Source organism: Roseateles asaccharophilus (genome assembly GCF_031458115.1).
GTDB lineage: Bacteria > Pseudomonadota > Gammaproteobacteria > Burkholderiales > Burkholderiaceae_C > Pelomonas > Pelomonas asaccharophilus_A.
Window position 1 is genome coordinate 339,411 of record NZ_JAVDXV010000006.1, and the last position, 56,076, is coordinate 395,486.

At 67.2% G+C, this 56,076-nt stretch carries 53 protein-coding genes, 3 tRNA genes and 1 pseudogene (1 of these 57 cut by a window edge); 24 read left to right on the forward strand and 33 right to left on the reverse strand.

Translation table 11 applies throughout. The features are described from left to right. Positions 1-264 precede the first annotated feature (264 nt). Positions 265-951: an N-acyl amino acid synthase FeeM domain-containing protein gene (locus tag J2X21_RS16830; RefSeq protein WP_310330520.1), complete on the forward strand. Its 687-nt coding sequence runs from the start codon at positions 265-267 to the stop codon at positions 949-951. A gap of 82 nt (positions 952-1,033) precedes the next feature. Here the strand turns inward: J2X21_RS16830 and J2X21_RS16835 are convergent. From J2X21_RS16835 to J2X21_RS16855, 5 genes are all read right to left on the reverse strand, one after another. After that, a tRNA-Arg gene (locus J2X21_RS16835) sits at positions 1,034-1,110 on the reverse strand. A gap of 16 nt (positions 1,111-1,126) precedes the next feature. Beyond that, a complete protein-coding gene (locus J2X21_RS16840; RefSeq protein ID WP_310330521.1) occupies positions 1,127-3,106 on the reverse strand; it encodes an OPT family oligopeptide transporter in 1,980 nt (659 codons plus the stop codon). 178 nt (positions 3,107-3,284) lie between these two features. Further along, positions 3,285-3,361, reverse strand: a tRNA-Pro gene (locus tag J2X21_RS16845). 28 nt (positions 3,362-3,389) lie between these two features. Next, a complete protein-coding gene (locus J2X21_RS16850; RefSeq protein ID WP_310330522.1) occupies positions 3,390-6,599 on the reverse strand; it encodes a UvrD-helicase domain-containing protein in 3,210 nt (1,069 codons plus the stop codon). Continuing rightward, positions 6,596-9,136 carry a PD-(D/E)XK nuclease family protein gene (locus J2X21_RS16855; protein WP_310330523.1) on the reverse strand — a complete coding sequence of 847 codons (2,541 nt, stop codon included), beginning with the start codon at positions 9,134-9,136 and terminating at the stop codon, positions 6,596-6,598. Before J2X21_RS16855 ends, J2X21_RS16850 begins: the two co-directional genes overlap by 4 nt. A 144-nt stretch (positions 9,137-9,280) precedes the next feature. Between J2X21_RS16855 and trxA the strand changes: the two genes are divergently transcribed. The 4 genes from trxA to J2X21_RS16875 all read left to right on the forward strand — a co-directional run bounded on the left by trxA (position 9,281) and on the right by J2X21_RS16875 (position 13,270). After that, positions 9,281-9,610, forward strand: coding sequence for a thioredoxin TrxA (gene trxA / locus J2X21_RS16860; RefSeq protein ID WP_056876926.1), 330 nt, complete (start codon positions 9,281-9,283; stop codon positions 9,608-9,610). Between the two features lie 240 nt (positions 9,611-9,850). After that, on the forward strand, positions 9,851-11,116 hold the full coding sequence (gene rho / locus J2X21_RS16865; RefSeq protein ID WP_268168107.1) for a transcription termination factor Rho: 1,266 nt from the start codon (positions 9,851-9,853) through the stop codon (positions 11,114-11,116). A gap of 126 nt (positions 11,117-11,242) precedes the next feature. Continuing rightward, positions 11,243-11,494 (forward strand): type B 50S ribosomal protein L31, encoded by a 252-nt coding sequence (locus tag J2X21_RS16870; protein WP_132574493.1) that lies wholly within the window; start codon positions 11,243-11,245, stop codon positions 11,492-11,494. 135 nt (positions 11,495-11,629) lie between these two features. Beyond that, the gene (locus tag J2X21_RS16875; RefSeq protein WP_310330525.1) at positions 11,630-13,270 is read left to right on the forward strand and encodes a hypothetical protein; all 1,641 of its coding nucleotides are present in this window, start codon (positions 11,630-11,632) and stop codon (positions 13,268-13,270) included. On the opposite strand, the gene phoR is transcribed toward J2X21_RS16875, so the two are convergent. The 11 genes from phoR to J2X21_RS16930 form a co-directional block, all read right to left on the reverse strand. Beyond that, complete coding sequence (phoR, locus tag J2X21_RS16880; RefSeq protein ID WP_310330527.1) at positions 13,264-14,634, reverse strand: phosphate regulon sensor histidine kinase PhoR; 1,371 nt, start codon at positions 14,632-14,634, stop codon at positions 13,264-13,266. The genes J2X21_RS16875 and phoR overlap by 7 nt on opposite strands. A gap of 16 nt (positions 14,635-14,650) precedes the next feature. Further along, positions 14,651-15,352, reverse strand: a complete 702-nt coding sequence (gene phoB, locus J2X21_RS16885) for a phosphate regulon transcriptional regulator PhoB (protein WP_310330528.1) — start codon at positions 15,350-15,352, stop codon at positions 14,651-14,653. A 5-nt stretch (positions 15,353-15,357) separates the two neighbouring features. Further along, positions 15,358-16,065, reverse strand: a complete 708-nt coding sequence (gene phoU / locus J2X21_RS16890) for a phosphate signaling complex protein PhoU (protein ID WP_310330530.1) — start codon at positions 16,063-16,065, stop codon at positions 15,358-15,360. 10 nt (positions 16,066-16,075) lie between these two features. After that, positions 16,076-16,861, reverse strand: a complete 786-nt coding sequence (gene pstB / locus J2X21_RS16895; RefSeq protein ID WP_310330531.1) for a phosphate ABC transporter ATP-binding protein PstB — start codon at positions 16,859-16,861, stop codon at positions 16,076-16,078. An 11-nt stretch (positions 16,862-16,872) separates the two neighbouring features. Continuing rightward, a complete protein-coding gene (gene pstA / locus J2X21_RS16900; RefSeq protein WP_310330533.1) occupies positions 16,873-17,736 on the reverse strand; it encodes a phosphate ABC transporter permease PstA in 864 nt (287 codons plus the stop codon). Positions 17,737-17,794: 58 nt separating this feature from the next. Next, the gene (gene pstC, locus J2X21_RS16905) at positions 17,795-18,754 is read right to left on the reverse strand and encodes a phosphate ABC transporter permease subunit PstC (protein ID WP_310330634.1); all 960 of its coding nucleotides are present in this window, start codon (positions 18,752-18,754) and stop codon (positions 17,795-17,797) included. A gap of 167 nt (positions 18,755-18,921) precedes the next feature. Continuing rightward, positions 18,922-19,962 carry a phosphate ABC transporter substrate-binding protein PstS gene (pstS, locus tag J2X21_RS16910; protein ID WP_310330535.1) on the reverse strand — a complete coding sequence of 347 codons (1,041 nt, stop codon included), beginning with the start codon at positions 19,960-19,962 and terminating at the stop codon, positions 18,922-18,924. A gap of 241 nt (positions 19,963-20,203) precedes the next feature. Beyond that, positions 20,204-21,535 carry a phosphoglucosamine mutase gene (gene glmM / locus J2X21_RS16915; protein WP_310330536.1) on the reverse strand — a complete coding sequence of 444 codons (1,332 nt, stop codon included), beginning with the start codon at positions 21,533-21,535 and terminating at the stop codon, positions 20,204-20,206. A gap of 13 nt (positions 21,536-21,548) precedes the next feature. Further along, the gene (folP, locus tag J2X21_RS16920) at positions 21,549-22,391 is read right to left on the reverse strand and encodes a dihydropteroate synthase (RefSeq protein WP_310330538.1); all 843 of its coding nucleotides are present in this window, start codon (positions 22,389-22,391) and stop codon (positions 21,549-21,551) included. Between the two features lie 56 nt (positions 22,392-22,447). Next, a complete protein-coding gene (ftsH, locus tag J2X21_RS16925; RefSeq protein ID WP_310330539.1) occupies positions 22,448-24,355 on the reverse strand; it encodes an ATP-dependent zinc metalloprotease FtsH in 1,908 nt (635 codons plus the stop codon). A gap of 85 nt (positions 24,356-24,440) precedes the next feature. Continuing rightward, positions 24,441-25,115 (reverse strand): RlmE family RNA methyltransferase, encoded by a 675-nt coding sequence (locus J2X21_RS16930; protein ID WP_310330540.1) that lies wholly within the window; start codon positions 25,113-25,115, stop codon positions 24,441-24,443. 20 nt (positions 25,116-25,135) lie between these two features. Between J2X21_RS16930 and J2X21_RS16935 the strand changes: the two genes are divergently transcribed. Next, entirely contained in the window at positions 25,136-25,615 is a 480-nt protein-coding gene (locus tag J2X21_RS16935; protein WP_310330542.1) for a YhbY family RNA-binding protein, read from the forward strand. On the opposite strand, the gene J2X21_RS16940 is transcribed toward J2X21_RS16935, so the two are convergent. From J2X21_RS16940 to J2X21_RS16965, 6 genes are all read right to left on the reverse strand, one after another. After that, positions 25,593-26,036 (reverse strand): DUF4149 domain-containing protein, encoded by a 444-nt coding sequence (locus tag J2X21_RS16940; RefSeq protein ID WP_310330544.1) that lies wholly within the window; start codon positions 26,034-26,036, stop codon positions 25,593-25,595. The genes J2X21_RS16935 and J2X21_RS16940 overlap by 23 nt on opposite strands. After that, positions 26,036-26,512, reverse strand: a complete 477-nt coding sequence (gene greA / locus J2X21_RS16945) for a transcription elongation factor GreA (RefSeq protein WP_310330546.1) — start codon at positions 26,510-26,512, stop codon at positions 26,036-26,038. The genes J2X21_RS16940 and greA overlap by 1 nt, the downstream gene beginning before the upstream one ends. Positions 26,513-26,596: 84 nt before the next feature. Further along, positions 26,597-29,872, reverse strand: a complete 3,276-nt coding sequence (gene carB / locus J2X21_RS16950; RefSeq protein ID WP_310330547.1) for a carbamoyl-phosphate synthase large subunit — start codon at positions 29,870-29,872, stop codon at positions 26,597-26,599. Positions 29,873-29,893: 21 nt separating this feature from the next. Then, positions 29,894-30,535 (reverse strand): leucine efflux protein LeuE, encoded by a 642-nt coding sequence (gene leuE, locus J2X21_RS16955; protein WP_310330548.1) that lies wholly within the window; start codon positions 30,533-30,535, stop codon positions 29,894-29,896. A 10-nt stretch (positions 30,536-30,545) separates the two neighbouring features. Continuing rightward, positions 30,546-31,706: a glutamine-hydrolyzing carbamoyl-phosphate synthase small subunit gene (gene carA, locus J2X21_RS16960; protein WP_310330550.1), complete on the reverse strand. Its 1,161-nt coding sequence runs from the start codon at positions 31,704-31,706 to the stop codon at positions 30,546-30,548. Between the two features lie 168 nt (positions 31,707-31,874). After that, positions 31,875-32,276 carry a GlcG/HbpS family heme-binding protein gene (locus J2X21_RS16965; protein WP_310330551.1) on the reverse strand — a complete coding sequence of 134 codons (402 nt, stop codon included), beginning with the start codon at positions 32,274-32,276 and terminating at the stop codon, positions 31,875-31,877. A 94-nt stretch (positions 32,277-32,370) separates the two neighbouring features. Here J2X21_RS16965 and J2X21_RS16970 point away from each other — a divergent pair, with 94 nt between their 5' ends. Beyond that, entirely contained in the window at positions 32,371-33,063 is a 693-nt protein-coding gene (locus J2X21_RS16970; protein WP_310330552.1) for a Bax inhibitor-1/YccA family protein, read from the forward strand. Positions 33,064-33,182: 119 nt separating this feature from the next. Here the strand turns inward: J2X21_RS16970 and J2X21_RS16975 are convergent, their stop codons facing one another. From J2X21_RS16975 to surE, 6 genes are all read right to left on the reverse strand, one after another. Beyond that, positions 33,183-34,700 carry a glycoside hydrolase family 5 protein gene (locus J2X21_RS16975; RefSeq protein WP_310330554.1) on the reverse strand — a complete coding sequence of 506 codons (1,518 nt, stop codon included), beginning with the start codon at positions 34,698-34,700 and terminating at the stop codon, positions 33,183-33,185. A 118-nt stretch (positions 34,701-34,818) separates the two neighbouring features. Next, a complete protein-coding gene (gene rlmD, locus J2X21_RS16980) occupies positions 34,819-36,171 on the reverse strand; it encodes a 23S rRNA (uracil(1939)-C(5))-methyltransferase RlmD (protein ID WP_310330555.1) in 1,353 nt (450 codons plus the stop codon). A gap of 32 nt (positions 36,172-36,203) precedes the next feature. After that, entirely contained in the window at positions 36,204-37,208 is a 1,005-nt protein-coding gene (rpoS, locus tag J2X21_RS16985) for an RNA polymerase sigma factor RpoS (protein ID WP_310330556.1), read from the reverse strand. A gap of 45 nt (positions 37,209-37,253) precedes the next feature. Beyond that, a complete protein-coding gene (locus J2X21_RS16990; RefSeq protein WP_310330558.1) occupies positions 37,254-38,153 on the reverse strand; it encodes a peptidoglycan DD-metalloendopeptidase family protein in 900 nt (299 codons plus the stop codon). A gap of 58 nt (positions 38,154-38,211) precedes the next feature. Further along, entirely contained in the window at positions 38,212-39,015 is an 804-nt protein-coding gene (locus J2X21_RS16995; RefSeq protein WP_310330559.1) for a protein-L-isoaspartate(D-aspartate) O-methyltransferase, read from the reverse strand. After that, positions 39,016-39,759 (reverse strand): 5'/3'-nucleotidase SurE, encoded by a 744-nt coding sequence (surE, locus tag J2X21_RS17000; RefSeq protein WP_310330561.1) that lies wholly within the window; start codon positions 39,757-39,759, stop codon positions 39,016-39,018. Between the two features lie 92 nt (positions 39,760-39,851). On the opposite strand from surE, the gene J2X21_RS17005 reads away from it, so the two are divergent. Together J2X21_RS17005 and J2X21_RS17010 are read left to right on the forward strand one after the other, a co-directional pair. After that, a complete protein-coding gene (locus J2X21_RS17005) occupies positions 39,852-40,829 on the forward strand; it encodes an NADPH:quinone oxidoreductase family protein (RefSeq protein ID WP_310330562.1) in 978 nt (325 codons plus the stop codon). A 99-nt stretch (positions 40,830-40,928) separates the two neighbouring features. Then, on the forward strand, positions 40,929-41,672 hold the full coding sequence (locus J2X21_RS17010) for a LuxR C-terminal-related transcriptional regulator (RefSeq protein WP_310330563.1): 744 nt from the start codon (positions 40,929-40,931) through the stop codon (positions 41,670-41,672). Between the two features lie 60 nt (positions 41,673-41,732). Here J2X21_RS17010 and J2X21_RS17015 read toward each other — a convergent pair whose 3' ends face one another. Next, on the reverse strand, positions 41,733-42,281 hold the full coding sequence (locus J2X21_RS17015) for a carboxymuconolactone decarboxylase family protein (RefSeq protein ID WP_310330564.1): 549 nt from the start codon (positions 42,279-42,281) through the stop codon (positions 41,733-41,735). Between the two features lie 98 nt (positions 42,282-42,379). Between J2X21_RS17015 and J2X21_RS17020 the strand changes: the two genes are divergently transcribed. The 8 genes from J2X21_RS17020 (at position 42,380) to J2X21_RS17055 (ending at position 47,812) form a co-directional block, all read left to right on the forward strand. After that, positions 42,380-43,237: an AraC family transcriptional regulator gene (locus tag J2X21_RS17020; protein ID WP_310330566.1), complete on the forward strand. Its 858-nt coding sequence runs from the start codon at positions 42,380-42,382 to the stop codon at positions 43,235-43,237. 10 nt (positions 43,238-43,247) lie between these two features. Continuing rightward, positions 43,248-43,592, forward strand: a complete 345-nt coding sequence (locus tag J2X21_RS17025; RefSeq protein WP_310330567.1) for a hypothetical protein — start codon at positions 43,248-43,250, stop codon at positions 43,590-43,592. 84 nt (positions 43,593-43,676) lie between these two features. Then, positions 43,677-43,931 carry a hypothetical protein gene (locus tag J2X21_RS17030; protein ID WP_310330569.1) on the forward strand — a complete coding sequence of 85 codons (255 nt, stop codon included), beginning with the start codon at positions 43,677-43,679 and terminating at the stop codon, positions 43,929-43,931. After that, positions 43,928-45,301 carry a TolC family protein gene (locus J2X21_RS17035; RefSeq protein ID WP_310330572.1) on the forward strand — a complete coding sequence of 458 codons (1,374 nt, stop codon included), beginning with the start codon at positions 43,928-43,930 and terminating at the stop codon, positions 45,299-45,301. The genes J2X21_RS17030 and J2X21_RS17035 overlap by 4 nt, the downstream gene beginning before the upstream one ends. A 16-nt stretch (positions 45,302-45,317) precedes the next feature. Further along, on the forward strand, positions 45,318-46,691 hold the full coding sequence (locus tag J2X21_RS17040; protein WP_310330574.1) for a multicopper oxidase family protein: 1,374 nt from the start codon (positions 45,318-45,320) through the stop codon (positions 46,689-46,691). 7 nt (positions 46,692-46,698) lie between these two features. After that, entirely contained in the window at positions 46,699-47,181 is a 483-nt protein-coding gene (locus tag J2X21_RS17045) for a cupredoxin domain-containing protein (RefSeq protein ID WP_310330576.1), read from the forward strand. 17 nt (positions 47,182-47,198) lie between these two features. Next, the gene (locus J2X21_RS17050) at positions 47,199-47,513 is read left to right on the forward strand and encodes a copper-binding protein (RefSeq protein ID WP_310330579.1); all 315 of its coding nucleotides are present in this window, start codon (positions 47,199-47,201) and stop codon (positions 47,511-47,513) included. A 71-nt stretch (positions 47,514-47,584) separates the two neighbouring features. Beyond that, on the forward strand, positions 47,585-47,812 hold the full coding sequence (locus tag J2X21_RS17055; protein ID WP_310330580.1) for a hypothetical protein: 228 nt from the start codon (positions 47,585-47,587) through the stop codon (positions 47,810-47,812). A 66-nt stretch (positions 47,813-47,878) separates the two neighbouring features. Here the strand turns inward: J2X21_RS17055 and J2X21_RS17060 are convergent. The 4 genes from J2X21_RS17060 to J2X21_RS17075 all read right to left on the reverse strand — a co-directional run bounded on the left by J2X21_RS17060 (position 47,879) and on the right by J2X21_RS17075 (position 50,821). Then, positions 47,879-47,969: transfer RNA gene (locus tag J2X21_RS17060), tRNA-Ser, on the reverse strand. A 64-nt stretch (positions 47,970-48,033) separates the two neighbouring features. Further along, entirely contained in the window at positions 48,034-49,329 is a 1,296-nt protein-coding gene (gene serS / locus J2X21_RS17065; protein WP_310330582.1) for a serine--tRNA ligase, read from the reverse strand. 71 nt (positions 49,330-49,400) lie between these two features. Beyond that, complete coding sequence (ispH, locus tag J2X21_RS17070) at positions 49,401-50,366, reverse strand: 4-hydroxy-3-methylbut-2-enyl diphosphate reductase (RefSeq protein ID WP_404667361.1); 966 nt, start codon at positions 50,364-50,366, stop codon at positions 49,401-49,403. Between the two features lie 11 nt (positions 50,367-50,377). After that, a complete protein-coding gene (locus J2X21_RS17075; protein WP_310330586.1) occupies positions 50,378-50,821 on the reverse strand; it encodes an FKBP-type peptidyl-prolyl cis-trans isomerase in 444 nt (147 codons plus the stop codon). A 40-nt stretch (positions 50,822-50,861) separates the two neighbouring features. Between J2X21_RS17075 and J2X21_RS17080 the strand changes: the two are divergent. From J2X21_RS17080 to J2X21_RS17110, 7 genes and pseudogenes are all read left to right on the forward strand, one after another. Continuing rightward, positions 50,862-51,316, forward strand: a pseudogene (locus J2X21_RS17080) (UPF0758 domain-containing protein); the annotation flags it as partial. 504 nt (positions 51,317-51,820) lie between these two features. Continuing rightward, positions 51,821-52,060 carry a hypothetical protein gene (locus tag J2X21_RS17085; protein WP_310330587.1) on the forward strand — a complete coding sequence of 80 codons (240 nt, stop codon included), beginning with the start codon at positions 51,821-51,823 and terminating at the stop codon, positions 52,058-52,060. A gap of 2 nt (positions 52,061-52,062) precedes the next feature. Beyond that, entirely contained in the window at positions 52,063-52,320 is a 258-nt protein-coding gene (locus tag J2X21_RS17090) for a hypothetical protein (RefSeq protein WP_310330589.1), read from the forward strand. Positions 52,321-52,389: 69 nt separating this feature from the next. Beyond that, positions 52,390-52,605, forward strand: coding sequence for a hypothetical protein (locus J2X21_RS17095; protein ID WP_310330591.1), 216 nt, complete (start codon positions 52,390-52,392; stop codon positions 52,603-52,605). 143 nt (positions 52,606-52,748) lie between these two features. Beyond that, positions 52,749-54,428, forward strand: a complete 1,680-nt coding sequence (locus J2X21_RS17100) for a hypothetical protein (protein WP_310330592.1) — start codon at positions 52,749-52,751, stop codon at positions 54,426-54,428. Between the two features lie 3 nt (positions 54,429-54,431). Further along, positions 54,432-54,728, forward strand: a complete 297-nt coding sequence (locus J2X21_RS17105) for a hypothetical protein (protein ID WP_310330593.1) — start codon at positions 54,432-54,434, stop codon at positions 54,726-54,728. A gap of 303 nt (positions 54,729-55,031) precedes the next feature. After that, positions 55,032-56,076 carry the 5' portion of a zonular occludens toxin domain-containing protein gene (locus J2X21_RS17110; protein WP_310330594.1) on the forward strand. The gene runs 50 nt beyond the window's last position, so the window shows 1,045 of its 1,095 coding nt (coding positions 1-1,045); the start codon lies at positions 55,032-55,034; its stop codon lies off the right edge, out of view.

Below are 56,076 nucleotides of genomic sequence, written 5' to 3' on the forward strand. Positions count from 1 at the left end.
CCGCTTCACTCATTCTTTGCGGACGGGGACACGCAAAAAGCAAGCCCGCCCAGAGGGCGCCGCCTACGGGCATGCGAGCCGCCCGCAGGCGTGCATCTGCAACATTTACCGAAATTCCTGCCGCGACCCGGAACGAAGCGCCAGCCGTGAGAAATCTCATGACGCAGTTGCGAGCGATGTATCGGTCTGTGAGACCGCCGGTTTGCACGGCAATGCATCCCTAGACTCCGCGGCTCGCGCATGGAGCGCGGAGGATGCTTGTACATGATCCCTGTTTACGAGACGCGGCGCCCGCCGTCGCGGGACGGCCTCGAGGCCACCCCGTTGGAATTGGACAGCGGCTTCGGCGGTCTCGACGGCGAGGCGTTCGACCTGGTCGAACGCCGCTATAGCGACCGTGGGCTGCGCGTTACGCGCGAGCGCTACAACAGCCGCAGCCAGGATGGCGACATCGTCTGCACGGCACGCGACGGCGAACGCATCGTGGGCACGCTGTCCGTGCGGTTCGACGGCCCCGGGGGCCTGCATGCCGACCAGCTGTTCGGCCAGGAACTGGACGACTGGCGCTCGCTGGGCTTCACGCTGTGCGAATTCGGCGGCCTGGCCGTCGACACGCATTCGCGCGAACCCAAGCGCGTGCTCGCGCAGATCTTCCACCTGGGCTATCTGCACGCCCATCGCCGCGCGGGTTTCGACCGGCTGGTCATTGAGGTGAACCCACGCCACGTGCCCTTCTACCGACGCTGCCTGGGCCTGATGCCGGCCACCGAGGCCCGCCACAACCCGCGCGTGGACGCGCCCGCCGTGCTGATGAGCCTGGACTTCGCCAGCGTGCGCGAGCAGATCGCGCGCTGGGGCGGCCAGCCCGAGATGCTGGCCGCGGCGCGCAACCTGTATCCGCTGGCCTGGGACGAAGCGACCGAGGCGACCATGCTGGCGCGCCTGCTCTAGCGAAAACCGTGAGTCATTTCACGAGTTGCGGGCAGCAAAAAGCGCCTGGGCCGTGATGGCACCAGGCGCTTTCCATTGGACTTGGCCTGCCCGGAGGGACTCGAACCCCCGACCTGCTGCTTAGAAGGCAGCTGCTCTATCCAGTTGAGCTACGGGCAGACAGAACGCGCGATTATCAGATCAACACGTTGATGATCGCGTTGCCGATGCCCATCAGCGCGGCACCGGAGATCAGGCCGGCGCAGATGGGCTCCATGCCTTCGACCCAGACGCGGTGGCCTTGGGTGCCGGGCGTCTTGTGCTTGCGGCCCATGAAGAAGAACAGCAGCGCGCCGAGGAACATGGCCAGCACGGCCTCCGGCGGCAGCACCACGCCCAGGCCCGTGGCCACGGCGGACAGCTGGAACTTGCCCTTGCTCTTGATGCGCGCGACTTCCATCGCGACGGCGGCCAGCGCGGCCACGCCCATGGAGATCAGCGCCGACGTCGGCAGGCCCTTCAGACCCTTGGCGATGATGTCGGCCACGCCCTTCCACTGCAGTGCAGCAGGCATCGCGAACTGGTCGGACACCAGCGTGGCGACGCTGCGCACGCCGCTGGCGTCGGGCGCCAGGAACAGCAGGTAGAACAGCGGCACGCAGAACAGCACGCCGGCCAGGTTGCCGATGATGTGGCCGATGGCCTGGTGGCGCGGCTTGCCGCCCAGCATGTAGCCGGGCTTGATGTCGGACAGCAGGTTGGCCGCGTTGGACGCGATCTCGCTCGTCATGCCGGCCGGCAGCAGGTTGGAGCCGGGGTTGGTGCGGTCGATGGCGCCCATCGTGAACTGCGTGATCTTGGACAGCGAGCCCGTCGGCGTCCACGAGGTCAGCGCCATCGAGTTCGTGCAGATGATGGTCAGCACGAAAATCAGCGGCAGCGAGATCAGCGCCAGCCAGAACGGCACGTCGAAGAAGGCGTGCGTGACATAGCTGCCCAGCACGCTGAACACCGGCACGCCGATGTAGCTGATCCACAGCGGCACCTCGATGTCCTTCAGCAGATCGACGCCCTCGCCCTTGGTGGCCGGCGCCTTGCGCTTGAAGGCGCTCTTGAAGATCTCGGGCTTGGCGAGCAGGCCCACCAGCGCGCCGACGACCATCATCGTCACGCCCCACCACAGCGACCACTGGTTGACGATCTCGGCGCGGTTCAGCGGCACCAGCACGCCGTTGGCGCCGATGCGCGGCGCGATGTCGCCCATCTGGATCATCATGGGCGCCAGCACGACGAAGTTGATGAAAGCGCCCAGGAAGCAGCTGGTCGCGACCGCAATGCCCATCAGGCCACCGACGCCCAGCATGGCGGCATCCAGCGTCAGGCGCAGGCCCAGCTGGCGGATGTCGGTGCCCATGATGGTGGGGATCAGCGCCGTGGTCTTGCCGGCCCAGGCGTAGTAGTAGTGGTCCAGGCGCTCGTGCAGGTGCCAGGGTTCGGTCATGCCGGCCCACTTGTCCATCATCAGGATCTTGAACTGGACCAGCTTCATCCAGCCGTCGCTGACGATGGCCTGGTACAGCGCCGTGAAGCCGCCGACGACGCCCAGCAGCTTGGCCTTGAAGACGCCCTCGCCGCCTTCGCCGTGGTACAGCGAGTCCAGCACCACGCCACAGGCGCGGCCTTCGGGGAAAGGCGCCTGGTCTTCATTGATGAAGCGGCGCTTCAGCGGGAAGGCCAGCAGCACGCCGATCATGGAAACCACGAAGATCCACACCATCAACTGCCACCAAGTCGGGATGACGCCGGTGACCAGCATGTAAGCCGCGAGGCTGGAGAACAGCGGCGTGATGACGTAGCCGGCCGCGGTCGCGATGGACTGGGTGCAGTTGTTCTCGAGGATGGTGTAGTCCTGCGCGAAGCCGCTGGCGTGCAGCGCGCGGAACAGCGCGAAGGCCAGGATCACCGAGGTCAGGCCCACGCCGATGGCGATGCCGGTCTTGGCGCCGATGTACAGGCCGGTGGCCGACAGGATGCCGCCCAGCAGGAAACCGGTGAAGCCGGAACGCAGCGTCAGCTGCGCCATGTCGCCACGGAAGACGTTCTTGAACCACCACTCGTCCTTTTGGGCGCGGCTCCAGGTGGCGATCTGCTCGTCGGTCAGGTGTTGAATAGCCATGGTCTCGGGCGCGGCTTGTGGCCTTGCCGGGGTGTTGCAGCAATGCGGGCGATTCTCCCGGCCGACCGCTCGGTCGGACTTTGGGGGATGCCCCAGGGGCGAAACCCCGGGATGCGGGGCTTCACAAAGACAAAACCCGCCTGCGGTCAGAGCCACAGGCGGGTTTTGAGGAAGGGTTTGGTCGGGGCGGCGGGATTCGAACTCGCGACCCTCTGCTCCCAAAGCAGATGCGCTACCAGGCTGCGCTACGCCCCGATCAAGCCCGCCATTCTATGCCAGCGAATCAGCCCACCGGAATGAAGCGTCCTGTGCCGCTGATCAACGCAGCCTTCACCGGCTCGCCGGGCTGCAAGGATTGCACCGCGGCAACGTAGCCGCGCATCTGCTCGAGGTAGGCCGGCTCGCGCTCCGGCGTGGCGCCCAGCTTGTAGTCCAGCACCCACCAGCTGCCGTCGCGCTTCTGCACGAGGCGGTCGATGCGTTGATCGTCACCGCCCTGCCCCACGGCCACCTCGTTGCCGGCCCACAGCAGCTCGGCCGGGTCGAAGAACGGCCGGCAGTCGGCGCTGGCCAGGATGGCACGCGCGGCCTGCGCCAGCTGCTCGCGCGACTTGGCATCCAGCCCGAAGGCCTGCGAGGCCGATGCCATCAGCAGCTCCAGCGGCTGCGCCTGGCCGGGCGCGGACACCCACTCCAGCACGCGGTGCAAGGCCTCGCCGGTGCGGGCCTGGCGTTCGTTGCGTGCCGTGCCATCGCGCGTCGCCGCGGCTGGCGGCGGCTGCCAGATGGGCAGCGGCGCCAGCCGCGGCGGCTGCGCGTCACCGTGCCCGCCCAGCACCAGGTCCAGCGCCCAGGGCTGGGACAGCGGCTGCAGCCGATCCCACCAGCTGGTGGCATTGCTGCGGCCTGGCGTGTGGCTCAGCACGAGCGCGCGGCGGGCCCGTGTCAGCGCGACATAGAGGCTGTTCAGCTCCTCGCGCTCGCGGGCGGCTTTCTCTTCATCCACCAAGGGCTGCAACGACGGCGGTGCCTTGGCTTCGGAGGCCAGGAAGGCGGCACGCCGGGGCGATGGCTGGCCCACGGGCCAGTCCAGCAGCAGCCCCAGCGTCTCGGCCTTGGGGGGCGAGGCGTCGCAGTCAAGCAGGAACACGACCTCGGCCTCCAGGCCCTTGGCGCCGTGGATGGTCAGCAGCTGCACGGCGTCGGGCGCGGCGGCGGGCACGAACTTGGGCGGCCGGGTCTTCAGCGCGCGCACGAAGCCGTAGAGCTGCGCGTAGCGGCCGCCGTCCAGATCCAGCGCCGCATGCAGCAAGGCCTGCACGCTCTGCAGTCGCACGGCCGCATCCGCCGCGGGCACTGCGGTGGCGATGCGAGCCAGCAACTCGCCCTCGTTGGCGATGAGGTCCAGCAGCTCGTGCGGCGTCAGCCGCCGGGCCTGTTCGCCCCAACGCGCCAGCAGCGCCTGCGCGCGGGCCAGCGCGGTGCTGGGCGCCGTCAGCGACTGCAGCGCCGCCCACCAGGAACGGCGCTCGACGACCGGCTCGCCCAGCCATTGCGCCGTGCCGGCCGCCTCGGCCAGCACCAGCAGGTCGGCCTCGGTCACGCAGAACAGCGGGCTGCGCAACGCACGCGCCAGCGACAGGTCGTGGCCGGGCGATGCCAGCACGTCCAGCAGCGCCAGCAGGTCGGCCACGTCGGGCAGATCGGTCAGCGGCTGCTCCTCCGGCGCTGCGTGCGGAATGCCGGCGGCCGTCAGCGCCTCGCTCAACTGGCGCAATGGGTCGCGCTTGCGGGCCAGCACGAACAGGTCGCCCGGCTTCAACTCGGGTCGCGCGCGCAGCAGCCCGACGATGGCGCCGCAGACGCGCTCGCACTCGGGCGCGCGGCGGCTGATCTCGGCTTCATGGCGCGGCTCGGTCAGGCTGGGCCGCCAGCGCAGCGGGTCGGCGTCCGGCGGCGCCGGTGCGTCCACCACCTCGGCGTCCAGTGCCCATAAGCCTGCCAGTTCATCCACCTCGCCGACCTCGGTCGTGTGCACGCGAAACCCCTCGTAATGCCCGGCACGCTGCGCGCTGTCGAACGCCGCGTTGACGGCGGCCAGCACCTCCGGCGCATTGCGCCGCGTGTGATCGCAGGCCAGCCGCACGCCGGCCAGGCCTTCGCAGACAAAGGCCTGCGCGGCGGCGAACACGCGCGGGTCGGCACGGCGGAAGCGATAGATGCTCTGCTTGGGGTCGCCCACGATGAACACCGACAGTGGCGACCCCGCACCCGCGCCGGCATAGGCGGACAGCCAGCCGCTCAGCGCCTGCCACTGCAGCGGGCTGGTGTCCTGGAATTCGTCGATGAGCAGGTGGCGCACCTGCGCGTCCAGCCGCTGCTGCACCCAGCCGGCCGTCTGCGCGTCGGCCAGCAGTGCCAACGCGCCGCGCTCCAGGTCGTTCATGTCGACCAGGCCGCGCTCGCGCTTGAGCGTCTCGAACGCTTCCACCAGCACCAGCGCCAGCCGGCGCATCGCCGCATGTTCGTCGGCGGCCCGCTGCTGCTGGATGGCGCCCTGCAACCGCTGCAGCTCGCCGAGCAGTTCGTCCATGTCGGCGTCGTCCACGCCCAGCTTGCGCGGCTCGCCCTTCAGCGTGAACAGCGCCGCCCAGGCCGCGTCGAAATCCTCGGCCTGTTGCAAGGCATTGGCCGCGTCCTGCGCCTTCTTGCCCTTGGCCTGGCCCAACTGGCGCGCGAGCCCCTGCAGCGGCTCGCGCAGATGGCCGAAGAAGGCCTCGGGCGTCGTGCCCAGCAGCTCGACCGCGCCGGGCAGGCTGGCTTCCAGCACGCCGGCCCGCTCGGACAACTGCAGCTCCACGCGCTTGGCAAACGCGCCCAGCAGCCACTCGCGCAGGTTGAAGCGGCCACGCGACTGCGTCAGCGCCTGGAAGTCGGCGCGCAAGCCGTCGTCCGCCAGCACGGCGGCATGGAAGCGCCGCCACAGCGTGGGCATCAGCTCGTCCTCGTCCTCCAGCAGCTGCAGTTCGGGCGCGATGCCCTGCTGCTGCAGGAAGGCCAGTGGCGCGGCGCGCAGCAGCTGCGAGAACCAGCCGTGGAAGGTGCGCACCTCCACGGCGCGGCCGCCGCGCAGCAATTCCCCCTGCAGCGCGGCCAAGCGCGGCCGCAGCGCAATGGCCTCGTCGGCCGACATGCCGCGCTGACGCAGCGCGGTGATCTGTTCCGCCTCCGGCGCGTGCGCGAACTCGGCCAGCCATTCGGCCAGGCGTTGGCGCATTTCGCCGGCGGCCTTGCGCGTGAAGGTGATCGCGACGATCTGCTGCGGCTCGGCACCGGCCAGCAGCGCACGCAGGATGCGTGACACCAGCATCCACGTCTTGCCCGCGCCGGCGCAGGCCTCCACGACGATGCTGCGCGCCGGGTCACAGGCCAGCGCGTAGAAGTCCTCGCGTGGGATGCGCCGGCCGTCGGCCCAGTAAGCCAGCTCGGTCATGCGGCGCTCCAGTCGTCTTTGCGGCACAGGCCGCGCGCTTCGCAGAAATCGCAGACGCGGCCCTCGCCCAGCGCGGGCAGCAAGGCGCCGCCCCGGATCGCTTCGAGGTCGGATTGCAGCCCGTCGCGCAGAGCCAGCGCGGTCTCGCTGACCTTTTCATGCGGCAACACCGTGACACCCTTGCCGTCGTCCAGCACCAGATAAGCCGCCTTCAGGTCGTCCGTCGCCCCGGACAGCAGCGCATAGGTCGCCAGCTGCGTGTCTTCCAGCGGCACGGCAAGCTTGTCTTTCAAGCCCTTCAGGTCGCCGGTCTTGTAGTCCAGCAACCACGTGCCAGCAGGAGAATCGTCGATGCGATCCAGCCGCCCCTTCAGCAGCAGGCCGTCCAGCGGCGCCGCAAAGGGCCGGGCCTCGCGATCCACCTCGCCGGCCGCAAAGCGCTGGCCGCTGGCCTCGATCTCGGCCAGCCAGTCCAGGTACAGCGGTTTCAGCCGCTCGAAGGCGGCGGTGAACGGCAGAAAGTCGGTCTCGTCGAGGAAGGCCAGTTCGGCGGCCGCAGCGGCGCCCAGTGCGGTGGCGTCATCGTCGCCACGGGCCTCGTGGAAGCGCTTCAGCACCGCGTGCAGCCAGGTGCCGTAGTCGCGCTTGTCGGGTTCCAGCTCCAGCTCGTCGGCTTCGCGCAGGCCCAGCAGCGAGCGGCTGAAGAACTGGTAGGGGCAGTTGCGCAACGCGTCGATGGCGCTCGCGCTGAACGCTGCCGGCAGCCGGCCGCCCGCGTCGGCCTCGGCGCGGCCACGGGATTGAGGCTCGGCGCTGCGCGGCTGACGCTCGTCCACCCAAGGCGTCAGGGCGCAAGTCAGCCGCTGCAACAAGGGGCTGGGCGGCAGCGGCTCGGCGCCGGCGAACTCGCAGCGCAGCAGCGTCAGCACCGGCGCGCGCAGCAGCTGCGCAAAACCCAGCGCCTCGGCCTCGCGGCGTTCGGCCAGGCTGGGCAGGCCCAGCGCAGCGGCATCGGCGTCGCTCAACAGGCCAGCCTGCGGGTTGACCGGCCCCAGCGTGGCGGCGTCCGCGCCCGGCAGCACGATGGCACCGAACGGCCGCAGCATCGCGCGGGCCAGCGGCGTGATGACGACCTCGGCCGCGCCCGCCTCTTCCGCCGGTTCGAACTGCGCGGCTTCCAGCGTTTCGTCCACCCAGGCCAGGAACTCGTCGGGCCGCAGCCGCGTCTGCGCCAGCGCGGCCTCGTGGGCGCTGCCGGCCCAGGGATTGCGCGAGATCCACAGAGCCTCCAGCAGCGCCTCACCGCCCGCCACGTCGACCAGCGAGCCCAACCCGCTCAACGCCTGGCCCAGCGCGATCAGCCAGCCGGCCAGCGACCGCGATCCACCGGACAACGGTTCCAGCTGACGCCGCGCACGCTGCCAGACGGCGCCCACAGCGGGCGGCAGCGTGGCGACGTCCAACTGCGCCGCCTGCCGCCAGCCGAAGCGCCGGCAGCGTGCCTCGAGCGCCTGCACGTCCCAGCCGGTGCCCAGGGCGGATTTCATCCAGGCCAGCCAGTCGTCCACCGCACCGCCCGCCAGCGCGGCGCGCAACAGCGCCATCACCGCCGCGGCGGCCGGCGTGGTGGCCAGCGTCCAGCCGGTTTCGTCGTGCACCGGCACACCTTGCCGCGCCAGCAGCGCACGCACGCGGCGGATGGCGACGCGGTCCTGCGCCAGCAGTGCCACCGGGCGCCGCCCGGCATTCAGGTGCTGGATGACGGCTGTCGCGGCCTGGGCGGCCAGCGTTTCAAAGTCGGGAGCGACAGCTTCCTCGACGCGCGCCGTGGGCGTGACCCGGTCGAGATCCAGGTCGGCATCCAGGCACAGAGTGGGGATGCCGGTGGCCTGGGCGAGGATGGCCTGCGCAAAAGGATCCGGCCCGCCCACGCGCAGCCAGATCCAGGCACCTGGGCTCAGTGTGAACACGGTGTCGGTGGCCGGCCGGCGGTCATCGGATGCCACCCAGGCCAGCGCGACCTGGGTCAGCGCGCGTTCCAGCACTCCCGGGCCGGCGTCCCCCGCCGCCAGTCGCTGGCGGGCCTCGTCCATGAAGGCGGCTCGCCGCTCGGGCGGAACCTGGGCGGCGGCACGGGCCAGCGCCTGGGCCGTCTCGACCAGCCGGGCCAGCGCCACGCGGTAGTCGCGCGGGCTGCTGCGCTTGAGCGGCTCTATCCAGCTCTGGCCGGCCAGCAGGCGGTCGGCGGTGAAGGCGTCGATGGCGGCGTCGCCGGTCAGTTGGTCGGGCGCGGCCAGCGCCGTCGGGCCCAGCGCCGAGGCCAGGCTGTGGCTGGTGGTGATGCGCGGCTGCCAGCCGCCGCGGGCCAGGAAGGCCCGGCGCGCCGGGGCGATCTGTTGCGCGAAGGGCAGCAGCAGCACGGCGTCGCGCAGCGGCACGCCCTGGGCTGCCAGCCAGTCCGCGCAGGTGCCGGCCACGCGGTGCCAGAAGGCAGCGATGTCTTCCCCGGCCACCAGGCCGAGATTCAAGTCTTGCAAGAAAGGCCTCCCGCCCCCATGTGAGCCTGCGTACCGGTCACCCCGCTGACCGTCCGGGCAAAAGTGGCTATGTCACAATCATTTTGCCCATCCGGACGGCGCCCGAGCGCGACCGCCAACCCTTTGAGGCCAAGGAACCCTCTCATGAGCAGCGAATTGATCAAGCATGTTTCCGACGCGTCCTTCGACGCCGACGTGATCCAGTCCGGCAAGCCGGTATTGGTGGACTACTGGGCCGAATGGTGCGGCCCCTGCAAGATGATCGCGCCCATCCTCGACGAGGTGGCCACCGGCTACGGTGACAAGCTGCAGGTCGCCAAGATGAACGTGGACGAGAACCGCGAGGTCCCCGCCAAGTTCGGCATCCGCGGCATTCCGACGCTGATGCTGTTCAAGGACGGCCAGCTGGCTGCCACCAAGGTCGGCGCCCTCTCCAAGGCCCAGTTGACCGCCTTCCTCGACGCGAACCTATAATCGCGTTCAACTGCTGCGGTGCTCCTGGCGCCCACGGCGCCCCGCCGCAGCAGCCAAAGCCAACACGCCCCGGGTTCCACGAAGGAGCCCAGCCAGCGTGGCCTCGGCTCCCCCTCCCCCACTTTCTGAATCCGCATCGCTCGCTGTTTGAGCGTTTGCCCTTTCGGTCCTTTCCCGGGGCGGCCGTGGAATCGCCGTTGCGCCTTGGCTGGCGCTGCGGCCCCTGACGGGTATCCACCCATGCATCTTTCCGAACTGAAAGCGCTCCACGTCTCGGCCCTCATCAAGATGGGCGAGGAGCTGGAGATCGACAACGTCACCCGCCTGCGCAAGCAGGAGCTGATGTTCGCCATCATGAAGAAGCGCGCCAAGGCTGGCGAGCAGGTTTTCGGTGATGGCGTCCTCGAAGTGCTGCCGGACGGCTTCGGCTTCCTGCGCTCCATCGAGGCCAGCTACATGGCGTCGACCGACGACATCTACCTGTCGCCCAGCCAGATCCGCCGCTTCAACCTGCACACCGGCGACCTGGTGGAAGGTGAAGTGCGCGTGCCCAAAGACGGCGAGCGCTACTTCGCTCTCGTGAAGGTCGACCGTGTGAACGGCCAGACGCCCGAGGAGAGCAAGAACAAGATCATGTTCGAGAACCTGACGCCCTTGTTCCCCAAGGAGCAGTTCAAGCTCGAGCGTGAAGGCTACAAGGGCGAGGAGAACATCACCGGCCGCATCATCGACCTGACCTCGCCCATCGGCAAAGGCCAGCGCGCGCTGATCGTCGCCCAGCCCAAGACCGGCAAGACCGAGATGATGAAGAGCATCGCCCATGCTCTGGTCGCCAACCACCCGGACTGCCACCTCATCGTGCTGCTCGTCGACGAGCGCCCCGAGGAAGTGACCGAAATGCTGCGCACCGTGCGCGGTGAGGTCATCAGTTCCACCTTCGACGAACCGGCCGCCCGCCACGTGCAGGTCGCCGAAATGGTCATCGAGCGCGCCAAGCGCCTGGTGGAACTGAAGAAGGACGTGATCATCCTGCTGGACTCGATCACCCGCCTGGCCCGTGCCTACAACAACGTGCTGCCCAGCTCCGGCAAGGTGCTGACCGGCGGCGTGGACGCCAACGCGCTGCAGCGCCCCAAGCGCTTCTTCGGCGCGGCGCGCAACATCGAGGAAGGCGGCTCGCTGACCATCATCGGTACGGCCCTGATCGACACCGGCTCCAAGATGGACGAGGTGATCTACGAAGAGTTCAAGGGCACCGGCAACTGCGAAATCCACCTGGATCGCCGCATGGCCGAGAAGCGCGTCTACCCGTCCATCCTGATCAACAAGTCGGGCACGCGCCGTGAAGAGCTGCTGCTGAAGCCGGAAATCCTGCAAAAGAGCTGGATCCTGCGGAAGCTCCTCTACAACATGGACGAGATCGAGGCGATGGAGTTCATCCTCGACAAGATGAAGGCGTCGAAGAACAACCTGGACTTCTTCGACATGATGCGGCGCGGCGGCTGACCCTTCCCAGCCCAACTAGCCAGACCGTAGCGAAGCCGGCTACAATCGCCGGTTTTCCGCCCAGACACCCCTGGAAAGTGCGCCGACCGTGGTCAGCGTGGCTCCCAACCTAGCCAAGAGGTTCCCATGAAAGAAGGCATTCACCCCAACTACCGCGACGTCGTGTTCGTCGACCTGTCCAATGGCTTCCAGTTCGTGACGCGCTCGACCGTCCAGACCAAGGAAACCATCGAACTCGACGGCAAGACCATGCCGCTGGTGAAGCTGGAAACCACCAGCGAATCGCACCCCTTCTACACGGGCACGCAAAAGAGCGTGGACAACCTGGGCGGCCGCGTCGAGAAGTTCCGCAACAAGTTTGCTCACCTCAAGAAGTAATCCGTCGAGGCGGTCTCGCACCGCTTCCGGACACAAGGGCAGCCTCCAGGCTGCCCTTTTTCGTTTCCGCAGCTTCGGCAGCCCGCTGTCGTTTCTACGGCATCATCCCGCCACTTCCAGAATCCCGACCCGCGAGTGAATCTCCCCACCCCAGCCATCGTCGCCGAGCGTGGCGCCGAACGCCTGCCCCGGCTCGCGCTGATCCTGCTGTGCGCGGCCTACGTCATCCCGGGCATCTTCGGCCGCGACCCCTGGCGCAATGCCGACCTGACGGCGTTCGGCTTCATGGCCAGCATCGCCCACGGCGACGCGCCGTGGTGGCAGCCGGCCATCGCCGGCATCCCGGCCGAGGGCGGTCCGCTGCCCTACTGGCTGGGCGCGCTGGCCATCAAGGCCCTGCCCTTCCTGGACCAGCCGGTCGCCGCCCGCCTGCCCTATGCCTTCGTGCTGGTGGGCGTGCTGGTGGCGGTCTGGTATGCCTGCTTCCACCTGGCCCGCACCGAGGCCGCGCAGCCGGTCGCGTTCGCGTTCGGCGGCGAGGCCCAGGCCGTGGACTACGCGCGCGCGTTGGCCGACGGTGCCCTGCTGGCATTGATGGCCACACTGGGCCTGCTGGGGCTGGGGCACGAGACCACGCCCGAGCTGCTGCAGTTGCTGGCGGTGTCGGTCTACCTGTACGGTCTGGCGGCGGCGCCGTTCAAGGCCTGGCGCTCCCGCGTGGCCGTGCTGCTGGCGCTGCCGGTGCTGGCGGCCAGCGGCGCACCCGCCGTGGCCTGTGCACTGGGCCTGCTGGGCGTGCTGCTAAACCACCGCTCGGCCTATGACGAAGCCAAGAGCCTGCGCCTGTGGCTGCTGGGCTCGCTGGCGCTGGCCGTGCTGGCGGCGTGGGTGTTCCGAGGCTGGGCCTGGCGACTGACACCAGCCATCGACATCGGCTCGCTGCTGCGGCTGCTGGCCTGGTTCTGCTGGCCGGCCGGCCCGCTGGCGCTGTGGACGCTGTGGCGCTGGCGCCGCCATGGGCTGCGCCGCCACATCGCCGTGCCGGCCATCGCGCTGCTGGTGCCGCTGGCGACCTGCATAGTCATGAACGGCTCGGAGCGCGCGCTGCTGCTGGCGCTGCCGTCCATGGCCATCCTGGCCGCGTTCGCGCTGCCCACGCTGAGTCGCAGCATCGCCGCCGCGGTGGACTGGTTCTGCCTGTTCATCTTCACGGCGCTGGCGCTGTTCGGCTGGCTGTACTACCTGTCCATGCACACCGGCTGGCCGGCGCGCCCGCTGGCCAACATGCGCAAGCTGGCCGAGGGCTTCGAGCCGGACTTCAGCCTGATCGCTCTGGTGATGGCCATCGCGGCCACGCTGGCCTGGCTGGCACTGGTGCGCTGGCGCACCGCGCGGCATCGCCATGCGCTGTGGAAGAGCCTGGCCCTGCCGGCCGGCGGCGTGGCACTGGCCTGGCTGCTGGTCATGTCGCTGCTGCTGCCGCCGCTGGACTACGCCCGCAGCTTGGCGCCGCTGGTGGCGCGGCTGAAGGCCCGCCTGCCCGCCGAGGTACGCTGTATCGCGGCGCCCGGCCAGAGCCTGCCGACGCTGGCGGCCCTGGAATGGCACGGCGGCTGGCGCGTGCAGGGCCGCGGCTCGCTGAGCGACACCGACTGCGCCCACGCCGTGGTATCCAGTGGCCAGCCCGTTCCGCGTGGCTGGCAAGTCATCGCCCAGGTACGACGCCCCACGGACCGCAGCGGTAGCGCCGGCCTGGTGCTGCTGAAGCGTCAGTAGTCCGACGCCACCGTGGCGGCGTTGAAGGCCGCCTCGTCGCCCAGCGCGGCGTCGCTGCTGGGGCGCACACGCGCGGCCGGCAGCACGAGGCGGAAGCGCGAGCCCTTGCCGACCTCGCTCTGGATCAGCAGTTCGCCGCCATGGCGCTGCATGACGTGCTTGACGATGGACAGGCCCAGGCCCGTACCGCCGGTCTCGCGCGAGCGGCTGCCGTCCACACGGTAGAACCGCTCAGTCAGCCGCGGAATGTGCTCGCGCGCGATGCCGGGGCCGTTGTCGATGACGGTCAGCTCGCCGCTGCCGTCTTCCAGCAGCCGCCAGGCCACATCAATGCCACCGCCCTCGGGCGTGTACCGCACGGCGTTGGACACGAGGTTGGCAACGGCGCTGAGCAGTTCGCTTTCCACGCCCGCGATCTCCATGCCCGTGTGCGGCTGCACGCGCAGCGTGTGGCGGCCGGCGGACAAGGCCTCGGCATCCACGCCGACGCGGATCAGCAACGCATCCAGGCTGACCCAGCGGTCCGAGCCCGGCCGCGGGCTGCCTTCGAGCTGCGACAGCGCCAGCAGGTCGGCCACCAGCGTCTGCATGCGCTGGGTCTGCTGGTTCATCAGCACCATGACGCGCTCGCGCTCCACCGCCGTCAGCGGCAGCGTCTGCAGCGTCTCGATGAAGCCGGCCAGCACCGTCAGCGGCGTGCGGATCTCGTGCGACACGTTGGCGACGAAGTCGCGCCGCATCGCGTCGTTGCGCACGCGCTCGGTGATATCCAGCGACAGCACCAGACGGCGGCCTTCGCCGTACTCGCGCACGACGATGGACAACGTGCCCGGCCCGCGTCCATTGCCCAGCACCAGCGGTTCGACATAGCGACCGGCCTGCAGATAGGCGACGAAGGCCGGCGCGCGCACGAGGTTGGTGATGCGCTGGCGCAAGTCACGCTTGGGATCCAGCGCGAAATGGTCGGCCGCGACGCGGTTGCACCACAGGATGTGCTCCTGTGCGTCCAGCATCAGCACGCCGTTGGGCGAGGCCTCGATGGCGGAAAGGAACTGCTCCAGCGCCAGACGCTCGCGGCCTATGATGTTCTCGCGGTCACGCACCGCACGCTCGATGCGGTAGCCCAGTTCGCCCCACAGACCGGTGTCGCGGGGCGCGTTCTCCAGCTGCTTGCCGCGCAGCCATTCGAGCAGCCGGTAGCCGCGCAGCGCGTCGACCACCAGCGGCAGGCCCACGCCGACTGCAACGCCGAATCCCAGGCCCAGCGCGTCGATGCCGGTGATGGCCCTCACGGCCGCGCCGACGGTGAAGCCCAACAGCACGGCCAGCAGAGCCAGCAGCAGACGCGGCAGGAACCAGGACATGGGGGTGGCGTCGTCCTCAGGCGGACAGAGCGCTGCTCTGCTGGGTCAGCCGGTAGCCGGCACCGCGCACGGTCTCGATCATGCGCGCGCACTGAACGCGTTCCAGCGCCTCGCGCAGCCGCTTGACGTGGACGTCGATGGTGCGCTCCTCGATGAAAACGTGATCGCCCCAGACGCGATCCAGCAGCTGCGAACGGCTGTGCACGCGCTCGGGGTGCGTCATCAAGAAGTGCAGCAGGCGGAACTCGGTGGGGCCCAGCTTGACCTCCTGGCCATCACGGCTGACGCGGCGCGTGCCCGGGTCCAGCAGCAGCGGGCCGATCTCGACCGCACTGTCCAGCGCCTCGGGCGCCTTGCGGCGCAGCACCGCACGGATGCGGGCCAGCAGCTCGTTGGTGGAGAACGGCTTGGTGACGTAGTCGTCCGCTCCGGCGTCCAGACCGGCGATCTTGTCGCTCTCGTCGGCGCGCGCCGTCAGCATGATGATGGGCAGCTCCTTGGTGCGGGCGCTACCGCGCCATTGCCGCGCCAACGCCACGCCGCTCTGGCCGGGCAGCATCCAGTCCAGCACGACCAGGTCGGGCAGCACGCGGTCCACCTCGTACTGGGCCGCCGTCGCGCTCGCGGCCAGCGTGACCTCGAAGCCGGCGTGGCGCAGATTGATGGAGATCAGCTCGGCGATGGCCGACTCGTCTTCGACGACCAGAATTCGGCTCATGCTGCTTACCTCACCATCGTTTCGACGGCCTCGGGCGTGTTGTGACGCACATCCATGCCCTTGACCACGTAGATGACCACTTCGGCCAGGTTCTTGGCGTGGTCGCCCACGCGCTCGATGGCTTTGGCGACGAACACGATGTCGATGGACGACGAAATCGTGCGCGGGTCTTCCATCATGTAGGTGATGAGCTTGCGCAGCAGGCCGTCGAATTCCTTGTCGATCTCGTCGTCATGCTTCAGCACGTCCAGCGCGCGCTCCACGTCCAGCCGCGCGAACGAGTCCAGCGACTTGCGCAGCTGGGCGACCGCCAGTTCGGCTTCATAGGCCAGGTCCGACATGGGCAGGCGCAGTCGGCTGGACACACCGCCGGAAACCAGCCGCTGCACCGTGCGGGCGATGCGAGCCGCCTCGTCGCCCACGCGCTCCAGGTTGGCGATGGTCTTGGACACCGCGATCAGCAGGCGCAGGTCGCGTGCCGTCGGCTGGCGGCGGGCGATGATGGTGGAGAGATCGCGGTCGATCTCGATCTCCATCGTGTTGACGCGGCCTTCGCGCGCCAGCACTTCATCGGCCGACTCGGCCGAGAAGTCGCTCAGCGCCTGCACGGCCTGGGCCACCTGGGCTTCCACCAGGCCACCCATCTCCAGCACGCGGGTGGAGATGGCGCTCAGCTCGGCGTCGAATTGGGTCGAGAGATGCTTGTCAACCATCTTGTTCTCCTCAGCCGAAACGGCCGGTGATGTAGTCCTCGGTGTCCTTGCGCTTGGGCTTCATGAACAGCTCGGCCGTCGGGCCGAACTCGATCAGGTCGCCCAGGTACATGTAGGCGGTGTAGTCCGAGCAGCGTGCGGCCTGCTGCATGTTGTGCGTCACGATGGCCACCGTGTAGTCGCTCTTCAGCTCGTGGATCAGCTCCTCGATCTTGCCGGTGGAGATGGGGTCCAGCGCCGAGCAGGGCTCGTCCAGCAGCAGCACCTCGGGCTTGATCGCGATGCCGCGCGCGATGCACAGGCGCTGCTGCTGGCCGCCGGACAGTCCGGCGCCGCTCTGATCCAGCTTGTCCTTGACTTCGGTCCACAGGGCCGCCTTCTTCAGCGCCCATTCCACGCGCTCGTCCATCTCCACGCGCGGCAGCGTCTCGAACAGCTTCACGCCGAACGCGATGTTGTCGTAGATGGACATGGGGAACGGCGTGGGCTTCTGGAAGACCATGCCCACCTTGGCGCGGATCAGCGAGACGTCGTCCTTGCTCTGCAGGATGTTCTCGCCGTCCAGCAGGATCTCGCCTTCGGCGCGCTGCTCGGGATACAGCTCGAACATGCGGTTCAGCGTGCGCAGCAGCGTGGACTTGCCGCAGCCCGACGGGCCGATGAAGGCGGTGACCTTCTTCTCGGGGATGTCGAGGTTGATGTTCTTCAGCGCGTGGAAGCCGCCGTAGTAGAAGTTCAGGTTGCGCACCGAAATCTTGGCGCGCTCGCTCAACGAGGTTTCGATCTTGGCGTCCATGATCGGGTTCCTTAGTGTTTGTTCTTGAAGAGCACGCGGGCGAGGATGTTCAGCAGCAGCACGCCCATGGTGATCAGGAAGACGCCGGCCCAGGCCAGCTTCTGCCAGTTCTCGTAGGGACTCATCGCGAACTTGAAGATGGTGACCGGCAGGCTGGCCATCGGTGCGCCGAGGTTGCTGGTCCAGAACTGGTTGGACAGCGCGGTGAACAGCAGCGGCGCCGTCTCGCCGGACACGCGGGCCAGCGCCAGCAGGATGCCGGTGATGACGCCGGCGCGGGCCGCCTTCAGCGTGATGGACAGGATGACCTTCCACTTGGGCGTGCCGAGGGCGTAGGCCGCCTCGCGCAGCGCATTGGGCACCAGGCTCAGCATGTTCTCGGTGGTGCGGATGACGACCGGGATGACCAGCAGCGCCAATGCCAGCGAACCGGCGAAGCCCGAGAAGCTCTTCATCTTCGCGACGACGACGGCGTAGACGAACAAGCCCACGACGATGGACGGCGCCGACAGCAGGATGTCGTTGATGAAGCGCACGGAGCTGCCCAGCCAGGTCTTCTGACCGTACTCGGCCAGGTAGACGCCCGCCAGGATGCCGACCGGCGTGCCGATCAGCGTGGCCAGGCCCACCATGACGAAGCTGCCGAAGATGGCGTTGGCCAGGCCACCGCCCTCGCCTTGCGGCGGCGGCGTCATCTCTGTCAGCGTGGCCCAGCTCAGGCCGCCTATGCCCAGGTAGATGGTCTCGAACAGGATCCAGATCAGCCAGAACACGCCGAAGGCCATCGCGCCCAGCGACAGCGTCAGCGCGACGACATTGATGCGTTTGCGCTTGTGGTGCATCGCCAGGCGGCGAGCGTCGAGTGCGGTAGTCATTGGAAAACCTCCGTGCTTTGCACTGCGGAGCGAACCCCTTCGGGCGACCGTGCGGGGTTCATGCCCGGGCTCCTTCGTTCTTCTTGAGGCGCAGCAGCAGCAGCTTGGAGATGGTCAACACCACGAAGGTGATGAGGAACAGCACCAGGCCCAGGTACATCAGCGAGGCCTGGTGCAGGCCTTCGCCGGCCTCGGCGAACTCGTTGGCCAGCGTGGACGTGATGCTGTTGGCCGCCTCGAAGACGGACAGCGAGTTCAACTGGTTCATGTTGCCGATGACGAAGGTGACCGCCATCGTTTCACCGAGCGCACGGCCCAGCCCCAGCATGATGCCGCCCACGACACCGGTCTTGGTGTACGGCAGCACGACCTTGGAGACGACCTCCCAGGTCGTGGCGCCCAGGCCATAGGCCGATTCCTTCAGCATGGGCGGCGTGACCTCGAACACGTCACGCATCACCGACGCGATGAACGGGATGATCATGATCGCCAGGATGATGCCGGCCGACAGGATGCCGATGCCCACCGGCGGGCCGGAGAACAGCGCGCCGATGTAGGGCACGCCGCCGAACAGCGCCTGCAGCGGCTGCTGCACGAAGGTGGCCAGGATGGGGCCAAACACCAGCAGGCCCCACATGCCGTAGACGATGGACGGCACGGCCGCCAGCAGTTCGATGGCGATGCCCAGCGGCCGCTTCAGCCAGCTGGGCGAGAGCTCGGTCAGGAAGATCGCGATGCCGAAAGACACCGGCACGGCGATGACCAGCGCGATGAACGAGCTGGCCAGCGTGCCGTAGATCATCACCAGGCCGCCGAACTTCTCCTGCACCGGGTCCCATTCCGCGCTGGTCAGGAAGCCCAGGCCGAAGGTCTTCAGCGCCGGTGCTGCACCCATGACCAGCGACAGCAGGATGCCGACCATCAGCAACAGCGTCAGCCAGGCCGCACCCTGAGACAGCGCGGCGAACACCGTGTCGGCCCAGGGAGCGACACGGCGTCGCTGGGGTTGTGGGCTCAGCGGCGCACTGCGCTGCTGAGGCTCGCTCCGGTCGGCGCCGGCGCTGTCGGCGGGAAAGATGGCAGCCAAGAAACCTCCGCGGTTCAGGTCACGGGCGGGCGCGTCGGACACGGCAAAGCCCGGCGGCTGCCGGGCCTGCTGTGCGGTCGCGTGATGCGCCCTTCAAATCACTTGTAGGCGATGGCCTTGCCGGCCGTGTCCTTGATCTGGTCGGCCCACTGCTTGCGCACCAGATCCTTCACGCTGGCGGGCAGCGGCACGTAGTCCAGTTCGTCGGCCAGCTTGTCGCCGTTGTTGTAGGCCCAGTCGAAGAACTTCAGCGCGGCGCTGGCTTGCGCGGCCTTGTCCTGGGACTTGTACATCAGGATATAGGTCGGGTTGGTCAGCGGCCACGAGGCCTTGCCCGGCTGGTCGGTCGTGATCTGGTAGAAGGTCTTGTTCCAGTCGGCGCCGGCGGCTGCGGCCTTGAAGGCGTCGTCGCTGGGGTTGACCCACTGACCGTCCTTGTTCTTCAGCTGGACAAAGTTCATCTTGTTCTGCTTCACATAGGCGTACTCGACGTAGCCGATGGAGTTGGGCAGACGCTGCACGAAGGCGGCCACGCCTTCATTACCCTTGCCGGCCGTGCCGGCCAGCCACTTGACGGTGGTGCCTTCGCCGACCTGGGTCTTCCACGACTCGCTGACCTTGGACAGGTAGTTCGTGAAGATGAAGGTGGTGCCGGAGCCGTCGGCGCGGGCGACCGGGGCGATGGCCGCATCGGGCAGCGCCACGCCGGGGTTCAGGCCGGTGATGGCCACGTCGTTCCACTTGGTGATCTTGCCGAGGTAGATGTCGGCCAGCACGGCGCCGGTCAGCTTCAGCTGGCCGGGGTTCACGCCCTTGATGTTGATGACGGGCACCACGCCACCGATGACGGTGGGGAACTGCACCAGGCCGTCCTTGGCCAGTTCGTCGTCCTTCAGCGGCATGTCGGAGGCGCCGAAGTCCACGGTCTTGGCCTTGATCTGGCGGATGCCGGCACCGGAACCCACCGACTGGTAGTTGATGCGTGCACCGGAAGCCTTGTTGTAGGCGTCGGCCCACTTGGCGTAGATCGGGGCGGGGAAGGTCGCGCCGGCGCCGGTCACATCCTGGGCGAGGGCCGCTTGGGTGCCGAGGAGACCGGCAACGAGGGCGAGAGACTGGCTGACCTGGACAAAGTTCATCTGGAGCACCTTAGGGTGGCGGATTGACGATGGGCTGCATCCTAGGGATCGAATGTGACGACTCCGTGACCGTCGATGGCGGCGCAAGCCCATTGGAGCGCGCTCCGCCGCCGCTGTGAAGCCGTGGTACACGCAATATGACAGTGTCATTCGACCGTCACGGAATCGTCACACGCCCCAAAAGCGGCCAGGAATGACAAAGGCCGCCTCGATGGGCGGCCTTTGAACAGGAAGCGCAGGCTCAGGCGGACACGGCGTCCACCAGTCGCTGGGCGCAGCGCTGGGCCACGCCGGCGTCCGACGCTTCCACCATCACGCGCAGCAGCGGCTCGGTGCCGGACGCACGGATCAGCACCCGCCCGCGGTTGCCCAACTCGGCGACGACGGCGGTCTGCTCGTCCGCCAGGCGCTGGTTGCTCTTCCAGTCCTGGCCCGCGGCCAGGCGCACGTTGATCAGCGTCTGCGGGAACAGCTCCACGCCGGACAATTGCTCGGCAATGCCCCGCCCGCTGCGGCACACCGCCTGCAGCACCAGCAAGGCGCTGACGATGCCGTCGCCGGTGGTGTGCTTGTCCAGCGCCAGCAGGTGGCCGGAGCCCTCACCGCCCAGCTGCCAACCGCGCGCGGCCAGTTCTTCCAGCACATAGCGGTCGCCCACCTTGGCGCGCACGAAATCGACATCGCGCGAGCGCAGCGCCACCTCCACGGCCATGTTGGTCATCAGCGTGCCGACGGCACCCGGCACGCGCTGGCCCTGGGCCAGGCGGTCCGCGACCATCACGTACAGCAGCTCGTCGCCGTTGTAGAGCCGGCCGCTGGCGTCCACCAGCTGCAGCCGGTCGGCGTCGCCGTCCAGTGCGATGCCGTAGTGCGCGCCGTTGGCCTTTACCGCCTCCACCAGCGCACCGGGCGCCGTCGCGCCGAAGCCGGCGTTGATGTTGAAGCCATCGGGCTTGCAGCCGATCGAGATGACCTCGGCGCCCAGCTCATGGAAGACGTCGGGCGCGACGTGATAGGCCGCGCCATGGGCCGCGTCGACGACGATCTTCAGGCCCTTCAGCGTCAGGTCCGAGCCGAAGCTGGCCTTGCAGAACTCGATGTAGCGGCCGCGCGCGTCTTCCAGCCGCTTGGCACGGCCCAGGCTGGCGGAGTCCACCCATTGCGGCGCGTCGTCCAGCGCGGACTCGACCGCCAGCTCCCAGGCGTCCGGCAGCTTCTCGCCCTTGGCGGAGAAGAACTTGATGCCGTTGTCCTGGAAGGGGTTGTGCGAGGCGCTGATGACGACGCCCAGGTCCTGGCGCAGCGCGCGGGTCAGGTAGGCCACGCCGGGCGTCGGCAGCGGGCCGGTCAGCAGCACGTTGACGCCGGCCGATGCAAAGCCGGCTTCAAGCGCCGATTCGATCATGTAGCCCGAGATGCGCGTGTCCTTGCCGATCAGCACCGTCGGGCGCGGGTTGTTCTTGCGCAGCACGCGGCCCACCGCATGTCCCAGTCGCAGCATGAAGTCCGGCGTGATGGGATCCTGGCCGACCGTGCCCCGAATGCCGTCGGTTCCGAAATATTTGCGGCTCATCGAGCTCTTCCTTTTATTCAGTGGGGCCGATTTTCGCCGCATCGACGGCCGCCCACACCTTGAGTGCGTCCACCGTGGCAGCGACATCGTGCACACGAATCACGTTCGCGCCTGCGCTGACGGCCCGCAAGGCGGCGGCGATGCTGGCCGGCAGCCGTTGCTCGACCGGCCGGCCGGTGATTTCACCCAGCGTCCGCTTGCGTGACCAGCCCACCAGCAGCGGGTAGCCCAGGTCAGCCAAACGCTGTTGGCCGGCGAACAGGCGCAGGTTGTGCTCCGCGGTCTTCGCGAAGCCATAGCCCGGATCCAGCGCGATGGCGTCAGCCGGAATGCCCGAGTCGAGCGCCGCCTGCGCCCGCTGGGCCAGGAAGGCGCCCACCTCGGCCACCACGTCGCCGTAGACGGCCAGATCCATCATGGATGCCGGCTCGCCGCGCATGTGCATCAGGCACACGCCGGCACCGCTGCCCGCCACGGCGGCCAGCGCGCCGGGCTTCTGCAGCGCCTGCACGTCGTTGATGATGTCGGCGCCCGCGTCCAGCGCGCGGCGCATGACTTCGGGCTTGCAGGTGTCCACCGAGACCGGCACGCCCAGCTGCAGCGCAGCAGTCAGCACATCGGCGATGCGCTCCCACTCCATATCGGCGTCCACGCGCGGCGCGCCGGGGCGGGTGGACTCGCCACCGATGTCCAGGATGTCGGCTCCTTCCGCCACCAGCCGCTCGCAATGCGCGATCGCGGTGCGCGTGTCGTCGTGGCTGCCACCATCCGAGAAGGAGTCGGGCGTCACGTTGACGATGCCCATCACGCGGGGGCGGCTGAGGTCAACGCGGAAGCGGCGGGTCTGCCAGTGCATGGTCTTCGCAATGAAAAAGGCCCGGCGGAAGCCGGGCCTGGTGATGCTGTCGAGGATCAGGCCGCGGCCGGGGCGCCGTCGGTGCTGACCGGGGGCGTGCCGCCGCCCGTCGGGCCGCTGGGGGTGGGCGTGCCGCCGCCGGGTTCGCGCGGCGGGCGGCCGGCCATGATGTCCAACACCTGGTCGCGGTCGATGGTTTCCCACTTCATCAGCGCCGAGGTCATGGTTTCGACCTTCTCGCGGTTCTCTTCCAGGATGCGCTTGGCGATGGCGTACTGCTCGTCCAGGATGCGGCGCATCTCGGCGTCGACCTTCTGCTGCGTGCTCTCGCTGATGTTGGCCGTCTTGGTCATGTTGCGGCCGAGGAAGACTTCACCCTCGTTCTCGGCATAGACCATGGGGCCCAGCACTTCGCTCATGCCGTAGCGCGTGACCATGTCGCGAGCGATGCGGGTGGCGCGCTCGTAGTCGTTGGACGCGCCGGTGGAGATGTCCTTCAGGAACAGCTCCTCGGCCACACGGCCACCGAACAGGATGCTGACTTCGTTCAGCATCTGCTTGTAGTACTTGCTGTATTGGTCGCGCTCGGGCAATTGCCAGGTCACGCCCAGCGCGCGGCCGCGCGGCATGATGGTGACCTTGTGGACCGGGTCGGTGCCTTCCAGCATCTCGGCGACGATGGCGTGGCCGGACTCGTGATAAGCCGTGGCGCGCTTCTCGTCCTCGGTCATGACCATGCTCTTGCGCTCGGGGCCCATGTAAAGCTTGTCCTTGGCGCGCTCGAAGTCGATCATTTCCACCAGGCGGCCACCGCGACGGGCAGCGAACAGCGCAGCCTCGTTGACGAGGTTGGCCAGGTCGGCGCCGCTCATGCCGGGCGTGCCGCGGGCCAGGATGGACGCGTTGACGTCTTGCCCGATGGGCACCTTGCGCATGTGCACGTTGAGGATCTGCTCGCGGCCACGGATGTCCGGCAGCGTCACGTAGACCTGGCGGTCGAAGCGGCCCGGGCGCAGCAGCGCGGGGTCCAGGATGTCGGGGCGGTTGGTGGCCGCGATGACGATGACGCCGAGATTGGTGTCGAAGCCGTCCATCTCGACCAGCATCTGGTTCAGCGTCTGCTCGCGCTCGTCGTTGCCGCCGCCCAGGCCAGCACCACGGTGCCGGCCGACAGCGTCGATTTCGTCGATGAAGATGATGCAGGGCGCGCTCTTCTTGGCCTGCTCGAACATGTCGCGCACACGGGCCGCGCCCACACCGACGAACATTTCAACGAAGTCGGAACCCGAGATCGTGAAGAACGGCACCTTGGCTTCGCCGGCGATGGACTTGGCCAGCAGCGTCTTGCCGGTACCCGGAGGGCCCACCATCAGCACGCCGCGCGGGATACGGCCACCGAGCTTCTGGAACTTCTGCGGATCCTTCAAGAAGTCCACGAGTTCCTTAACCTCTTCCTTGGCCTCGTCGCAGCCAGCCACGTCGGCGAAGGTGATGGTGTTGTTGTTCTCGTCCAGCATGCGGGCCTTGCTCTTGCCGAAGCTGAACGCCCCGCCCTTGCCGCCGCCCTGCATCTGGCGCATGAAGTAGACCCAGACGCCGATCAGCAGCAGCATGGGCGTCCAGTTGATCAGCATGCTGATCAGGAAGCTCTGCTCCTCGCGCGGCTTCACGTCGAACTTGATGCCGTTGTTGCGCAGATCGCCGATCAGGCCGCGGTCGAGGTAGGTGGCCGTCACGCGCAGCTTCTTGCCGTCGGTGGTCTCGGCCATGATCTCGGCGCCGCTGGCGCCGCCCTCGGTCAGCGTGACCTGCTTGATACGGCGAGCCTGGACCTCATCCAGGAACTCGGAGTAACCGATCTGGTTACCCGGCGCCGTCGCGCCGCCGAACTGCTTGACGACCGTGAAAAGCACCAGTGCGATCACGATCCAGACGGCGAACTTCGAAAACCATTGATTGTTCACTGCGACTCCTTGGCCCTGATGGCCCAGCGCGGGTTTCAGGACAGTGGGGGCGATTTTAGGGGCGGCAAGGGGGCTACCCCTGTAATCAGCGGTTTTTCAACCCGATGCCGACCAAGAATGTCTCGGAAGAGCGGATGCGGGACGCCTTGGGCTTCACGACTTTGAACACCTTGAAGTGCGCCTTGAAGAGGTCCACAAGCTCGTTGTAGCCGCTGCCATGGAAGACTTTGGCCACCAGAGCGCCGTCGGGCTTGAGGTGCTTGTCGGAGAAATCGACGGCCAGTTCGATCAGGTTGGAGATACGGGCGGCGTCCGTCGATGCAATGCCCGACAGGTTGGGCGCCATGTCCGACACGACGACGTCCACCGGCCGGCCGGCCAGGGCTTCTTCGAGCTGGGTCAGCACGGCGTCTTCCTGGAAGTCGCCCTGGATGAACTGCACGCCCTCGATGGGCTCGAACTCCAGCAGGTCCAGCGCGATGATGGTGCCGTTGAGCTGGCCCACCGCCGCCCCGCCGCGTCCCGCCTCCGTGGGCGCGAACTTGCGGCGCAGGTACTGGCTCCAGGCGCCGGGCGTCGCGCCCAGGTCGACGACCACCTGGCCCGGCCGGATCAGCTTCAGCTCCTCGTCGATCTCCTTGAGCTTGTAAGCCGCGCGCGAGCGGTAGCCGTCCTTCTGCGCCTGCTGCACATAGGGGTCGCTGACGTGGTTGTTCAACCACGCCTTGTTGAGTTTTTTGCTTTTTGTCTGCGTTTTCATGCCTACGGGATAATACGGTGATGCCTCAAATCATCCTGACCCCCGCCCAGCGCAAGGACAAGCGCGCCGATGCCCATCATCTCGATCCGGTCGTGATGATCGGCGGAGACGGTCTGACGCCGGCCGTCGTGAAGGAAACCGACGCCGCGTTGAAGTCCCACGGCCTCATCAAGGTCCGCGTGCTCGGCGACGACCGCGAGGCGCGCGAGGCGATGTTCGCGCAGCTGTGCGACGAGCTGAACGCCGCGCCCATCCAGCACATCGGCAAGCTGCTGGTGCTGTGGCGGCCCATCCCCGAGAAGGCCAAGGTGGAACGCGAACACGCGATGCCCGGCCCGCGCGTCGTCAAGATCGTCAAGTTCTCCAAGAGCGGCAACGGTCGCCCTCAGATCAACAAGGTCAAGGTCATGGGCAACGAGCGCGTGACCCAGGGCGGCGAGATCAAGCGCGTGAAGAAGCGCGCCGTCAGCACCAGCGTCAAGAAGCGCGTCGCTGACTGATCCAGGCCAGGGCCAGCACCGCGAGGCCCTTCACGCCGAAGAACGCCAGCGAGGCGCCATGCAGCGCCGCGAATGACGCAACGCCGGTGCCGGCCCTGGCATCGGCCATCATCGGCTGCAGGCCGTAGTAGCCGGCAATCGTGCAGAACAGCGCCACCGCCGGCAGCAGCAGCCGGGCGGAGAACTGGTCGCTTGTTCCGCCCGCCTCCACCGTGTCGCGTGAGATACGCCGCTCGATCAGCATCAGCATCAGACCCAGCGCAAGGCTGATCTGCGCCTCCAGCGCGAACACGCGCGCCACATAGCCCCCCGCCTGCGCCCGCTCCAGCACGGCAAAGGCGCTGGGCGTGGCCACGAAGGCGATGCAAAGCAAAAGGCCGCCCCACAGGGCGGCCAGCAGGGCTTGAAGCCGGGCGAACATCACTCGTAGCGCACCTTGATGATCTCGTAGCGGCGCACGCCGCCCGGGGCTTGCACCTCGGCCGTGTCGCCGGCTTCCTTGCCGATCAGCGCGCGCGCGATGGGTGAGCCGATGGAGATGCGGCCCAGCTTGATGTCGGCCTCGTCGTCGCCGGTGATCTGGTAGGTCACGGCGTTGCCGCTGTCTTCATCTTCCAGGTCCACCGTGGCGCCGAACACCACGCGGCCGCCGGCATCCAGCGTGGACGGGTCGATGATCTGCGCGACCGACAGCTTGCCCTCGACTTCCAGGATGCGGCCTTCGATGAAGCCCTGCTTGTCCTTGGCCGCGTCGTACTCGGCGTTTTCGCTCAGGTCGCCCTGGGCACGCGCCTCCGCAATCGCCAGGATGACGGCCGGGCGTTCCACGGTCTTCAGGCGGTGCAGCTCTTCCTTCAGCGCCTCGGCGCCGCGCTTGGTCAGGGGGATGGTGCTCATATCGTTTCGGTCAGGGCAAAAAGAGACCGCCGCTGCGGCCCGGGCGCTCCCGGGCGGCTGCGGCGGAATCAATGAGCGCAGATTTTAGGACAGCTCGGCGTGCAGTTCCTGCAGGGATTGCACGAGCAGGCCATCGCGGTGTTTCATGCCTTCGACCGCAGCCTCGCAGCCGGCCATGGTCGTGTAGTAGGTGACACGGTTGGCCAACGCCGCCTGACGGATGTAGCGGCTGTCGGCGATGGCCGTGCGGGTCTCGTCCACCGTCGTGAAGACGAGCTGGATGTCGCCGCCCTTGAGCGCGTCGACGATGTGCGGGCGGCCATCCTTGATCTTGTTGATCAGCTTGACCGGCACACCAGCTTCCGCGATGGCCGCTGCCGTCCCCTTGGTCGCGACGATGCCGAAGCCCAGCGCATGCAGGTCCTTGGCAATGGCGACGGCACGGGCCTTGTCGCTGTTCTTCACGGTGATCAGCACATTGCCCTGGCGCGGCAGGCGCGAACCCGCGCCGATCTGGCTCTTCAACATCGCTTCACCGAAGGTCTTGGCCGCGCCCATCACCTCACCGGTCGAACGCATCTCGGGGCTGAGGATGGGGTCCACGCCCGGGAACTTGTTGAACGGGAAGACGGCTTCCTTGACGCTGTAGTACGGCGGCACGACCTCGCGCGGCTGGCGGCCGTTGCGGTCCTTCTGGTCCTTCAGCTTCACACCGGCCATGCAGCGCGCGGCAATCTTGGCGAGCTGCTGGCCCGTGGCCTTGGACACATAGGGCACCGTACGCGAGGCGCGCGGGTTCACTTCCAGCACGTAGATCGTGCAAGCCGACAGGCCCTTCGTCACATCACCCTGGATGGCGAACTGCACGTTCATCAGGCCCACGACCTTCAGCGCCTTGGCCATCGCGGCCGTCTGGCGGCGCAGTTCGTCCTGCACATCGGCGGCCAGGGTGTAGGGCGGCAGCGAGCAGGCCGAGTCGCCGGAGTGGATGCCGGCCGCCTCGATGTGCTCCATGATGCCGCCGATCATCGTGTCGACGCCGTCGGAGATGCAATCCACGTCGACCTCGACGGCGTCCTGCAGGAAGTGGTCCAGCAGCACCGGCGACTTCTCGCTGACGCGCACCGCTTCGCGCATATAGCGCTCGAGGTCCTTGTCGCCGTGGACGATTTCCATCGCGCGGCCACCCAGCACGTAGCTGGGGCGCACGACCAGCGGGTAGCCGATCTCGTTGGCCAGCGTGACAGCCTGCTCTTCGGTGCGCGCCGTGCGGTTGGGCGGCTGCTTCAGACCCAGCTCGTGCAGCAGCTTCTGGAAGCGCTCGCGGTCCTCGGCGATGTCGATGGAATCGGGCGTCGTGCCAATGATGGGCACGCCGGCACGCTCCAGGTCCAGCGCCAGCTTCAGCGGCGTCTGGCCGCCGTACTGCACGATGACGCCGACCGGCTTTTCCTTGTCGACGATCTCCAGCACGTCTTCCAGCGTGACCGGCTCGAAGTACAGGCGATCGGACGTGTCGTAGTCGGTGGAGACGGTCTCGGGGTTGCAGTTGACCATCAGCGTCTCGTAGCCGTCCTCGCGCATCGCGAGGGCCGCGTGCACGCAGCAGTAGTCGAACTCGATGCCCTGGCCGATGCGGTTCGGGCCACCGCCCAGCACCATGATCTTCTTCTTGTCCGTCGGCGCGGCTTCGCACTCGGCGTCGGCACCTTCGTAGGTCGAGTACATGTACGCCGTCTGCGTCGAGAACTCGGCGGCGCAGGTGTCCACGCGTTTGTAGACGGGGCGCACGTTCAGCGCCACACGGCGCTCGCGCACGGCATGCTGGTTCGTACCCAGCAGCTTGGCCAGGCGCTTGTCCGAGAAGCCCTTGGTCTTCAGCAGGCGCAATTCGGCCTCGCTGATAGATTCAATCGAGCGGCCCTTGATCGCGCCTTCGATCTGCACCAACTGCTCGATCTGCGCGAGGAACCAGGGGTCCACCGCGGTCTCTTCGTAGATCTCGTCCAGCGTCATGCCGATGCGGAACGCGTCGGCCAGGAACAGGATGCGCTCGGGGCCGGCTTCGCCGATCTCTTGCACGATCTCCTCGCGGTCGTTGCTGCGCTCGGTCAGGCCGTCGATCCCGGTTTCCAGGCCGCGCAGCGCCTTCTGGAACGACTCCTGGAAGGTGCGGCCCATGGCCATCACTTCGCCGACGGACTTCATCTGCGTCGTCAGGCGCGAGTCGGCCATCGGGAACTTCTCGAAGGCGAAGCGCGGGATCTTGGTGACGACGTAGTCGATGCTGGGCTCGAACGACGCCGGCGTCGCGCCGCCGGTGATGTCGTTCTTCAGCTCATCCAGCGTGTAGCCCACGGCCAGCTTGGCCGCGACCTTGGCGATGGGGAAGCCCGTGGCCTTGGAGGCCAGTGCCGACGAGCGCGACACGCGCGGGTTCATCTCGATGACGACCATGCGGCCGTCCTTCGGGTTGATGGAGAACTGCACGTTGGAACCACCGGTGTCCACGCCGATCTCGCGCAGCACGGCCAGCGACGCATTGCGCAGCAGCTGGTATTCCTTGTCCGACAGCGTCTGCGACGGCGCCACGGTGATGGAGTCACCGGTGTGGATGCCCATCGGGTCCAGGTTCTCGATGGAGCAGACGATGATGCAGTTGTCCGCCTTGTCGCGGACGACTTCCATCTCGTACTCCTTCCAGCCGATCAGGCTCTCTTCGATGAGCAGCTCGTTGGTGGGCGACAGGTCGATGCCGCGCTTGCAGATCGTCTCGAACTCTTCCGGGTTGTAGGCGATGCCACCACCCGTGCCGCCCAGCGTGAAGCTGGGGCGGATGACCATGGGGAAGCCGCTGCCGCCGATCTCGGCATGGATCTGCTTCTGCACCGCCCAGGCTTCTTCCAGCGTGTGCGCGATGCCGGACTTGGCCGAACCCAGGCCGATCTTGGTCATCGCGTCCTTGAACTTCAGGCGGTCCTCGGCCTTCTCGATGGCCACCTCGTTGGCGCCGATCATCTCGACGTTGTACTTGGCCAGCACACCGTGCTTGTGCAGGTCCAGCGCGCAGTTCAGCGCGGTCTGGCCGCCCATCGTCGGCAGCACCGCATCCGGGCGTTCCTTGGCGATGATCTTCTCGACCACCTGCCAGGTGATGGGCTCGATGTAGGTGACATCCGCCGTGTCCGGGTCCGTCATGATGGTCGCCGGGTTGCTGTTCACCAGGATGACCTTGTAGCCCTCCTCGCGCAGCGCCTTGCAGGCCTGGGCGCCCGAGTAGTCGAACTCGCAGGCCTGGCCGATGATGATCGGGCCGGCGCCGATGATGAGGATGCTCTTGAGGTCTGTACGTTTCGGCATGGCGGTCTGCGCTCTTGGAACTTAGAGGGTGGCCGTGGCCAGCTTGGCCCCGAACCCAACGAAAAGGGCTCCGACGCCGGCATTCGCAGCGCCCGAGAGACGACGCCTCGCACGGAAAGCCGCCGCGAGGCGGGCGCCGGCAAAGATCAGCGTCGAGAGGTAGAGAAAGCTCAGAACCTGGATGATGGAACCCAGGATCAGGAAGGTCAGCGCGGGATGCGGGTAGGCCGGATCGACGAACTGGATGAAGAAGGACAGCAGGAAGGCGATGGCCTTGGGGTTCAGCAGGCTGACGACCAGCGCCTTCTTGAACGGCTGGGCGGCATCCACGACGCGGGGCGCTTGTTCGGCCTGCACTTCGCCACGCCAGCTCTTCATGCCGCCGCGCAGCAGCTGGATGCCGATCCAGCCCAGGTAGGCCGCGCCGACCATCTTCACGACGAAGAAGATCTGCGGGCTGGCCATCAGCAGCGACGCGCCACCGGCGGCCGCGGCCGTCATCAGCACCGCGTCGCCCACGAACACGCCGCACGCCGCTGTGTAGCCCGCGCGCACGCCGCGTTGGGCGGCGACGGACAGCACGTATAGCGAGTTGGGCCCCGGCAGCAGGATGATGAAGATCGCTGCCGCGAGGTAGGTGCCGAGGTCGGTGATGCCGAACATGGCTCTTACCTCAGGCCTTGCTCATCAGGCGGATAAAACGGTCGAACAGGTACGCGATGTCGTGCGGGCCCGGGCTGGCTTCCGGGTGGCCCTGGAAGCTGAACGCCGGCTTGTCGGTGCGGGCGATGCCCTGCAGCGTGCCGTCGAACAGGCTGACGTGCGTGGCACGCAGGTTGGCCGGCAGCGTCTCGGGGTCCACCGCGAAGCCGTGGTTTTGGCTGGTGATGCCGACGCGGCCGCTGTCCAGATCCTTGACCGGATGGTTGGCACCGTGGTGGCCGAACTTCATCTTGAAGGTCTTGGCGCCGGAGGCGAGTGCCAGGATCTGGTGGCCCAGGCAGATGCCGAAGACCGGGATGCCGGATTCGACCAGTTGCGCCGTCGCCTTGATGGCGTAGTCGCAGGGCTCCGGGTCGCCCGGGCCGTTGGACAGGAACACGCCGTCCGGCTCCAGGTCGAACACGGCGCTGGCGGGCGTCTGCGCCGGCACGATGGTGACCTTGCAGCCGCGCTCGGCCAGCATGCGCAGGATGTTGCTCTTGGCGCCGAAGTCGTAGGCGACGACGTGGAACTTCGGAGCAGTCTGCGTGCCATAGCCGCTGCCGAGCTTCCATTCGGTCTGCGTCCAAGTGTCGGGTTCAGTCCGGCTGACGACCTTGGCCAGATCCAGACCGGCCATCGACGGCGCGCCCTTCGCAGCGGCGACCGCCGTGTCGATGTGGGCCTGCGTGATGGCTTCACCGGCCGGCAGCGCCAGGATGCAGCCGTTCTGCGCGCCCTTGGTGCGCAGCACGCGCGTCAAGCGGCGCGTATCCAGGCCGGCGATGCCGACCGTGCCCTGTTCGCGCAGGTAGGCGTCCAGCGTCTTGCCCGAGCGGAAGTTGGAGGCGCGAATCGGCAGGTCCTTGATGACCAGGCCGGCAGCGAACACCTTGGACGCTTCAACGTCCTCGTCGGCGATGCCGTAGCTGCCGATGTGCGGATACGTCAGCGTGACGATCTGCTTGCAGTAGCTGGGGTCGGTCAGGATTTCCTGGTAGCCGGTCAGCGACGTGTTGAACACGACTTCACCGACCGTCTGGCCGGTCGCGCCGATGGACTGGCCTCGGAACACCGTCCCATCCGCCAGAGCCAGGATTGCTTGAGGGGGATGGAGCAGGTCGGTCAGCACAAAGGGTCTCCGCAAGTGGATCGCGTGCCCAGCATCAACCCGTCCGAAGACGGGTCAACTTGTAGAAACCGAGGGGTTTTGGCGCCGGGCAGCGTAGGGTTCAGGTAAACCCATCGAGTATAGCCGACTGGGGTAAGTACGGAGGCTTCGTGACCGGCTTGTGACGCCTCAAAGTGCCGCGATGCCGGCCTTGGCGATCTCCACATCTTCGCTGGACTTGACGCCGCTGACACCCACCGCGCCCACCACCTGGCCGTCCACCAGGATGGGCACCCCGCCTTCCAGCAGGCCTTGCAGGCCCGGCACGCTGAGGAAGGAGTAGCGCCCCTGATTGATCAGGTCCTCGTAGATCTTGCTTTCGCGCTTGCCCAGCGCCGACGTGTGCGCCTTGGCAGGAGCGATCTGGGCCGAGATGGGCGCCGCGCCGTCCAGACGCTGCAACCACAGCAGGTGGCCGCCGGCATCCACGATGGCGATGGACACGGCCCAGCCTTTTTGCTGGGCATGGGCTTCGGCGGCGGCTGCGATGCGCTTGACGTCGGAGAGTTCGAGTTGGGCTTGCTGCTTCATGGTCTTGCGTTTCAAGGAACAGCCCTCAATGTAGCCGCCTGGCAGCGACCTAGAATCGATGCGGTTTTCATTGCTCCCTCGGAGGACAGACATCATGAACGACAGCCTGCAAACCCAATACGGCTATGCCGCCCCGGGCCTGGCCGCCGACCGTCAGCGCGTGCTGCGCAACACCTACTGGCTGCTGGCCCTGTCGCTGGTGCCGACCGTGCTGGGCGCCTGGATCGGCGTCGCCACCGGCTTCATGGCCACGATGGGCTTCGGCATCAGCACCATCGTGTTCTTCGTCGGCGCCTTCGGCCTGATGTTCGTCATCGAGAAGACGAAGAACAGCAGCATGGGCGTCGTCGCCCTGCTGGGCTTCACCTTCTTCATGGGCCTGATGCTGTCGCGCCTGATTGCGCAGGTGCTGGGCTACCGCAACGGTGCCAGCCTGATCATGACGGCCTTCGGCGGCACGGCAGCGATCTTCTTCGCAATGGCCAGCCTCGCCACGGTCATCAAGCGCGACCTGTCCAACATGGGCAAGTTCCTGTTCGTCGGCGCCATCATCCTGATGGTCGCGGGCATCGCCAACATCTTCCTGCAGTCGTCGGCGCTGATGCTGACCATCCTGGTGCTGGTGCTGGGCGTGTTCTCGGCCTTCATGCTGTACGACATCAAGCGCGTCATCGACGGCGGCGAGACCAACTACATCAGCGCCACGCTGGCCATCTACCTGGACATCTACAACGTGTTCCAGAGCCTGCTGTCGCTGCTGGGCATCTTCGGCGGCGAGCGCGACTGATCGACCCACCCCCGGAGGCGCTTCCGCGCCTCCCCCTCAAGGGGGCGCTGCCAGTGGCCCGGCGAAGCCGGTTCCACGGCAGCCGCTTGATGAAGGAGCCTGCTGACGCGGCTCCTTTTTTATTGCTTGGCCGGCTTGTAGTTCTTCAGCACCAGCGGCGCGCTGATCACGATGGGACGACCCAACTGCCCCACCTGCAAGGCGATGTTCACCGTGCCGGCCTCGAAGGCCGCAGCCGCGATGCCGCCGATGGCCACCGGCTCCAGTTGGCTGGTCAGGGTGGCAGTGCCCGAAACGACCGCCGTGTAGGGCGCTGCGTTCAGTTGGAGCAGCACCGGCACTGTCTCCTTGGCCCGGGCGTCGTCAGTGTCCAGACGCGCCCACATGACGAGCTGGACCTGATCGCCCTTGGCGATCGCTCCTTGCACCGGGGCGGTGACACCGATGTCCCAGACATTGGATTTGAGCGCCTGCAAAGGCACGCGCAGGCACGTCTTGCCAAACGCGGCACACGGCAGTTGCTGCGTGGCGATGCCGTCGGCGCCGTAGACATTCCAGGTCGTGACGCGCGGCGTGTTGATCAGGTGATCCAGCGCCGGGTCGCGCGCGGGCGCCGCCTGCGTCTTGGCCGCCTTCTCAGGCACCAGGGCAGCGTGAATCGGCTTGACCCAGCCGTCCGCCTTCATGTCCCACAGGATGAAGTCGGAATCGAACTGCCAATACGACCAGCCGAAACCACGCGCCTCGGCCGCCCGCGCGACCGCTGCGGTCCAGGCCACGCGCTGCGCCATGCCGGCCGTCTCCAGCGCGCCAAACTCGCCCATCAGGATGGGGCGCTGCGCCTTGTCGGCCCAGGCCTTGACCTTGTCCATGTCGGCCTTGAGCTTGTCCAGTTCCGTCGGCAAGCCCCAGGTGATGCCCGACAGCTTCTGGAACTGTGGCGTCCAGCTTGCGCCCTGGTGCGTGAACTCCATGGGCGTGTAGTAGTGGAAGGTGACGATGAGGCGGCGGTCGCCTTCGGGCAGGCGCAGGCTGTCCAGGTGGTCCAGCGAATTCCAGAACTTCGGCCCCACGATGACGCGCCGCGTCGGGTTGGTCGCGCGGATGATGGCCAGGTTCTCTGCCAGCATGTCGTTCCAGACCGCATCGGCCGCGCCGTTGGGTTCGTTCAGGATCTCGAAGATGACACCGTCCGGCGCCCCCTGGTAGCGCGTTGCGACCTGGCGCCAGAACGCCTTCAACCGCGTGCGGCAGGTGTCGACCTCATTGGCGCAGTCCATGAAGTTGTGCTGGTCCAGGATGACCTGCAACCCGGCCTTCAGGCCCGCATCGATCAGTTCATCCAGCGTCTTCAGCCAGGTCGCCGACAACTGCCCCTGCGTGTCCATGTGCGCGAACGCATGCAGGTTCAGCCGCACATGGTCGAAGCCGCCGTCGCGAATCGCCTGCATATGCCGTGGCTGGAAGCGCGCCTTGGCGGGCTCGGTCCACAGCGGGTCGTAGCCCACGATGTTGACGCCACGCTTCAGCGCGGGCGACGCGGCAACGTTGTCAGCCTGCGCGTGGGAGGCCGACGCGACGCCAAGGGCGAGCGCCGCCAGCGCTAGAAGGCGGGCAAAGGGAAATCGGTTGAACATGGCCTTCTTGTCTCCGATGAAGGGGGCTGGACAAACAACTAAACAATCTTGTTTACGTTTATTTTGTCCAGTCTGCCGACGCCGCGGCTCCGGAGTTACGCGAAGAAGGCCGGCACCGTCAGCGCTCGAACACCGCAATGCTCTCGACGTGGGCCGTGTGCGGGAACATGTTCACCGCGCTGGCCGCCGTACAGCGGTAGCCCGCCACATTGACCAGCAGGCCGGCGTCGCGCGCCAGCGTCGCCGGGTTGCACGACACGTAAACGATGCGCTTGGGTGGCACCCAGCCCGGCGCCAGCGACGGGTCCTGCGCGATGTCGGCCACGGCCTTGGCCAGCGCGAAGGCGCCCTCGCGCGGCGGGTCGATGAGCCACCGGTCCGCGTAGCCATCGGCCGCCAGCAGCTCGGGCGTCATGTCGAACAGGTTGCGCGCGACGAAGCGGGTCTTGTGCGCCAGGCCGTTGACCGTGGCGTTCTCGAACGAGCGCTGCACCAGCGTCTCGCTACCCTCGATGCCCAGCACCTCGCGTGCCTGCGTCGCCAGCGGCAGCGTGAAGTTACCCAGGCCGCAGAACCAGTCGATGACGCGCTCGTCCGGCCGCACGGCCAGCAGTCGCAGCGCGCGGCCCACCAGCGTCGCGTTGATGTGCGGGTTGACCTGCGTGAAGTCGGTCGGCTTGAACGGCATGCGGATGCCGAACTCCGGCAGGCTGTAGGCCAGTTGCGCTCCGCCCTCGTCGAGCAGCTTGACCGTGTCCGGCCCCTTGGGCTGCAGCCACCACTGCACACCGTGCTTGGCCGCGAACTCGCGCAGCAGCGCGATGTCACCGTCCGGCAACGGGTTCAGGTGGCGCAGCACCAGCGCGATGACGTCGTCGCCCATGGCCAGCTCGATCTGCGGCAGGCGGTCGCGCTCGGCCATGCCGGAGATCAGCTCGCGCAGCGGCATCAGCAGGTCGCTGACCACCTGCGGCACGACCCTGCAGACCTGCATGTCGGCCACGTAGCGGCTCTTGCGCTCGTGGAAGCCGATCAGCACCACGCCCTTCTTCTGCACATAGCGCACCGAGAAGCGAGCGCGGTAGCGATAGCCCCAGGTCGGGCCCTCGATGGGGCGCAGCAGCACCTCGGGCTTGACCTTGCCGAGATGCCAGAGCTGGTCCTCGACGACACGCTGCTTGACCGCCACCTGCGCCCCGGCCTGCAAGTGCTGCATCTTGCAGCCGCCGCAGGCGCCGGCGTGCAGCCCGAAGTGCGGGCAGCCCGGCGTCACGCGCAGCGGGCTTTCCTTCTTGATCTCGGTGAGCTGGCCCTGCTCCCAGTTGTTCTTGCGACGCGCGATCTGCGCCTTCACGATCTCGCCCGGCAAGGCGCCGTCGATGAACACCACCTTGCCCTCGGCGTTGTGCGCCACGCCCTGCGCCTCAAGCTCGATGCTCTCGACCTTGAGCCATTCCGTCATGTGATTCATGACCGGGATTATCCCGGCTGGCCGAAGGGGCTCTAGAAGATGCTGTCCCGGTCCACGCCGTGCCGCATCATGTTGCGCTTGAGCTTGGCCAGCGCCTCCAGCTGAATCTGGCGGATGCGCTCGCGCGTGAGCTTCAGGCGGATGGCGAGCACGTCCAGCGTCTCCGGCTCACGGTCCGACAGGCCGTAGCGGCCGGACAGCACCTCGCGCTCGCGATCATTCAGACTGGCCAGGCCGTGCTGCAGCAGTTCCTCGACCTCGTGCGATAGCCGCAGGCCCATGGGGTCGATGGCCTGCTCGTCGGCCACCAGGTCCAGCATGGACTCCCCACCTTCGCCGTTGCGGTCCACCGGCGAATCCAGCGAGCTGGGCAGCTCGGCATAGGCCAGCAGCTCCGCCACTTCATCGACGGGCCTGCCCAGCGCCTGCGCCACGTCCTCGGCACGCACGCGCCCTTCGGCACCCTGCGCGCTCTGCAGCGCCTCCAGCGCACGGCGCGCCTTCAGCACCTGATTCAGCTCGCGCACGATGTGCACCGGCAAGCGCACCAGGCGGGCCTGGTGCATCAGCGCGCGCTCGATGCTCTGACGTATCCACCAGCTGGAATAGGTCGAGAAGCGGAAGCCGCGCTCGGGCTCGAACTTGCTGATGGCATGCATCAACCCGAGGTTGCCCTCCTCGATGAGATCGCTCATCGGCAGGCCGCGGCCCAGGTAGTTCTTCGCGATGCTGACGACCAGCCGCAGGTTGTGCTCGATCATGGCCTGGCGGGCCTGGAAATCGCCGGCCCGCGCGGCCCGGGCCGTGTCGAACTCCTGCTGCGGCGTCAACAGCGGCGTGCGCCGGATGTCGCGCAGATAGGCCTGCAAGGCATTGCCCAGTTCGACGTCGTCATTCGTCGACCGCAGCGCCTGGCCATCCTCCTCGGCAGGTTCCGGGCCCGTCTCGGGTTCAACGCCGCCGTTCATGCTCAGCATGACGCCGGGCTCGCGGCTCGCGCCGTCATGGCCGTTGGACTTGGGCGCAGCGCGTTTCATGGCGTGTGGCTGGCCCGTTAGAGGTTGGAGGTACCGAGCGCTTTCTCAGCGCGGCGGCAGCAGCTTGGCCGGGTCGACGGGCTTGCCCAGTTTGCGCACTTCGAAGTGCAGCTTGACGGTGTCGCTTTCGGTGGAACCCATCTCGGCAATCCTCTGGCCCTTGCGAACCACCTGATCCTGTTCAACCAGCATCGCCCGGTTGTGGGCATACGCGGTCAGGTAGGTGTTGTTGTGCTTGATGATGACCAAGTTGCCGTAGCCGCGCAAGCCCGAACCTGCGTAAACGACGCGACCATCGGCGACCGCCAGCACCGGGTCGCCCGGCTTGCCGGCGAAGTCCAACCCCTTGTTGCGCTGCTCGTCAAAACCGGCGCTGACGGGCTGCGACACCGGCCAGGCCCAGGCCAGGTTGTCATCATCGGAGGCCGAGTCCTTGGCGGTGTCCTTGGACGTATCCTTCGGTGCCGCAGCGGTCGTGGCTGCGGAGGCCGCGCTGGCCGATGCCACCGGCGGCTTGGCGTCCAGTGGACGGGTCTCCGTCTTGGCCGCGCCCGCGATCGGTCGGGCCGTCGCGGTGCCCGGCTCCACACCCGGCGGCACCACGCGCAGCACCTGCCCCACCTCGATGCGGTTCGGGTTCTCCAGGCCGTTCCACTTGGCCACGTCGCGCCAGCTCTGGCCGTTGTCCAACGCGATGCGGATCAGCGCATCGCCCGGCTTGACCGTGTAGTAGCCGGGCTTGCCGGCGTTCTCGGCACCGGGCGGCGGCTTGACCTCGGGAGTTGCCGGCGCGGAAGCCGCCGGCGCCGGCGGCGCGGCCACGACCTTGGGCGGCTGGGGATTGCGGTCCTCGACAGGCGCCTGGTTCAGCGAAACGCTGCTGCAGGCACTGAGCAGCAGTGAAGGGATGAGGGTGACAAAAAGTAGGCGCAGGCTAGAGGGCATCGTGTGTGGCACGTTGAGGGCCGACCCGATTGTGCGGCGCGGTGCGCCAGCGGCCCCGTCAGACGACGCCGGATTTTAGGGGGACGAAAAGAACCGCCTCATGTTCGCTGCGAATCCAGCGGCTGGCGCCGCCTTCGACGACGTGGTCCAGCACCACCAGCACCTGGCCGCGCGTGCCCGAATGTGTCGGCGCGATCAGCCGTCCACCGGGTGCCAGTTGTTCCATCCACGCCGGTGGAATGTCCTCGCCACCGGCCGCCGCGATGATGCTGTCGAACGGCCCGCTGGCGGAGTGGCCAACACGGCCGTCGCCCCAGATGAGGCGCGGTGCGCGCGGCAGCACGATGCGCTGCAGGTTGGCCTTGGCCTTGTCGTGCAGGCCTTGCAGCCGCTCAATGGACGTGACCTGGCGCGCCAGCAGCGCGATGACCGCGGCCTGGTAGCCGCAGCCGGTGCCGATCTCCAGCACCCGCCCCAGCGAGCCGCGTTGGCGAGCGCCGTTCCCCGCCAACAGCAGACCCAGCATGTGGGCGACAACCGATGGCTTGGAGATGGTCTGGCCATGACCGATGGGCAGGGCCGTGTCTTCGTAGGCCTGCGCGGCCAGCGCGCTGTCGACGAACTCGTGGCGCGGCACGGCGGTCATCGCGGCCAGCACCTGCTCGTTGAACTTGCCTTCGGCACGCAGCCGGTTGACCATGCGTTCGCGCACCGCACCGCTGTCCAGCCCCGTGCCGCTGGGCCGCGCCAGCCGCGCCGCATCGGCCGTGGCCTGGCGCAGGTGGCGCTGCGGCATCAGCAGCTCTCGCTGCGGCGCGGTGGCCGATTTCAGGCTGGCCGGGAAACGCTTGGGTGTGGACATTCAAAGACCCAGGCGCTGCGCCCAGGAGCCGAGCGAGGAGTGCTCGGTCAGGTCCACCTGCAGCGGCGTGATGGACACCTGGCCGTTGGCCGTCGCATGAAAATCGGTGCCCTCACCGGCATCCTTGGCAATGCCCGCCGGGCCTATCCAGTAGATGGTCTCGCCGCGCGGGTTGATCTGCTCGATGATGGCCTCCGCGGAGTGGCGACGACCCAGACGCGTGATCTTGCGCGGCAACTGGTCGGCATCGGCGCGGTTCGGGATGTTCACGTTGAGCAGGAAGCCCTGGCCCAACCCGCCGGCGATAACCTGCTCGACAACACTGCGCGCCGTGCGGGCCGCAGCCTCCAGATCGCCCCAGCCCTTCTCGGCCTGCGAGAACGCGATGGACGGAATGCCGAACAGATAGCCCTCGGTGGCCGCCGCGACGGTGCCGGAATACAGCGTGTCGTCGCCCATGTTGGCGCCGTTGTTGATGCCAGACAGCACCAGGTCGGGCCGGTAGCCGAGCAAACCGCTCAGCGCCAGATGGACGCCGTCGGAAGGCGTGCCGCTGACGTAACGGAAGCCATTCACGGCGCGGTAGACGTTCAGCGGGCGATTCAGCGTCAGCGAATTGGACGTGCCGCTGGCGTTCTGCTCGGGGGCGATGACGTCGATCTCGCCCAGGCCCTCGCAGGCCTTCACGAGGGCCGCCAGGCCCGGGGCCAGGTAGCCGTCGTCGTTGGAAATCAGGATGCGCATGGTTGCCAATTGTAGGGAGAGCGTCACCTCGGAGACCGGGTGTAACCACCTTGATTCCTATCATCGTCCGCTGTTCAGAACAGGAGACGACGATGAAGGCTTGGCTCTGCGAAAACCCGGTGGGCGTCGACGCGCTGCAATGGCTGGACCTGCCGGCGCCCGTATTGCCAGCCGGGCAGATCCGCGTGCAGATCAGGGCCGCGAGCCTGAACTTCCCGGACCTGCTCATCGTGCAGAACAAATACCAGATGAAGCCGCCGCTGCCCTTCGTGCCGGGCACGGAGTTCTCGGGCGTCGTCACCGAGGTGGGCGAAGGCGTCAAGGGCTTTGCCGTGGGCCAGCGTGTGGCGGCCTTCGGGGGCCTGGGTGGCTTCGCCACCGAGGTCTGCATCCCGGCCATTCTGGCCATGCCGCTGCCGGACGGCTTCGCATTCGAGGACGCCGCGGCCTTCATCTGCACCTACGCCACCAGCTATCACGCGCTGATGGACCGCGGCACGCTGCAGGCCGGCGAGACGGTGCTCATCCTCGGTGCGGCCGGCGGCGTCGGCACGGCGGCCATCCAGATCGCCAAGGCGGCCGGTGCACGCGTCATTGCCGCCGCCGGCAGCGATGCCAAGTGCGCCGCCTGCAAGATGCTGGGCGCCGACGCCACCATCAACTACACCACGCAAAACCTGCGCGACGAGCTGAAGGCGCTGACCGAGGGCAAGGGTCCCGACGTCATCTACGACCCCGTCGGCGGTGACTTGGCCGAAGCCGCCTTCCGCTCCATCGCCTGGCGCGGCCGCTACCTGGTCATCGGCTTCGCGCAGGGCACCATCCCCGCGCTGCCGCTGAACCTGACGCTGCTGAAGGGGGCTTCCGTCGTGGGCGTGTTCTGGGGCGAGTTCGCGAAGCGCGAGCCCGGGCGTAACGCCAAGATGCTGGGAGAACTTGCGGCCTGGTACGCGACGGGCAAGATCAAACCGGTGCTCGACCGCGTGCTGCCCATGGATCAGCTGCCCACCGCCTTCGCGCGCATGGCGGCTCGCGAGGTCGTGGGCAAGGTAGTTCTCACCAACCCATGAAGCCTGAAACGGGGGCGTGGTCCCCCGCGTTCTCGCGGGGCTTTCAGAGGGTGGTGAGCTACATTCGCCAATCGAAACGACAGCCGCCCCACTGACGCCATGACCGTCAAAGTCCTGATCATTGAAGACAACCCCGTCGCCCGCAGCTTTCTGTGCCGCGTGGTGCGAGAGAGCTTCAGCGATGCGATGGAGATCACCGAGGTCGGCGATCTCGAGAACGCGCGCCGGCAGGTAAGCAAGTTCTCGGGCACGGCGCCCGACAGCGGCTTCAAGCTCATCCTGGTGGACCTGGAACTGCCTGACGGCAACGGCATGGAGTTCCTCACCGAACTGGCCGGCTCCACGGCGATCAAGATCGTCACGACGCTGTACTCGGATGACGACCACCTGTTCCCTGCGCTGCAATGCGGCGCCGACGGGTACCTGCTGAAGGAAGACCGCTTCGAGGTGCTGGTGGAAGAGCTGCAGCGCATCGTGCGCGGCCAGCCGCCGCTGTCGCCCGCCATCGCCCGCCGGCTGCTGTCGCACTTCCGGCCCTCGTCCAGCGACAGCGGCACCATGCCGCTGAACTCGGGCTTCGGCTCGCTGTCGTCGTCACACGCGCCGTTCAGCAACAGCCGCAGCGTCGCGCTGGACCCGCCGCCCGAGTGGGAGCGCCTGACCCCGCGCGAGAGTGAAGTGCTGACCTATCTGAGCAAGGGCTTCACGATCAAGGAGATCGCGAATCTGATGGGCATCAAGTGGTTCACGGTCAACGACCACATCAAGAGCATCTACAAGAAGCTCAATGTGTCCAGCCGCGCCGAGGCCGCCGTGCTGGCGTCCAAGCAGGGCCTGGTCTGACCGGCACGGCGACCGCTTCTTGAAGCAAGGCCTCGGCGATGTCCGAGGCCTTGTTGTTTGTCAGCCCGCCGCGCGCAGCTTCACGCCGGGGAAATCCACCGGCACCGCAAACGCGACGTTCACGTAGTTGGTGAACAGGTTCAGGGCCACGTGAGCCAGGATTTCGACGATCTGGCCATCGTCGAAACCGGCCGCGCGCAGCGAGGCGACATCGGCGTCACCCACCTGGCCACGCTGCTCGACCAGCTTCAGCGCGAAGCGCAGTGCCGCGGCCGTCGCCGGGTCGGCCGACTCGCCGGCCTGCGCCGCGCTCATCTCGGCAGCCGAAGCCCCAGCCTTGCGGCCCAGCGCCGTGTGGGCAGCCAGGCAGTACTCGCAGGCGTTGCGGTCGGCCACCGCCACGGCGATCTGCTCGCCCAGCTTGGCTGGGATGGTGCCGCCGCCCAGCGCGCCAAAGAAGCCCCACATGGCCTGCAGCGCGGCTGGCGAGTTGGCAACGGCGCGGAACATGTTGGGCGTGGCGCCGAACGCGCCATGCACGGCGTCCAGCAGCGCGCGGCTGGCGGCGGGGGTGTCGGTGGCGGAAACGAGGGGAAGACGGGAGGTCATGGAGGTCACCTTGGGATGGCAGTGAAGAGGCCTCCACTGTGCGGGCCTGCGCAGGTCGATAGGTATCATTCCGTCCAACATAAGCACCCAATCGTCCCATGACCAACGTGGCACCGCTGGACCGCCTCAGCCCTTTGCTCGACCGCTTCCGCGTGCGCGCGAGCCTGTTCCACAACGGCCCGCTGTGCGGCGTGACGCGCTTCGATGCGCGCCCGGGACGGGGCTTCCTGCACGTGATGCGCAACGGCGAGATGGAGGTCCACCACGCGGCCGACAGCGGGCTGGTCCAGCGCGTGGTCGTGCGCGAACCCAGCCTGGTGTTCTACCCACGCCCGCTGGCGCACGACTTCCACAACGCCCCGACCGAGGGCTCGGACTTCGTCTGCGCGACGCTGGACTTCGAGCAGGGCGACGCCCACCCGCTGGTGCAGGCCCTGCCGCCGCTGGTAGTGCTGCCGCTGGCCCGCGTCACGGGCATCAACGAGACGCTGTCCCTGCTGTTCGGCGAGGCCGAGCGCGTGCGCTGCGGCCAGCGGCTGCTCGCCGACCGGCTGTTCGAGGTGCTGCTGCTGCAACTGCTGCGCTGGATGCTGGACCAGCGCGGCGCACCGCTGCCCGTGGGCCTGCTGAACGGCCTGGCCCACCCCAGGCTGGCACGCGCGCTGACCGCGGCGCACGCCCGTCCCGGCGACGCCTGGACGCTGGAGCGGCTGGCCGCGGAAGCCGGCATGTCTCGCAGCCGCTTCGCGGAGGCCTTTCGCGAGGTTGTGGGCAGCACGCCTGCCGACTACCTCGCCGACTGGCGGCTGACCATCGCGCGGGCGGAGCTGCGCGCGGGCAAGCCGCTGAAGCTGCTGGCCACCGAGCTGGGCTACGCCAATGCCTCCGCGCTGAGCCGACTCTTCACCCAGCGGCACGAGGGGCTGTCGCCGCGGGCCTGGCTGCAACGCAGTTAAAGTGCGGCCCATGCGTCGCCCCGGCCGCTTCCTCGTCCTCTGCCTGCTGCTCGTGCTGCTGCCTCTACGCAGCCTGCTTGCGGCCGCGCAACTGGAGTGCGCCCCGGTGCAGCCGACGCCTGCGGTCGCCGGCCATGGCGACCACGAGCATCACGGCCATCACGAGGCCGATGCGCCAGCCGATGCCGACAGCTCGGCCTGCAAGCTCTGCGCGCCCTGCTGTCTGGCCGCCGCGCCGCCACCGGCGCTGGTGCTGACCCCGAACATCCTGCCGGCCACACGCGTCGCGCAGGTACCGGCCGAGCGCTGGACCGGCGTCGTGCCGCCGCTGCCCGACCCGCCGCCCCGGGCCTGAGCCTCCTGCCAACGCTGCTGTTGTTCCCGCCGCGCGCGCACTGACGCGCCCCGGCGGGCCGGTCATCCGTTCCGAGAGGCTGTCATGCCCCAACTGTTCCCCGTTGCCGGGGCGCTGCTCACCGCCTGCATCGCGTTGAGCGCCACAGCGCAACCGCGCCCCGACCCCGCCGACGCACGCGCCAAGGTGCCGCCCGTCGCCATCAAGAAGGCCCCATCGCCGCAAGCTGCAGAAGATCCACCGCCCGCCGACTGGCGCGCCGCCAACGAGCGCGTCGAACGCGTGGGCGGCTGGCGCACCTATGCCCGCGAGACGCCGCCGCAGGAGAAGAGCCAATGAAGCGCACCCTGCATTTGACCGCGCTGGCGCTGGCGCTGACCGGCTGCGCCAGCCTGACGCCCGGTGACGAAGTCACCGACGTCAGCCGTCTGACCCAGCCCCACACCGGCCAGACCCTGGCGCTGGAGCCACTGCCGGCGGACACGCTCGCGGCGCGGCTGCGCGAACCGCTGACCGCCGACGCCGCCGTGCAGCTGGCGCTGCAGAACAGCCGTGCGCTGCAGGCCCGTCTTGCCCGGCTGGGCGTAACGGCCGCCGAGGTCGATGCGGCCAGCCGCCTGCCCAACCCCGGCTTCAGCTTCAGCCGCCTCACGCGTGGCGACGAGGTGGAGCTGGAGCGTGGCTGGCACTTCAACCTGGCCCGGCTGCTGACGCTACCGCTGGTGCGCCAAGCCGAGCAGCGCCGCCTGCAGGCCGAGCAGCAGCAGGCCGCCGCCGACGTGCTGGCGCTGGCTGCGGACGCACGCCGCGCCTGGGTCAGCGCCGTGGCCGCCGAGGAGACGCTGACCTACCGCCGCCAGGTGCTGGAAGCCGCCGACGCCGGTGCCGAGTTGGCCCGGCGCATGCAGGCCGTCGGCAACTTCAACGCGCTGGCGCGCGCTCGTGAGCAGGGATTCGCGGCCGAAGCCCGGCTCGCGCTCGCCCGCGCCGAGAACCAGCGCCTGGCGACTCGCGAGCGCCTCGTTCGGCTGCTGGGGCTGTGGGGCGCCGACGCTGCGGCACTGCGGCTGCCCGAGCGCCTGCCTGCCTTGCCCGCCGCCGCGCGCGAGCAGCCCGACATCGAAACGCTGGCCCTGGCTCAGCGCCTGGATGTGCAGGCCGCGCGGCTGCGGCTGGAGCAAGCGGGGCGCCAGCTGGACGCAGGCCACATCAACCGCTTCGTGTCCATGCTGGAACTGGGCGTGGCGCACAACTCGTCCAACGAGGCGCCGGTGCAGCGCGGCTGGGAGGTCACGCTGGAGCTGCCGCTGTTCGGCCCCGGCCCCTTGCCACGCGCGCAGGCGTTGGCCCGCGAGGCGGCACACGACGCCGCCGACACCGCCATCCGTGCCCGCTCCGAGGTGCGCGAGGCCTACGGCCTGTACCGCGGCGCCTGGGACATCGCACGCCAGCACCGCGACGAACTGCTGCCGCTGGCCCAGCGCATCTCCGACGAACAGCTGCTGCGCTACAACGGCATGCTGATCGGCGTCTTCGAGCTGCTGGCCGACGCCCGCGCGCAAGTGGCCGCCGTGGCCGCCGCGCAGGACGCGCTGCGCGACTTCTGGCTGGCCCAGGCGGACCTGGACCAGGCCCTGCTGGGCCGCGCGTCCCCCACCCTGCCCCAGGCCGGTGCTGCTCCCGCCGCCGCTGCGGCGGCTCCCCACTGAATTGCAAGGACACCTGATGTTCAACCGACGTTCCCTGCTCGCGGGATCGACGCTGGCGTCGCTGGCCGCCGTCTCCAAGGCATCGCTCGCCGCGCTGCCCGAGCCGGTCATCCAGACCTCGCCCGACACGCAAGCCCCGCTCGTCCCGCCCACCGGGCGGCCCTACAACCCCGTCGTCACGCTGAACGGCTGGACCTGCCCCTGGCGCATGAAGGACGGCGTCAAGGAGTTCCACCTCGTCGCCGAGCCGGTCGTGCGCGAGATGGCACCCGGCTTCAAGGCCCACCTGTGGGGCTACAACGGTCAGAGCCCCGGCCCCACCATCGAGGTCGTCGAAGGCGACCGCGTGCGCCTCTACGTGACCAACCGTCTGCCTGAAGTCACCAGCATGCACTGGCACGGCCAACGCCTGCCCAACGGCATGGACGGCGTGTCCGGCCTGACGCAGCCGGCCGTCCCGCCCGGCAAGACCTGGGTCTACGAGTTCGTCGCGCGCCGCCCCGGCACCTTCATGTACCACCCGCATGCCGACGAGATGGTGCAGATGGCGATGGGCATGATGGGCTTGTGGATCACGCATCCCAAGGCGAAGCATCCGCACATCGCCGAGGTGGACCGCGACTACGCCTTCCTGCTCAATGCCTATGACATCGAGCCCGGCAGCGCGACGCCCAAGATCATGACCATGCTGGACTTCAATCTGTGGAGCTGGAACAGCCGCGTGTTCCCGGGCATCTCGCCGCTGGTGGCGCGCCAGGGCGACCGGGTACGCCTGCGAGTGGGCAACCTGACGATGACCAACCATCCCATCCACATCCACGGCCACGAGTTCGAGGTCACGGGCACGGATGGCGGCCCGGTGCCCAAGACAGCACGCTGGCCCGAGGTGACGGTCGACATCGCGGTCGGCCAGATGCGGCAGATGGAGTTCATCGCCGACGAGGAAGGCGACTGGGCCTTCCACTGCCACAAGGCCCACCACACGATGAATGCGATGGGCCACGACGTGCCCACGATGATCGGCGTGGATCACAGCGGCCTGGCCGCCAAGATCCGCAAGCTGGTGCCGGACTACATGCTCATGGGCGAGCGCGGCATGCACGACATGACAGAGATGAGCATGCCGCTGCCCGACAACACCGCCCCCATGATGGCCGGAGAAGGCCCGTTCGGCCCGGTGGCGATGGGCGGCATGTTCAGCATGCTCAAAGTGAGGCGCGGCTTGAAGCGCGGCGACTACACCGACCCCGGCTGGTTCCAGCATCCGCCCGGCACCGTCGCCCACGAGGTGGGCGATGCCCCGGCCGCCGCCAAGGCGGCGGCGCCCACGCCGCGCGCCTCGGATGTCGAGGTGCAGGTTCGCAAGCCGCAAGGCCATCACAACCATTGAGACCGCGATGAAACACATCATTACCGCCCTCGCGCTGGCCCTCGCCGGAGCCGGCGCACACGCCCATGGAGACCATGCCGCCAGCGCCCCCGCCGCCGTCAGGAAGGAACAGAAACCCTGGGGCGTCGCTGGCGAGCGCCGTGCCGCCCAGCGCACCGTCAACATCGCGATGAGCGATGACATGCGCTTCACGCCGTCGCGCATCGAGGTGCGTCAGGGCGAGACGATCCGGCTGGTGATGCGCAACACCGGCGCCGTGCTGCACGAACTGGTCATCGGCACGCAGAAGGAACTGGAAGCACATGCGGCGCAGATGCTGAAGTTTCCCGGCATGGAGCACGACGAGCCCTACATGGCCCACGTGAAACCGGGCCAGACCGGCGAGATCGTCTGGACCTTCAACCGGGCAGGCGAGTTCGACTTCGCCTGCCTCATCGCCGGCCACTTCCAGGCCGGCATGCGCGGCAAGTTCATCGTCCGCGCCCACTGAATCAAGGAGACCCACTCATGAAGAACCTGCTTCTCTGCGCCGCGCTGCTGGCCGCACCCATCCTGTCCCTGGCCATGGAGCCGCCGGCCGCTGCGGCATCCGCCGCGGACGCCATGACGGACGCCGAAGTGCGCAAGGTGGACCTGGCCGCGGCCAAGGTCACGCTTCGCCATGCCGAGATCAAGTCACTGGACATGCCGGCGATGACCATGGTCTTCCAGGCCCGCGACAAGAAGCTGCTGGACGGCCTCAAGGTCGGCGACAAGGTGCGCTTCAAGGCGGCCCACGAAGGTGGGCAGTTTGTCGTGACCGCCATTGAGCCACGACGCTGAGCCCGGCGGGCGCCTCGCTTCGTCGTACCCTGGCGGCTGTCGCACCGCGAGGTCAACGCAAGGACGCGCCCATGGATATCTCTTCGAAAATCGCCGCGCTCGAGGCAACCGATCTGGTCTTGATCAGTTGCATCGGCGCGCTCATGTCCAGCATCGGCTCCAAGGAACTGCTGGAGCAGTGCGCCAAGAACATGGAGAACATGGCCGCGCACCTGCTGCAGTCCGAGGACGAGAAGAAGCTGCAGTTGTTCCTCGACCTGAAGGACCAGTTGCTGGCGCAGTGGGGGATGAAGGGCTGAACGCAGGCCCCAACGAAAAAGCCCGCACGAGGCGGGCTTTCAAGACCTTGGGTCGAAACAAGGATTTGGCGGAGAGGGTGGGATTCGAACCCACGGTACGGGGATACCGTACGCCTGATTTCGAGTCAGGTACATTCGACCACTCTGCCACCTCTCCTGAATTCGGATTCGGCTAGAGCGAAGCCTCGCATTGTAGCCGGATTTTTCGACTCCGCCAGAAATCAACCGCGCAGCACCTCGACGCCACCCATGTAGGGGCGCAGCGCCTCGGGCACCGTGATGCTGCCGTCGGCGTTCTGGTAGTTCTCCAGCACCGCCACCAGCGTGCGGCCCACGGCCAGGCCGGAGCCGTTCAGCGTGTGCACCAGCTCGTTCTTGCCCTGCGCGTTCTTGAAGCGCGCCTGCATGCGGCGGGCCTGGAAGGCGCCCATGTTCGAGCAGGAGCTGATCTCGCGGAAGGTGTTCTGCGCCGGCAGCCAGACCTCCAGGTCGTAGGTCTTGGTCGAGCCGAAGCCCATGTCGCCGGTGCACAGCAGCATGGTGCGGTACGGCAAGCCCAGCTTCTGCAGCACGGCCTCGGCGTGGCCGGTCATCTCTTCCAGCGCGGCCATGCTGTGCTCGGGCTGCTCGATGCGGACCATCTCGACCTTGTCGAACTGGTGCTGGCGGATCAGACCGCGCGTATCCCGGCCGGCCGAGCCGGCTTCCGAGCGGAAGCAGGGGCTGTGCGCCGTCAGCTTGACCGGTAGCTCCTCGGCCTTCAGCACGCTCTCGCGCACGGTGTTGGTCAGCGAGATTTCCGACGTGGAAATCAGGTACTGCTCGACCTGCTCCTCGTCGCCGCCACGCAGCACCCAGAACATGTCTTCCTTGAACTTGGGCAACTGGCCCGTGCCCTCGAGGATCTCGCGGTTGACGATGTAGGGCGTGTAGCACTCGGTGTAGCCGTGCTCGCTGGTCTGCACGTCCAGCATGAACTGCGCGAGCGCGCGGTGCAGGCGGGCGGCCGGGCCCTTCAGGAAGGCGAAGCGCGAGCCCGACAGCTTGGCGCCGGTCTCGAAATCCAGGCCCAGCGGGGCGCCGAGGTCCACATGGTCCTTGACGTCGAAGTCGAACGTGCGCGGTGCCCCCCAGCGGCGCACCTCGACATTGCCGGTCTCGTCCGCGCCGGTGGGCACGCTGGCATCGGGCAGGTTGGGCACGCCCATCAGCAGGTCGTTGAGCTCGATCTGGATGGCGTCCAACCGCTCGGCGCCGGCCTTCAGCTCGTCGGCGATACCGCCCACCTCGGCCATCAGCGCAGAGGCGTCCTCGCCCTTGCCCTTGGCCATGCCGATCTGCTTGGACAGGCTGTTGCGGCGGGCCTGCAATTCTTCGGTGCGGGTCTGTACGGCCTTGCGTTCGGCCTCGAGCGCCTTGAAGCGGTCGACGTCCAGGAAGGCTTGCGGGGTCTTGCGTGCGTTCAGGCGCTCGATGACGGCATCGAGGTCCTTGCGCAGTTGGGTGATGTCGAGCATGGGAATCTTTCAGAAATCGAACATGAAAACGGCGCCGATGTCAGCGCCGCCGGATGCATGAGGCACCGGCTTCAAGATCGAGAGGCGCTCACCTCGGCCATGGACTTGTCGCCCAGGCCCATGGGCAGCGGGAAGCGCACATGCTCTTCCACGCCCGGCAGGCTGCGCACCGTGGTGGCGCCCAGCGCGCGCAGGCGGTCGATGACGGCCTGCACCAGCACGTCGGGTGCCGAGGCGCCGGCCGTCAGGCCCACGCGCGGGCGGCCTTCCACCCACTCGGCCTTCAGGTCCTCGGCGGCGTCCACCATGTAGCCGGGCGTGCCCAGGCGCTCGGCCAGTTCGCGCAGGCGGTTGCTGTTGGAGCTGGTGGGGCTGCCGACGACGATGACCACGTCCACCTGCGGCGCCAGCACCTTGACGGCGTCCTGGCGGTTCTGCGTGGCGTAGCAGATGTCCTGCTTCTTGGGCTCGCGCACTTGCGGGAACACGCGCTTCACCTCGGCCAGGATCTCGGCGGCGTCATCCACGCTCAGCGTGGTCTGCGTGACGACTGCCAGCTTGGTCTGGTCTTTCACCTGGACCTTGGCCACGTCCTCGACCTCTTCCACGAGGAAGATGCCGTCCGACAGCTGGCCCATCGTGCCTTCGACCTCGGGGTGGCCCTTGTGGCCGATCATGATGAACTCGAAGCCCTCGCGGTGCAGCTTGGCCACTTCCACATGGACCTTGGTGACCAACGGGCAGGTTGCGTCGAACACCTGGAAGCCGCGCGCGGCGGCCTCGCGGCGCACCTCCTGGCTGACGCCATGGGCGCTGAACACCAGCGTGGCGCCGGCCGGCACATCGGCCAGGTCCTCGATGAAGATGGCGCCGCGCGACTTCAGGTCGTTGACGACATAAGTGTTGTGCACGATCTCGTGGCGCACGTAGATGGGCGCGCCGAACTTGATCAGCGCGCGCTCGACGATCTCGATGGCGCGGTCCACGCCGGCGCAGAAGCCGCGCGGCTCGGCCAGCAGCACTTCCTGGAGATTCACGGCGGCTTCCATCACAACACCCCGATCACTTGCACCTCGAAGCTGACCGGCTGGCCCGCGAGAGGGTGGTTGAAGTCGAACAGCACCGCCTCGTCCCCCAGCTCGCGCACGATGCCGGCATAGCCGCCCTGCCCGTCCGGACCGGGGAACTGCACGACATCGCCGACGTTGTAGACCTCGTCCGGGTCACCCAGCTGGCGCAGCAGCGTCAGCTTCACGCGCTGCAGCAGCTCGGGGTTGCGCTCGCCGAAGGCTTCGCCGGGCGCCAGCGTGAAACGCTCGTGCGCGCCCTCGGGCAGGCCGATCAGGCGCGCCTCGATGGCCGGCGACAGCTGGCCGGTGCCCAGGGACAGCGTGGCGGGCTTGTCGTCGAAGGTGTTGACGATGTCGGCACCGTCCGGGCCCGAGAGCCGGTAATGCAGAGTCAGGAAGGACCCGGCCTGGATGGGGTTCATGCGAGAGAAGAAGACGCTTGGCTAGACTGGCGCCGATTTTATGTCGCTGACCCATCTGCCCCCCGACGCCCGTCCGCGCGAGAAACTGCTCGCCCGCGGCCCACAGGCGCTGGCGGAGCCGAGCTGCTGGCGTTGCTGCTGCGCACGGGGCTCAAGGGCATGCCCGTGCTGCAGCTGGCGCAGAGCCTGCTGGACCGCTTCGACGGCTGGGCCGGGCTGCTGGCGGCCAGCGTGCAAGACCTCGGCAAGGTCAAGGGTCTGGGGCCTGCCAAGCGGGCGGAGATCGCCGCCGTGCTGGAGATTGCGCGGCGCTCGCTGAACCAGCAGCTGGCCGAGAAGCCGGCAATGAACGACAGCGACACGGTGAAGACTTATCTGCGCCTGCACCTGGGCGGGCTGGGACACGAGGTGTTCGCGGTGCTGTTCCTGGATTCGCAGCTCAAGCTCATCGCGATGGAGACGCTGTTCCAGGGCACGCTGGCATCGATCAGCGTGCTGTATTTGCGGAAATCGTGGCCTCCGCTCCGTGCGGCGTTACGGAGAATTATGTGAATCTACATAATTATGTGAATCAGCATAACGCCTCGTAATGACGCACTGAGCGGCCCGCGGCAGGCGACAGCCCGCAGGGCAGTGACTCGCGGCCGCAGGCCGCTCCCCGCCGGTACGGCAGTGACTCTGATTGCGGCCGCTCAGCCTTTGCCGGAGGCAATGACTCTCAGCCCGCCGCAGGCGGGCTGCCAGGAATCATCCAGTGACTCGCCCCGCCGGCCAGGCGCCGCCGGAGGCGTGACTCTCGAAAACGCCCTTCCCTGCAGGTCGTTTTCCACCCCTTCGATATCAGCGCCCCGCGCGCTATACAGGTTCAAGGGGGCCTTGAAAACAACAACAAGGTTCTGGGGCGCACCTTCCCCACTGTGAAGGTCGCCGGCGCGGCTCCAGCTCGCCCCCGGCCTACGCCGCAACTTCAACAACAACCGCTATTCCAAGGGGGAAATCATGCTCAAAGTCGTCGTCTATCAAGCCCGCACCGCTCGTTCTGAAAAGACCGGTAAGGACTACGTCAGTCAGACCGTCGAAATCGTTCAGTCGCCTGATCGGCCGAACGTCACGATGCGTCGCTTCGCTAAGTCTGAAGCTGAGGCGCTCAAGCCCGGGCAGTACACCTGCAAAGTGTCCTTCTTCAACAAAGGACTTGACCTGTCGCAGTCGTTCTACGACTTCCAGCCTGCGAAGTAAGCATGCCCGCCGGCTCGCTCGAGAACGTGATCGTCTGCCGGCCTTCTGCCACGCCAGCCGCTCCCTGCGGCGCCGGCGAGGCCCCGACGGTCCTTCAGGCGTATGTTCTCGCGCCCTCCAGCTCTTCGTTCGTCGACGCCGCTGCAGGCCCCTACGACTACGCCACGGGCGCCGCCTATTGGTCCGCAGCCTTCGTCTTCACCGTGTCGTTGTACTTGTGCACCCGAGTCATCGGCACCATCGTCAACATGGTTCGCTAACGCCGCTGGACGCATCCAGCAACCGCCGCGGGTCGGACACCCGCACGCTTCAATAAGGAGAACAACAACATGAAGCTGAACCGTACCGCCGCGCTCGTCGCTGCATCCGTACTGGCCGCACCGGCCGCCTTTGCTGCCGGCCCTAGCGCTGGTGACCTGTCCAACTTGACGCCCGACGGCGCAACGATCATGACCGCGATTGGCGCCGTCGCCCTCGTGCTCATCGGCATCAACCTGGGCCTCAAGGGCTTCCGCATCGTCCAGTCCCTGGTCGGCAAGCGCTGATAGCGCAGAAGGGGCGGCTAACCCCGCCCCTTTCTCATCAAGGGGGCCTTTTATGACGATCAACGAGCTCTGGTACCTGACGCTGTTCGTGCACGGCGTCATCTGCGCTTGCGCAGTCATCGCTGGCTTGCGGGGTCGTTGACATGCGCAAGCTGCTCATCGCTCTTCTAGCGTTCTCTGTCATCTTCTTTGCTGTTGAGCGCGTACGCGCACAGGCACTACCCTCTTCACCGTTCTCGATCACCGCTAGCGACGCGCTCACACTTGCCCGCCAGTCATGGGGAAGTGCATCGCTCATCGTCGGTGGCGGCACCGCCGTCGCAACTACGCTAGCTACCGCTGCCGGCGGCTTGTTCGGTATCACGCCTATCGGCTGGGCGGGCATTGGTCTCGTTCTGCTCGCTACAGTGTTGATGACAAGCGACGCCTCTGGCAACTCAATCGCTGTTGTCGTCTCTACGCAAGACATCGACGCGTCGCCCAATCCAGACCTTGCTTCGGGCGGTCAGACAACCTCTGGCGTCAGCAACTACTACGCGCTTGCGCCGGTAACGGGCGGCATCGTCAAATATATCTCTAGCTCTAGTTGGTCGGCAGTCGGCTCAGATATATTGTCAGAGCCCGCACTACGACTGCGCGCGTATATCGCAACGATGTTCGCCGTGCCTAACAGTTGGCTGGTCAATAGCATCACCCAGGTCGGCAATACATATGTTGCCAGCAACGGCGGCGATACAACTAATATTGCGTTGGGTCGCTGCCCGTCTACCTCTTCAGGTTGTGTCGCACTTATATTTACTGCGCCCGTCGGGACTACCAAAGCTGAGTTTGAGTCAGTAATACCGGCCCTGCCGCCGTTCGCTGCCGCAGCTTGGACGATTCGGCCTAGTGGCGGAGCTCGCCCCTATTTCGCCATCGCAGTTCCTCTGGTTCTCGTCAACGAGATTATCAACTGCGACCCTTCGACGAGTTACTACGAATACTCTACAGCCAGCTGCATTCTGCTAAAGCCTACAACTACTGAGCCGCTTTCCAACGGTATGTGCCGAGTTAGCTGGTCTACGGATGGCTGCCCGGTATTCAACCGGCAAGACCCGGACTGCGCTTCAGCAGCCATCACTTTGTCTTGCGGTAGTGCGTCAGTCGCGCCATCGGTCACTGTTCTTGATCGAGCCACGGGTCAGACAGTTACTACCTCGCGCCCTGCTGTCGCTAGCCAAGGCCAACCGGGCTCTGTAACTGTCAAAGAGCGTACTCCCAACGCAGCAAATGGCACTACTGTTGAGCGCTTGACTACAACGCAGTACCAAGCCGCCCCGGCGGGTCAGCCGAAGCCTGCGCCCGTCACCAACGGCGCTAACCAGTCGACGTTGCCGGGCACTGGCGCTAACACCGGCAGCACGCCTGTCGCGCAGGTATCTGTGAGCAACTGGCCCTCGGTCGTAAACGTTCAAGGCACGGTCACGTGCACGAACTGCTCGACCGCTCAACAGCCCGTCAATATCAACGTGCCCGACCGCTTCAAGATTGACGGCGAAGTTCCCGCTGACGCGACCGGCCTGCCTACGCCGCCTGAGGCCGCCCCGCCAGCCGGCTTCATCACGAAGCTCAAAGAACGCCTTGCCGGCTTCGCAAACATCGAGCTGCCGCCGCACACAGCCACGTGCCCGCGCCTGGACATCAGCTGGCACGCATGGGGCGTCAATCTCGACTTGTCTAACAACACGATGTGCGCGTTTCTCGAAGAGCACCGCACGCTCTTCCAGGGCCTCATGCACTTCGCTTACATCGCCACCGCGATCATCATCGTCTTGGGAGCCTGACGCATGTACGCAGCACTTCTCGCCGTCCTGGGCCGCGTTTTTGCGTGGGTCATGGGCGCCGGCACGCTCAAATGGGCCGTTGGAGCATTCTTGCTCTTCGGCGTCACGATCCTCGTCGACATCCTGCTCGACCTGCTTCCCACTTGGTTCGACCCAGCCCAGCTCGTCGGCGCGACCTCCGTCTTCACGCCCTCGATCTGGTACTTCCTGGACTACTTCGCTTTCCAGACCGGGCTCTCGATGATGTTTGCCGCGTACGCAGTGCGTTTCTTGATTCGTCGTCTCCCGGTCATCGGCTAAGAAGCAGTGATCCCCTCTGGGGACGCCTAAACGGCTAATCCGGCTTCGTCAGCTCAGCGCTGTGTACTCGCACCGCGTGCGAACCGCTCACTTGACACGTTAGTTTGTCGCCGACTCGCAGATCGCGCCAGTCCACGCCTTCCACACTCTTCCCTATGCTGAGCTGCAGCCCGCCTTCTGACTCAGCTCTTGCTATCTCGAGCTCTGCGACGACTGCCGTCACTGTCGCCGTGACAGTCTGCTGTTCGTAGTTCATGTGCTGATGTTGCCTGCGCATCGCTATACGGTCAAAAGGGGGACCGCATGGCTATTCATGCAATCACAGGCGTTATGGGCTCTGGCAAGAGCTACGAAGCCGTTTCAGAGAAGATCGTTCCAGCGCTTCGAGACGAGGCCGCTCGTCGCGTAGTCACGAACATCGAAGGCTTGTCTGTGCCAGCTATCGCTGCGTACATCAACAAGCCTGAGAGCGAGGTCGAAGCACGCATCGTTCGAATCAGCTACGACCGCGTCAGCGAACCTGGCTTCTGGTACGACCCTGAGCACGGCTCGGGGTCCGAAACCGTTGTCCAGCCCGGCGACCTGGTCGTACTCGACGAGGTCTGGCGCTATTTCAACCGTGGCGACAAACTGCCCGAGGATGCAATGCGCTTCTTCCGCATGCACCGACACTACGTGAGCGAGCAATCGGGTCTCACCTGCGACGTTGTGCTCATCAACCAGAGCTTTCGCGGTATACACCAGGACATTCGCGACGTAGTCGAGTTGCAGTTCCAATGCCGCAAGCTCAAAGCCCTCGGACGGCCTCAGAACTACCAAGTGCTCTTGCTGGAGGGCGGCGAGCGCAAGCCCTCGCACGACTACATTCGCACTTACTCGAAGAGGGTCTTCCCGCTATACAGCAGCTACGCCGGCGGCCAGGGCAAAGAGGCTGTCGACAAGCGGCAGAGCGTCTTCAACACGCCCTTCTTCAAGGTCGTTCTGCCGCTGTTCGCGGTCCTCATGGTCTTCGGCGTCTACAAGACGTACAGCTACTTCGCCGACATGGGCAAGCCGGCTGACGGCGCAGCGCTCGTAACCCCATCAGCTGCTGCGTCATCGCCTTCGGGCCTGCCGACGCCGCCGTCAGCTGGTGCGGCTCCTGCGCCTGCGCAGTCAGCTTTCAGCACTGCGTCTGGCTCCGCGGCCGATTGGCGCCTCGTCGCACGCTACAGCGTCGGTGGCTTGCCTGTTGTCGTCATGGTCAACGCCAGTGGCCAGTACCGAACTGTGACGAGCGGCAGCTACACGCAGGGCGCGTCCACTGACGTCTCAGTACAGATTCCGCTCGATCCGTCTGATCGCGCTA

Coding starts and splice junctions, on each gene's coding strand:
- J2X21_RS16830 (WP_310330520.1), top strand. CDS start 265: ATGATCCCTGTTTACGAGACGCGGCGCCCGCCGTCGCGGGACGGCCTC.
- J2X21_RS16840 (WP_310330521.1), bottom strand. CDS start 3,106: ATGGCTATTCAACACCTGACCGACGAGCAGATCGCCACCTGGAGCCGC.
- J2X21_RS16850 (WP_310330522.1), bottom strand. CDS start 6,599: ATGACCGAGCTGGCTTACTGGGCCGACGGCCGGCGCATCCCACGCGAG.
- trxA (WP_056876926.1), top strand. CDS start 9,281: ATGAGCAGCGAATTGATCAAGCATGTTTCCGACGCGTCCTTCGACGCC.
- rho (WP_268168107.1), top strand. CDS start 9,851: ATGCATCTTTCCGAACTGAAAGCGCTCCACGTCTCGGCCCTCATCAAG.
- J2X21_RS16870 (WP_132574493.1), top strand. CDS start 11,243: ATGAAAGAAGGCATTCACCCCAACTACCGCGACGTCGTGTTCGTCGAC.
- phoR (WP_310330527.1), bottom strand. CDS start 14,634: ATGTCCTGGTTCCTGCCGCGTCTGCTGCTGGCTCTGCTGGCCGTGCTG.
- phoB (WP_310330528.1), bottom strand. CDS start 15,352: ATGAGCCGAATTCTGGTCGTCGAAGACGAGTCGGCCATCGCCGAGCTG.
- phoU (WP_310330530.1), bottom strand. CDS start 16,065: ATGGTTGACAAGCATCTCTCGACCCAATTCGACGCCGAGCTGAGCGCC.
- pstB (WP_310330531.1), bottom strand. CDS start 16,861: ATGGACGCCAAGATCGAAACCTCGTTGAGCGAGCGCGCCAAGATTTCG.
- pstA (WP_310330533.1), bottom strand. CDS start 17,736: ATGACTACCGCACTCGACGCTCGCCGCCTGGCGATGCACCACAAGCGC.
- pstS (WP_310330535.1), bottom strand. CDS start 19,962: ATGAACTTTGTCCAGGTCAGCCAGTCTCTCGCCCTCGTTGCCGGTCTC.
- glmM (WP_310330536.1), bottom strand. CDS start 21,535: ATGAGCCGCAAATATTTCGGAACCGACGGCATTCGGGGCACGGTCGGC.
- folP (WP_310330538.1), bottom strand. CDS start 22,391: ATGCACTGGCAGACCCGCCGCTTCCGCGTTGACCTCAGCCGCCCCCGC.
- J2X21_RS16930 (WP_310330540.1), bottom strand. CDS start 25,115: ATGAAAACGCAGACAAAAAGCAAAAAACTCAACAAGGCGTGGTTGAAC.
- J2X21_RS16935 (WP_310330542.1), top strand. CDS start 25,136: ATGCCTCAAATCATCCTGACCCCCGCCCAGCGCAAGGACAAGCGCGCC.
- J2X21_RS16940 (WP_310330544.1), bottom strand. CDS start 26,036: ATGTTCGCCCGGCTTCAAGCCCTGCTGGCCGCCCTGTGGGGCGGCCTT.
- greA (WP_310330546.1), bottom strand. CDS start 26,512: ATGAGCACCATCCCCCTGACCAAGCGCGGCGCCGAGGCGCTGAAGGAA.
- carB (WP_310330547.1), bottom strand. CDS start 29,872: ATGCCGAAACGTACAGACCTCAAGAGCATCCTCATCATCGGCGCCGGC.
- leuE (WP_310330548.1), bottom strand. CDS start 30,535: ATGTTCGGCATCACCGACCTCGGCACCTACCTCGCGGCAGCGATCTTC.
- J2X21_RS16965 (WP_310330551.1), bottom strand. CDS start 32,276: ATGAAGCAGCAAGCCCAACTCGAACTCTCCGACGTCAAGCGCATCGCA.
- J2X21_RS16970 (WP_310330552.1), top strand. CDS start 32,371: ATGAACGACAGCCTGCAAACCCAATACGGCTATGCCGCCCCGGGCCTG.
- J2X21_RS16975 (WP_310330554.1), bottom strand. CDS start 34,700: ATGTTCAACCGATTTCCCTTTGCCCGCCTTCTAGCGCTGGCGGCGCTC.
- rlmD (WP_310330555.1), bottom strand. CDS start 36,171: ATGAATCACATGACGGAATGGCTCAAGGTCGAGAGCATCGAGCTTGAG.
- rpoS (WP_310330556.1), bottom strand. CDS start 37,208: ATGAAACGCGCTGCGCCCAAGTCCAACGGCCATGACGGCGCGAGCCGC.
- J2X21_RS16990 (WP_310330558.1), bottom strand. CDS start 38,153: ATGCCCTCTAGCCTGCGCCTACTTTTTGTCACCCTCATCCCTTCACTG.
- J2X21_RS16995 (WP_310330559.1), bottom strand. CDS start 39,015: ATGTCCACACCCAAGCGTTTCCCGGCCAGCCTGAAATCGGCCACCGCG.
- surE (WP_310330561.1), bottom strand. CDS start 39,759: ATGCGCATCCTGATTTCCAACGACGACGGCTACCTGGCCCCGGGCCTG.
- J2X21_RS17005 (WP_310330562.1), top strand. CDS start 39,852: ATGAAGGCTTGGCTCTGCGAAAACCCGGTGGGCGTCGACGCGCTGCAA.
- J2X21_RS17010 (WP_310330563.1), top strand. CDS start 40,929: ATGACCGTCAAAGTCCTGATCATTGAAGACAACCCCGTCGCCCGCAGC.
- J2X21_RS17015 (WP_310330564.1), bottom strand. CDS start 42,281: ATGACCTCCCGTCTTCCCCTCGTTTCCGCCACCGACACCCCCGCCGCC.
- J2X21_RS17020 (WP_310330566.1), top strand. CDS start 42,380: ATGACCAACGTGGCACCGCTGGACCGCCTCAGCCCTTTGCTCGACCGC.
- J2X21_RS17025 (WP_310330567.1), top strand. CDS start 43,248: ATGCGTCGCCCCGGCCGCTTCCTCGTCCTCTGCCTGCTGCTCGTGCTG.
- J2X21_RS17030 (WP_310330569.1), top strand. CDS start 43,677: ATGCCCCAACTGTTCCCCGTTGCCGGGGCGCTGCTCACCGCCTGCATC.
- J2X21_RS17035 (WP_310330572.1), top strand. CDS start 43,928: ATGAAGCGCACCCTGCATTTGACCGCGCTGGCGCTGGCGCTGACCGGC.
- J2X21_RS17040 (WP_310330574.1), top strand. CDS start 45,318: ATGTTCAACCGACGTTCCCTGCTCGCGGGATCGACGCTGGCGTCGCTG.
- J2X21_RS17045 (WP_310330576.1), top strand. CDS start 46,699: ATGAAACACATCATTACCGCCCTCGCGCTGGCCCTCGCCGGAGCCGGC.
- J2X21_RS17050 (WP_310330579.1), top strand. CDS start 47,199: ATGAAGAACCTGCTTCTCTGCGCCGCGCTGCTGGCCGCACCCATCCTG.
- J2X21_RS17055 (WP_310330580.1), top strand. CDS start 47,585: ATGGATATCTCTTCGAAAATCGCCGCGCTCGAGGCAACCGATCTGGTC.
- serS (WP_310330582.1), bottom strand. CDS start 49,329: ATGCTCGACATCACCCAACTGCGCAAGGACCTCGATGCCGTCATCGAG.
- J2X21_RS17075 (WP_310330586.1), bottom strand. CDS start 50,821: ATGAACCCCATCCAGGCCGGGTCCTTCCTGACTCTGCATTACCGGCTC.
- J2X21_RS17085 (WP_310330587.1), top strand. CDS start 51,821: ATGCTCAAAGTCGTCGTCTATCAAGCCCGCACCGCTCGTTCTGAAAAG.
- J2X21_RS17090 (WP_310330589.1), top strand. CDS start 52,063: ATGCCCGCCGGCTCGCTCGAGAACGTGATCGTCTGCCGGCCTTCTGCC.
- J2X21_RS17095 (WP_310330591.1), top strand. CDS start 52,390: ATGAAGCTGAACCGTACCGCCGCGCTCGTCGCTGCATCCGTACTGGCC.
- J2X21_RS17100 (WP_310330592.1), top strand. CDS start 52,749: ATGCGCAAGCTGCTCATCGCTCTTCTAGCGTTCTCTGTCATCTTCTTT.
- J2X21_RS17105 (WP_310330593.1), top strand. CDS start 54,432: ATGTACGCAGCACTTCTCGCCGTCCTGGGCCGCGTTTTTGCGTGGGTC.